The 57,671-nt window shown below is 41.2% G+C and carries 58 protein-coding genes and 3 riboswitches (2 of these 61 cut by a window edge); of the genes, 10 read left to right on the forward strand and 48 right to left on the reverse strand.

Annotation, left to right across the window (positions count from 1 at the left end; all coding sequences use genetic code 11):
• The 11 genes in view from Q8G36_RS14520 to Q8G36_RS14570 are tightly spaced (at most 46 nt apart) and all read right to left on the reverse strand, a layout consistent with a single transcriptional unit that may run on beyond the window.
• On the reverse strand, positions 1 to 54 hold the start of the coding sequence (locus Q8G36_RS14520; RefSeq protein ID WP_305160699.1) for a 2-keto-4-pentenoate hydratase. 720 nt of this gene lie to the left of the window's left edge; only the first 54 of its 774 coding nucleotides appear in the window; its start codon is at positions 52 to 54; its stop codon lies beyond the left edge, outside the window.
• Positions 51 to 1,070 carry a 4-hydroxy-2-oxovalerate aldolase gene (dmpG, locus tag Q8G36_RS14525; protein WP_305160700.1) on the reverse strand — a complete coding sequence of 340 codons (1,020 nt, stop codon included), beginning with the start codon at positions 1,068 to 1,070 and terminating at the stop codon, positions 51 to 53. Before dmpG ends, Q8G36_RS14520 begins: the two co-directional genes overlap by 4 nt.
• A 34-nt stretch (positions 1,071 to 1,104) precedes the next feature.
• A complete protein-coding gene (locus tag Q8G36_RS14530; protein ID WP_305160701.1) occupies positions 1,105 to 1,986 on the reverse strand; it encodes an acetaldehyde dehydrogenase (acetylating) in 882 nt (293 codons plus the stop codon).
• 16 nt (positions 1,987 to 2,002) lie between these two features.
• A complete protein-coding gene (locus Q8G36_RS14535) occupies positions 2,003 to 2,785 on the reverse strand; it encodes a 2-keto-4-pentenoate hydratase (protein WP_305160702.1) in 783 nt (260 codons plus the stop codon).
• 17 nt (positions 2,786 to 2,802) lie between these two features.
• A complete protein-coding gene (locus Q8G36_RS14540; protein WP_305160703.1) occupies positions 2,803 to 4,278 on the reverse strand; it encodes an aldehyde dehydrogenase in 1,476 nt (491 codons plus the stop codon).
• 46 nt (positions 4,279 to 4,324) lie between these two features.
• Entirely contained in the window at positions 4,325 to 4,786 is a 462-nt protein-coding gene (locus tag Q8G36_RS14545; RefSeq protein ID WP_305160704.1) for a RidA family protein, read from the reverse strand.
• Positions 4,770 to 5,795 carry an amidohydrolase family protein gene (locus Q8G36_RS14550; RefSeq protein WP_305160705.1) on the reverse strand — a complete coding sequence of 342 codons (1,026 nt, stop codon included), beginning with the start codon at positions 5,793 to 5,795 and terminating at the stop codon, positions 4,770 to 4,772. Before Q8G36_RS14550 ends, Q8G36_RS14545 begins: the two co-directional genes overlap by 17 nt.
• Positions 5,780 to 6,340 carry a 3-hydroxyanthranilate 3,4-dioxygenase gene (locus Q8G36_RS14555; RefSeq protein WP_305160707.1) on the reverse strand — a complete coding sequence of 187 codons (561 nt, stop codon included), beginning with the start codon at positions 6,338 to 6,340 and terminating at the stop codon, positions 5,780 to 5,782. Before Q8G36_RS14555 ends, Q8G36_RS14550 begins: the two co-directional genes overlap by 16 nt.
• Before the next feature lie 44 nt (positions 6,341 to 6,384).
• The gene (locus tag Q8G36_RS14560) at positions 6,385 to 7,134 is read right to left on the reverse strand and encodes an IclR family transcriptional regulator (protein WP_305160708.1); all 750 of its coding nucleotides are present in this window, start codon (positions 7,132 to 7,134) and stop codon (positions 6,385 to 6,387) included.
• Positions 7,135 to 7,167: 33 nt separating this feature from the next.
• A complete protein-coding gene (locus Q8G36_RS14565; protein ID WP_305160709.1) occupies positions 7,168 to 8,649 on the reverse strand; it encodes a 4-hydroxyphenylacetate 3-hydroxylase family protein in 1,482 nt (493 codons plus the stop codon).
• A gap of 11 nt (positions 8,650 to 8,660) precedes the next feature.
• The gene (locus Q8G36_RS14570) at positions 8,661 to 9,128 is read right to left on the reverse strand and encodes a flavin reductase family protein (protein ID WP_305160710.1); all 468 of its coding nucleotides are present in this window, start codon (positions 9,126 to 9,128) and stop codon (positions 8,661 to 8,663) included.
• Between the two features lie 338 nt (positions 9,129 to 9,466).
• Here Q8G36_RS14570 and Q8G36_RS14575 point away from each other — a divergent pair, with 338 nt between their 5' ends.
• Positions 9,467 to 10,195 (forward strand): serine/threonine protein kinase, encoded by a 729-nt coding sequence (locus Q8G36_RS14575; protein WP_305160771.1) that lies wholly within the window; start codon positions 9,467 to 9,469, stop codon positions 10,193 to 10,195.
• On the opposite strand, the gene Q8G36_RS14580 is transcribed toward Q8G36_RS14575, so the two are convergent.
• The 17 genes from Q8G36_RS14580 to Q8G36_RS14660 form a co-directional block, all read right to left on the reverse strand.
• Positions 10,192 to 10,359: a hypothetical protein gene (locus tag Q8G36_RS14580; protein ID WP_153246085.1), complete on the reverse strand. Its 168-nt coding sequence runs from the start codon at positions 10,357 to 10,359 to the stop codon at positions 10,192 to 10,194. The two genes, Q8G36_RS14575 and Q8G36_RS14580, sit on opposite strands and share 4 nt — an antisense overlap.
• Before the next feature lie 336 nt (positions 10,360 to 10,695).
• Complete coding sequence (locus Q8G36_RS14585) at positions 10,696 to 10,968, reverse strand: HU family DNA-binding protein (RefSeq protein ID WP_063233522.1); 273 nt, start codon at positions 10,966 to 10,968, stop codon at positions 10,696 to 10,698.
• 175 nt (positions 10,969 to 11,143) lie between these two features.
• The gene (locus Q8G36_RS14590; protein WP_305160711.1) at positions 11,144 to 12,661 is read right to left on the reverse strand and encodes a cobyric acid synthase; all 1,518 of its coding nucleotides are present in this window, start codon (positions 12,659 to 12,661) and stop codon (positions 11,144 to 11,146) included.
• 12 nt (positions 12,662 to 12,673) lie between these two features.
• Positions 12,674 to 13,210, reverse strand: a complete 537-nt coding sequence (locus tag Q8G36_RS14595) for a cob(I)yrinic acid a,c-diamide adenosyltransferase (protein WP_305160712.1) — start codon at positions 13,208 to 13,210, stop codon at positions 12,674 to 12,676.
• A 14-nt stretch (positions 13,211 to 13,224) separates the two neighbouring features.
• Positions 13,225 to 13,788 (reverse strand): nitroreductase family protein, encoded by a 564-nt coding sequence (locus Q8G36_RS14600; protein WP_305160713.1) that lies wholly within the window; start codon positions 13,786 to 13,788, stop codon positions 13,225 to 13,227.
• Entirely contained in the window at positions 13,767 to 14,576 is an 810-nt protein-coding gene (gene cobA, locus Q8G36_RS14605) for a uroporphyrinogen-III C-methyltransferase (protein ID WP_305160714.1), read from the reverse strand. The genes Q8G36_RS14600 and cobA overlap by 22 nt, the downstream gene beginning before the upstream one ends.
• A gap of 14 nt (positions 14,577 to 14,590) precedes the next feature.
• Complete coding sequence (locus Q8G36_RS14610) at positions 14,591 to 16,006, reverse strand: cobyrinate a,c-diamide synthase (protein WP_305160715.1); 1,416 nt, start codon at positions 16,004 to 16,006, stop codon at positions 14,591 to 14,593.
• Positions 16,007 to 16,022: 16 nt separating this feature from the next.
• Positions 16,023 to 17,147, reverse strand: coding sequence for a cobalt-precorrin 5A hydrolase (locus Q8G36_RS14615; RefSeq protein ID WP_305160716.1), 1,125 nt, complete (start codon positions 17,145 to 17,147; stop codon positions 16,023 to 16,025).
• Positions 17,144 to 17,920, reverse strand: coding sequence for a precorrin-4 C(11)-methyltransferase (cobM, locus tag Q8G36_RS14620; RefSeq protein ID WP_305160718.1), 777 nt, complete (start codon positions 17,918 to 17,920; stop codon positions 17,144 to 17,146). The genes Q8G36_RS14615 and cobM overlap by 4 nt, the downstream gene beginning before the upstream one ends.
• Positions 17,917 to 18,624, reverse strand: a complete 708-nt coding sequence (gene cobI / locus Q8G36_RS14625) for a precorrin-2 C(20)-methyltransferase (protein WP_305160719.1) — start codon at positions 18,622 to 18,624, stop codon at positions 17,917 to 17,919. Before cobI ends, cobM begins: the two co-directional genes overlap by 4 nt.
• Positions 18,617 to 19,831: a precorrin-6y C5,15-methyltransferase (decarboxylating) subunit CbiE gene (gene cbiE / locus Q8G36_RS14630; protein WP_305160720.1), complete on the reverse strand. Its 1,215-nt coding sequence runs from the start codon at positions 19,829 to 19,831 to the stop codon at positions 18,617 to 18,619. The genes cobI and cbiE overlap by 8 nt, the downstream gene beginning before the upstream one ends.
• Positions 19,794 to 20,927, reverse strand: coding sequence for a cobalt-precorrin-5B (C(1))-methyltransferase (locus Q8G36_RS14635; RefSeq protein ID WP_305160721.1), 1,134 nt, complete (start codon positions 20,925 to 20,927; stop codon positions 19,794 to 19,796). Before Q8G36_RS14635 ends, cbiE begins: the two co-directional genes overlap by 38 nt.
• 5 nt (positions 20,928 to 20,932) lie before the next feature.
• Positions 20,933 to 21,580: a precorrin-8X methylmutase gene (locus Q8G36_RS14640; RefSeq protein WP_034312499.1), complete on the reverse strand. Its 648-nt coding sequence runs from the start codon at positions 21,578 to 21,580 to the stop codon at positions 20,933 to 20,935.
• Entirely contained in the window at positions 21,570 to 22,364 is a 795-nt protein-coding gene (gene cobK / locus Q8G36_RS14645) for a precorrin-6A reductase (RefSeq protein WP_305160722.1), read from the reverse strand. The genes Q8G36_RS14640 and cobK overlap by 11 nt, the downstream gene beginning before the upstream one ends.
• Positions 22,361 to 23,305 carry a sirohydrochlorin chelatase gene (locus Q8G36_RS14650; RefSeq protein ID WP_305160723.1) on the reverse strand — a complete coding sequence of 315 codons (945 nt, stop codon included), beginning with the start codon at positions 23,303 to 23,305 and terminating at the stop codon, positions 22,361 to 22,363. The genes cobK and Q8G36_RS14650 overlap by 4 nt, the downstream gene beginning before the upstream one ends.
• A gap of 18 nt (positions 23,306 to 23,323) precedes the next feature.
• The gene (cobJ, locus tag Q8G36_RS14655) at positions 23,324 to 24,979 is read right to left on the reverse strand and encodes a precorrin-3B C(17)-methyltransferase (protein WP_305160724.1); all 1,656 of its coding nucleotides are present in this window, start codon (positions 24,977 to 24,979) and stop codon (positions 23,324 to 23,326) included.
• A 14-nt stretch (positions 24,980 to 24,993) separates the two neighbouring features.
• Positions 24,994 to 25,362: a (2Fe-2S) ferredoxin domain-containing protein gene (locus Q8G36_RS14660; protein ID WP_305160725.1), complete on the reverse strand. Its 369-nt coding sequence runs from the start codon at positions 25,360 to 25,362 to the stop codon at positions 24,994 to 24,996.
• A 149-nt stretch (positions 25,363 to 25,511) separates the two neighbouring features.
• A riboswitch (cobalamin riboswitch) is annotated at positions 25,512 to 25,699 on the reverse strand.
• A gap of 200 nt (positions 25,700 to 25,899) precedes the next feature.
• Positions 25,900 to 26,095: riboswitch (cobalamin riboswitch) on the forward strand.
• On the opposite strand from Q8G36_RS14660, the gene Q8G36_RS14665 reads away from it, so the two are divergent.
• The 5 genes from Q8G36_RS14665 (at position 26,079) to Q8G36_RS14685 (ending at position 28,956) form a co-directional block, all read left to right on the forward strand.
• Positions 26,079 to 26,276, forward strand: coding sequence for a hypothetical protein (locus tag Q8G36_RS14665; RefSeq protein ID WP_305160726.1), 198 nt, complete (start codon positions 26,079 to 26,081; stop codon positions 26,274 to 26,276). (Overlaps the previous riboswitch by 17 nt.)
• Positions 26,273 to 27,016, forward strand: a complete 744-nt coding sequence (locus Q8G36_RS14670) for an energy-coupling factor ABC transporter permease (RefSeq protein ID WP_305160727.1) — start codon at positions 26,273 to 26,275, stop codon at positions 27,014 to 27,016. Before Q8G36_RS14665 ends, Q8G36_RS14670 begins: the two co-directional genes overlap by 4 nt.
• A gap of 1 nt (position 27,017) precedes the next feature.
• Positions 27,018 to 27,329 (forward strand): energy-coupling factor ABC transporter substrate-binding protein, encoded by a 312-nt coding sequence (locus Q8G36_RS14675; RefSeq protein ID WP_305160729.1) that lies wholly within the window; start codon positions 27,018 to 27,020, stop codon positions 27,327 to 27,329.
• Positions 27,316 to 28,092 carry a cobalt ECF transporter T component CbiQ gene (gene cbiQ, locus Q8G36_RS14680; RefSeq protein WP_305160731.1) on the forward strand — a complete coding sequence of 259 codons (777 nt, stop codon included), beginning with the start codon at positions 27,316 to 27,318 and terminating at the stop codon, positions 28,090 to 28,092. The genes Q8G36_RS14675 and cbiQ overlap by 14 nt, the downstream gene beginning before the upstream one ends.
• An 18-nt stretch (positions 28,093 to 28,110) precedes the next feature.
• Positions 28,111 to 28,956: an energy-coupling factor ABC transporter ATP-binding protein gene (locus Q8G36_RS14685; protein WP_305160733.1), complete on the forward strand. Its 846-nt coding sequence runs from the start codon at positions 28,111 to 28,113 to the stop codon at positions 28,954 to 28,956.
• A 102-nt stretch (positions 28,957 to 29,058) separates the two neighbouring features.
• On the opposite strand, the gene Q8G36_RS14690 is transcribed toward Q8G36_RS14685, so the two are convergent.
• The 8 genes from Q8G36_RS14690 to Q8G36_RS14725 all read right to left on the reverse strand — a co-directional run bounded on the left by Q8G36_RS14690 (position 29,059) and on the right by Q8G36_RS14725 (position 39,995).
• Complete coding sequence (locus Q8G36_RS14690; RefSeq protein WP_137018441.1) at positions 29,059 to 29,277, reverse strand: YozQ family protein; 219 nt, start codon at positions 29,275 to 29,277, stop codon at positions 29,059 to 29,061.
• 178 nt (positions 29,278 to 29,455) lie between these two features.
• Positions 29,456 to 30,883 carry an alanine/glycine:cation symporter family protein gene (locus tag Q8G36_RS14695; protein WP_305160734.1) on the reverse strand — a complete coding sequence of 476 codons (1,428 nt, stop codon included), beginning with the start codon at positions 30,881 to 30,883 and terminating at the stop codon, positions 29,456 to 29,458.
• A 390-nt stretch (positions 30,884 to 31,273) separates the two neighbouring features.
• Positions 31,274 to 32,848: a class I adenylate-forming enzyme family protein gene (locus Q8G36_RS14700; protein ID WP_305160735.1), complete on the reverse strand. Its 1,575-nt coding sequence runs from the start codon at positions 32,846 to 32,848 to the stop codon at positions 31,274 to 31,276.
• Positions 32,849 to 32,874: 26 nt separating this feature from the next.
• Positions 32,875 to 34,047, reverse strand: a complete 1,173-nt coding sequence (locus Q8G36_RS14705; protein ID WP_305160736.1) for an acyl-CoA dehydrogenase family protein — start codon at positions 34,045 to 34,047, stop codon at positions 32,875 to 32,877.
• Positions 34,048 to 34,215: 168 nt separating this feature from the next.
• Positions 34,216 to 35,121 (reverse strand): LysR family transcriptional regulator, encoded by a 906-nt coding sequence (locus tag Q8G36_RS14710; protein ID WP_305160737.1) that lies wholly within the window; start codon positions 35,119 to 35,121, stop codon positions 34,216 to 34,218.
• Between the two features lie 117 nt (positions 35,122 to 35,238).
• On the reverse strand, positions 35,239 to 36,477 hold the full coding sequence (locus Q8G36_RS14715; protein ID WP_305160738.1) for an MFS transporter: 1,239 nt from the start codon (positions 36,475 to 36,477) through the stop codon (positions 35,239 to 35,241).
• Positions 36,478 to 36,741: 264 nt separating this feature from the next.
• Positions 36,742 to 38,733, reverse strand: a complete 1,992-nt coding sequence (locus tag Q8G36_RS14720; protein ID WP_305160739.1) for an alkyl/aryl-sulfatase — start codon at positions 38,731 to 38,733, stop codon at positions 36,742 to 36,744.
• A 383-nt stretch (positions 38,734 to 39,116) separates the two neighbouring features.
• Complete coding sequence (locus Q8G36_RS14725) at positions 39,117 to 39,995, reverse strand: LysR family transcriptional regulator (protein ID WP_305160740.1); 879 nt, start codon at positions 39,993 to 39,995, stop codon at positions 39,117 to 39,119.
• Positions 39,996 to 40,249: 254 nt separating this feature from the next.
• Between Q8G36_RS14725 and Q8G36_RS14730 the strand changes: the two genes are divergently transcribed.
• On the forward strand, positions 40,250 to 40,879 hold the full coding sequence (locus tag Q8G36_RS14730; protein WP_305160741.1) for a chromate transporter: 630 nt from the start codon (positions 40,250 to 40,252) through the stop codon (positions 40,877 to 40,879).
• Positions 40,880 to 40,927: 48 nt separating this feature from the next.
• Positions 40,928 to 41,473 carry a chromate transporter gene (locus Q8G36_RS14735; RefSeq protein WP_336622967.1) on the forward strand — a complete coding sequence of 182 codons (546 nt, stop codon included), beginning with the start codon at positions 40,928 to 40,930 and terminating at the stop codon, positions 41,471 to 41,473.
• Between the two features lie 280 nt (positions 41,474 to 41,753).
• Here Q8G36_RS14735 and Q8G36_RS14740 read toward each other — a convergent pair whose 3' ends face one another.
• From Q8G36_RS14740 to hutG, 4 genes are all read right to left on the reverse strand, one after another.
• Positions 41,754 to 43,070 carry a Na+/H+ antiporter NhaC family protein gene (locus tag Q8G36_RS14740; RefSeq protein WP_305160742.1) on the reverse strand — a complete coding sequence of 439 codons (1,317 nt, stop codon included), beginning with the start codon at positions 43,068 to 43,070 and terminating at the stop codon, positions 41,754 to 41,756.
• Between the two features lie 189 nt (positions 43,071 to 43,259).
• Positions 43,260 to 43,367, reverse strand: a riboswitch (SAM riboswitch).
• A gap of 320 nt (positions 43,368 to 43,687) precedes the next feature.
• The gene (locus Q8G36_RS14745; protein WP_305160743.1) at positions 43,688 to 44,359 is read right to left on the reverse strand and encodes an SOS response-associated peptidase; all 672 of its coding nucleotides are present in this window, start codon (positions 44,357 to 44,359) and stop codon (positions 43,688 to 43,690) included.
• 61 nt (positions 44,360 to 44,420) lie between these two features.
• Positions 44,421 to 44,576, reverse strand: coding sequence for a hypothetical protein (locus Q8G36_RS14750; RefSeq protein WP_305160744.1), 156 nt, complete (start codon positions 44,574 to 44,576; stop codon positions 44,421 to 44,423).
• A 337-nt stretch (positions 44,577 to 44,913) separates the two neighbouring features.
• A complete protein-coding gene (gene hutG / locus Q8G36_RS14755; protein ID WP_305160745.1) occupies positions 44,914 to 45,870 on the reverse strand; it encodes a formimidoylglutamase in 957 nt (318 codons plus the stop codon).
• A 123-nt stretch (positions 45,871 to 45,993) separates the two neighbouring features.
• On the opposite strand from hutG, the gene Q8G36_RS14760 reads away from it, so the two are divergent.
• Positions 45,994 to 46,896: a LysR family transcriptional regulator gene (locus Q8G36_RS14760; protein ID WP_305160746.1), complete on the forward strand. Its 903-nt coding sequence runs from the start codon at positions 45,994 to 45,996 to the stop codon at positions 46,894 to 46,896.
• Between the two features lie 288 nt (positions 46,897 to 47,184).
• Here the strand turns inward: Q8G36_RS14760 and Q8G36_RS14765 are convergent, their stop codons facing one another.
• The 4 genes from Q8G36_RS14765 to Q8G36_RS14780 all read right to left on the reverse strand — a co-directional run bounded on the left by Q8G36_RS14765 (position 47,185) and on the right by Q8G36_RS14780 (position 50,471).
• Positions 47,185 to 47,940: an amino acid ABC transporter ATP-binding protein gene (locus tag Q8G36_RS14765; RefSeq protein ID WP_305160748.1), complete on the reverse strand. Its 756-nt coding sequence runs from the start codon at positions 47,938 to 47,940 to the stop codon at positions 47,185 to 47,187.
• A gap of 22 nt (positions 47,941 to 47,962) precedes the next feature.
• Positions 47,963 to 48,676 carry an amino acid ABC transporter permease gene (locus Q8G36_RS14770; protein ID WP_305160749.1) on the reverse strand — a complete coding sequence of 238 codons (714 nt, stop codon included), beginning with the start codon at positions 48,674 to 48,676 and terminating at the stop codon, positions 47,963 to 47,965.
• 12 nt (positions 48,677 to 48,688) lie between these two features.
• Positions 48,689 to 49,396 carry an amino acid ABC transporter permease gene (locus Q8G36_RS14775; RefSeq protein WP_305160751.1) on the reverse strand — a complete coding sequence of 236 codons (708 nt, stop codon included), beginning with the start codon at positions 49,394 to 49,396 and terminating at the stop codon, positions 48,689 to 48,691.
• A 202-nt stretch (positions 49,397 to 49,598) separates the two neighbouring features.
• Positions 49,599 to 50,471 (reverse strand): transporter substrate-binding domain-containing protein, encoded by an 873-nt coding sequence (locus Q8G36_RS14780; protein WP_305160752.1) that lies wholly within the window; start codon positions 50,469 to 50,471, stop codon positions 49,599 to 49,601.
• Positions 50,472 to 50,858: 387 nt separating this feature from the next.
• Here Q8G36_RS14780 and Q8G36_RS14785 point away from each other — a divergent pair, with 387 nt between their 5' ends.
• Positions 50,859 to 52,040, forward strand: coding sequence for an acyl-CoA dehydrogenase family protein (locus Q8G36_RS14785; RefSeq protein WP_305160773.1), 1,182 nt, complete (start codon positions 50,859 to 50,861; stop codon positions 52,038 to 52,040).
• A 137-nt stretch (positions 52,041 to 52,177) separates the two neighbouring features.
• Here Q8G36_RS14785 and ggt read toward each other — a convergent pair whose 3' ends face one another.
• The 4 genes from ggt to Q8G36_RS14805 all read right to left on the reverse strand — a co-directional run.
• Complete coding sequence (ggt, locus tag Q8G36_RS14790) at positions 52,178 to 54,253, reverse strand: gamma-glutamyltransferase (protein ID WP_305160753.1); 2,076 nt, start codon at positions 54,251 to 54,253, stop codon at positions 52,178 to 52,180.
• Between the two features lie 218 nt (positions 54,254 to 54,471).
• Positions 54,472 to 56,466: a TRAP transporter permease gene (locus Q8G36_RS14795; RefSeq protein WP_305160754.1), complete on the reverse strand. Its 1,995-nt coding sequence runs from the start codon at positions 56,464 to 56,466 to the stop codon at positions 54,472 to 54,474.
• A complete protein-coding gene (locus tag Q8G36_RS14800; protein ID WP_305160755.1) occupies positions 56,459 to 56,965 on the reverse strand; it encodes a DUF1850 domain-containing protein in 507 nt (168 codons plus the stop codon). Before Q8G36_RS14800 ends, Q8G36_RS14795 begins: the two co-directional genes overlap by 8 nt.
• An 80-nt stretch (positions 56,966 to 57,045) precedes the next feature.
• Positions 57,046 to 57,671 carry the 3' portion of a TAXI family TRAP transporter solute-binding subunit gene (locus Q8G36_RS14805; RefSeq protein ID WP_305160756.1) on the reverse strand. It continues 349 nt past the right edge of the window, so the window shows 626 of its 975 coding nt (coding positions 350-975); the start codon falls outside the window, past its right edge; the stop codon is at positions 57,046 to 57,048.

Below are 57,671 nucleotides of genomic sequence, written 5' to 3' on the forward strand. Positions count from 1 at the left end.
ACGGCCGTTTTTTTGCGATTCAGCTACCCGTTTTGCTAGTTGATCTAGTTTCATCTTACGGTCCCTTCTTTCTGAAACGCCATTTGCTTAGCTACTTCAATTATGGTATCTTCCTGACCACCAACCACTTTTTGTCGACCAAGCTCCATCAAAATATCCCGGGCGTCAACTCCATACTTTTTTGCCGCTTTATTTGCATGCAATAAAAAGCTGGAGTACACGCCACTATAACCCATGATTAAACTCGAGTCTGTTATTTCCTGGGGCTTTGGCATGATTTTATTTCCAACTTCCTCCGAAAGATCAAGCATTTTATATAAGTCAATTTCGGTACGGATACCCATCCTATCAAGAACGGCAACAAGCACTTCCGTCTGGGTATTACCAGCACCTGCACCGAGACATCGGATGCTGCCATCGATTCTATTCGCCCCTTCTTCAATTGCCACAAGTGAATTTGCCACAGCGAGCGATAAGTTATTGTGAGCATGAAAACCAATATCGATATTCAGCTTGGACCTTAATAACCGGATCCGCGTCTTCACATCTTGGGGCAAAAAAGATCCTGCGGAATCAACAACATATACAGCATCCGCTCCATAGGATTCCATTAAAATGGCTTGCTCAAGTAGTTTTTCCGGTGATGCCATGTGAGACATCATTAAAAACCCGATTGCTTCCATACCGAGATGTTTCGCAGCTTCCAGATGTTGCTTTGAGACATCAGCTTCCGTTACGTGGGTTGCAATCCGCGCCATTTTCGCCCCCACTTGAGCGGCTTCTCTTAATTGGTCGATCGTCCCTATACCAGGGATTAAAAGTACTGAAATAATGGATTGTCCTGCAGCTTCAACAGCGGCATTCACCAACTCAATATCATTCACTTTTGAAAAACCATATTGTAAGGATGATCCGCCCAGTCCATCTCCATGCGACACTTCAATATAAGGGACCCCCGCAGCACTAAGTTTCCCAGTCATGTTCTTTACTTGTTCGATGGTGAATTGATGTGCCACTACATGGCTCCCATCCCGCAATGCAACTTCAGTCACCAATACATCTTTACGCAAATGAACCCCACCTTTACAGTTCCTATTATCTTTTTCAAACATAGTGTTCGAATTGGCTTTTAGCGATCTCTTCCCCTACTTTTACAGCTGAAGCCGTCATTATATCCAAATTACCTGCATATACGGGAAAAAAATCTCCTAACCCTTTCACTTCCAGAAGGACTGTTATTTGTTTCCCATCAAATATCGGCTCTATCTTCAGGCGGTATCCTGGAACATATTCTGAAACTTTTTCCGCCATCTTATATATGGACGTTGTTATTGCTTTCACATCAAAGGAATCCGATTGAAGCAGACAATGAATCGTATCCCTCATGATGAGTGGCGGTTCGGCCGGATTCAGCAGAATAATAGCCTTCCCCTTTTTCGCTCCACCCACCTGTTCCAGGGCCCTTGCCGTCGTTTGAGTGAACTCATCAATATTAGCACGGGTTCCAGGACCGGCACTCTTACTGGAAATTGTCGCTATTATTTCGGCATATTCGACCTGTGCCACTTGACTGATCGCATGAACGATGGGGATTGTCGCCTGACCGCCGCATGTAATCAAGTTAACAACCGCCTCATTCAAATTTTCTTTTAAATTCACGGAAGGAACGATAAACGGTCCGATTGCGGCAGGAGTCAAGTCTATCAGCTTCTTGTTCATCCTTTTCAAGGCTTCGCAATGAAAAACATGCGCCTTTGCAGATGTGGCATCGAATAAAATGTCTGCAAGCTCGGGCCTTTCCAAAAAACCACCCATGCCATTTGCGATGACATGATGTCCATGCATCCTAGCCTTCTTCAAACCCTCTGATTCCGTGTCAATGCCAATCATTACCGACATTTCAAGAACATCCGACCGATGAATTTTCATCATTAAGTCCGTGCCGATATTCCCTGATCCAATAATGCCTACTTTTAGTTTTTTCAAGGTCGCTGGGCTCCTTTCACTCAAAATCAACCGAAACCTTTCCAAGTTTTTCTCCAAAGTCAGCAGAAAAACGGTCACCCGGTTTCGCTTCGATCGCTGCGGATAATGCACCGGATAAAATGACTTCGCCCGCATTCAATGAACCTTTAAACCCATGGAGTTTATTTGCTAGCCAGGCTACGCACGTTGCTGGATTCCCAAGTACTGCATTACCTGTTCCTTGATTCATGAATTCGCCATTTTTATATAGGCTCATTTGAATGGAAGGGAGGTCAATTTCACTCAAGTGAATTTTGCGGTCTCCCAGAATATATAAGCCCGATGATGCATTATCCGCCACAGTGTCCGGAAGTTTAATTTCCCAGTCCATCACCCGGCTATCAACGACTTCAATCGAAGCAACCACATAATCAGTGGCTTCGATTACATCATCAACCGTAATATTGGGACCATGTAGATCTTTCTTTAAGATAAAAGCTACTTCTGCCTCCACTTTTGGTTGAATTAGCCGTAAACTTGAAATACAGCCATTATTTTTTACTTCCATCGCATCAAGTAAATGTCCGTAATCTGGTTCATTCACACCCAGAACCTCCTGCATAGCCTTAGAAGTCAAGCCTATTTTCTTACCTGTTACTTCCAGACCGGACTGGGTTTTCCTTCGAATCGTTTCAAGCTGAATTTGGTAGGCATCCTCCACATCCAAATCCGGAATTTCATAGGTGGGGGCCGATATTCCTATTCCTGTTTTTTCTGCTTCCAAAAACCTGGAAGACCATTCTGTTAAACTAACGATCACGATGCTTCCCTCCTTCTTCATAATTTAATCGTGACGTTAGACAATTCACTGTAAAATTCGAAACTATGTGAACCACCTTCGCGGCCGATGCCACTGTGTTTCATGCCGCCAAAAGGTGTGCGCAAATCACGTAAATACCAGGTATTCACCCAGATAATGCCCGCTTCTATTTTAGAAGCGACACGATGCGCCCTCCTTAAATCATTGGTCCAGATCGTTGCCCCCAGTCCATAATGAGTGTCATTAGCATGCTCCAGTACGTCTTCTTCCGTTTCGAAAGGCATGACCGTTACCACAGGACCAAAAATTTCTTCCCGTACACAACGGGATTCACGCGTAACTCCGGCAATAATTGTCGGTTCAATGAAAAACCCTTTTTCAAACTGTCCCGCTCTTCTTCCTCCAGTTAATATTCTCGCTCCTTCTTCTTTCGCCAAATCAATGTAACTCATCACTTTGTTATAATGTTCTTTCCCTATTACAGCGCCTACTTCCGTTTCGGAATCAAATGGATCCCCGACTTTTAATTTTTTTGTTCGCGCGACCATCTTTTCAAGGAATTCGTCATACAAACCTTGCTGAACATAGATTCGTGATCCACACAAACAAACTTCACCTTGGTTCATGAAGCTTGATTTCAATGTCGTTTCGATTACTTCATCAAGATTCGAGTCTGCAAACACAATATTCGGATTTTTTCCGCCCAGTTCAAAAGAGATTTTTTTCAATGTGGGAGCGGCAGCTTTCATAATCGCTGTTCCCGTTTTTGTTTCCCCTGTGAATGTTATCGCATCGACGTCCGGATGTTCACTTAGAGCGGCTCCTGCTGAATTAGCCCCATATCCATGCACAAGGTTGACAACACCATCGGGAACTCCCGCTTCCTTGCATATTTCCATTAATTTTGTCGCTGTCATCGGTGTCAGTTCAGCTGGTTTCATAACCGCTGTATTGCCAGCTGCCAGGCATGGTGCCAATTTCCATGTCAACAATAGCAAAGGTAAATTCCACGGATTAATCATTCCTACCACCCCTACGGGCCGCCTAATAGAATAATGAAGTGCAATGTTGTTCTGATTGAAGGATTCATTACCAAGTGTAGTGATATAGTCCGCAAAAAAGTGGAAATTGTGAGCTGAACGCTTGATGTCCATTTCCAGTGCTAGGCTATATGGTTTCCCTGTATCAAGGGTTTCCAACATTGTCAGTTCTTCTTTCTTTTCCAAAATGAGATCGCCGATTCGCCTTAGAACCTTAGAGCGTTCATTATCGGAAAAAGATTTCCAAGGACCTTTAAGCGCATGTCTTGCTGCGGAAACAGCCTGATTCACCTCCTCTTTTCCCCCTTCTGCAACCCATCCAAGTTTTTCTTCCGTTGCGGGATTGATATTGTCAAAAGTCTTGGATGGATTTGGATTCAGGAATTCCCCGTTAATAAAGTGCCGGCAATCTATTGATTTAGCTGTATTTATACTTTCTTTTGCTGCTTGCATGAAACATCCCTCTCCCTTTATTGTGACACTGGCTTCATCGAGTGCCTCAATCTTGTATTTCCACAATCATTTCAATTTCAATTGCAGTGTTATTGGGAAGCTGGGCCATTCCCACAGCTGACCGAGCATGTCTACCCCTTTCTCCAAATACGGCCACAAGCAGGTCTGATGCGCCATTCAATACTTCGGGCTGTCCTGTGAAATTTTCTGCTGAATTTACCATTCCGAGAATTTTGATTACCTTCTTCACTCTGGATAGTTCTCCAAGCTCATCCTTCAGCACCCGCAGAAGATTAATCATTGACTGCCTCGCTGCCTGATAACCTTCCTCTTCCGTCAGCTCCTTGCCAAGCTTGCCGTGATAATCATCAACACCTTGTCCGGATGTGAAAATCAAATTCCCCACCCGGACGTGGCTTACGTAGTTGCCGACCGCTTCCCTTGGCGGCTCAAGCATGATTCCAAGTTCTTCAAGGACTTGTTCTGGTGCTTTAATCTGTTTTTCCATTCTTCTCCCCTCGTGATTCCAAATTTAAAAACCTCAATGCATTTCTCCCTAGAAGATTCGCTTTCACTTCATCAGATAGATTTAGAGTGTCATCAATTACTTGACCTGGAGGATTTTCTCTCAATAAAAATGGATAGTCGGAACCCATCAGCACTTTTTTATATCCAAAACGGTCAATCAGATACTGAATATTCCGGGTATCATAGTTCAGTGAATCGAAATAAAACTTTTGTGCATAATGGCTTGGTGGCATTGATGTTTTTCTTAATTCAGGCCATACTTCCCATCCCTGATCGATCCGCGGTAAAATATATGGAAATGAGCCCCCGCCATGTGCAAAACAGATTTTCAGATCCGGGAACTTTTCCATGACGCCACTCCATAAAATGCTTGCTGCCGCCAATGCCGTTTCACTAGGCATCGCCACTGTATACATGAGGTTATGCCGTTCCGTCCTGTCTTTTGCCATTGTCTCCCATGGGTGGATAAACAGTGAGACATTCCATTTTTCAGCCATTTGAAAGAATTCCAATAATGCAGGAGAATCCAGATTTTCTCCATTTACGTTAGTACCGATTTCGATTCCCGCCAGGCCAAGCTCAAATTTACAGCGTTCCATTTCCCCAATTGCCACTTTCAAATCCTGAAGCGGTACAGTACCGAGACCGATGAACCTGTCAGGATGCCTGTTCACCGTCTCAGCAATGAAATCATTCTGGAACTGGGACATGAATAGCGCCTGGTCAATTGGCGCCCAGTATGAAAATGTCACTGGCACCGGTGAGAGCACCTGCATATCGACTCCTTCCGCATCCATATCCTGAATGCGTTTCTCAGGGTCCCATACCTGGTCAGTCACTTTCCTGAACAGCTTTCCGCTTACCATGATATCCGCCCCGCAAGAACATTTCTGCTCTAGCACCGGCCAGCGTCCCTGACCAAATTTACCGGTTAAGTCTGGCAGGTCCAACGGAAGAATATGTGTATGAAAATCTATTCGCATTTCCAAGGCTCAACGTTTTCCGACATGACATGACCGCATTCATGGCAAGTGCGAAGTTCCTCACTTCCATTGAAGGCTTCAATGGCTTCTTTCACCTGGACCTCAATATTGGTCAATTGGATCGTAACTTTGTGCATCTCATGATTACAATTCCCGCAGAACCAAACAAAATCTTCAAGCTCATCTTTAGCACGCTTGCGCTCTATGACAATGCCGTAAGTATCGGATACACGATGAGGAGAATGAGGCACATCAGCTGGCAGCATAAACATTTCCCCCTCTTTTACCTCCACTACTTCACGCTCTCCGTTTTGATTGATGCATTCTACATAGCAGGAGCCTTTTATCTGATAAAACAACTCGTCAGAAGGGTCTACATGAAAATCACGCCGATAATTCGGACCACCCAGAAGCATGACAATGAATTCGGAATCTTCCCAAAGCACTTTGTTATTAACCGGCGGTTTCAATAAATTTTTATTATCTTCAATAACTTTAATTAGATTTAATGATCTAGCCTGTAATTCTGAAGATTGAGCATATCCTTTCATAAATAAACTACCTCCCGTTTCCATTTTCGTAATAGTCAGAAAACTCACACTAGCGACATATAACCAACCTGTTTTGAAATCATTTGTGCCGAACGAATCACTGACTGAATAATTCTCGTTTTTTCTTTCCCAATCATATAATTCCGATCCCCGACAAGGTTAAGTGCCGCAATAACTTGGCCATTGTAGGATTTAATGGGTGCTGCAACACCATATAACCCAATATCATTTTCATCATCACTAATCGCAAATCCTTGTTTGCGAATGTCCTTTAATTCTTCATTCAATTGGTTAATGCAAGTAATCGTATTAGTTGAGTGCTTCAATAGCCCTTTTGCAAGCGTAGGCTGAATAAAGGATGGGTTAAAGGCAAGTAATACTTTCCCGCTGCTCGTACAATGAGCTGGTTTTCTTGCTCCTATATATGTGGTCATATGCTCGGCATGAGGGGACGACATTTTCATCACAAACCTGACTTCGCCTTCGTGAAACATACCGATGTGAGAATTTCCTCTAAATTGCAGGACAAGATTACTGATAATTGGACCTGCCTCATAATGAATATCCTGCTGATACATGACTTTACTGCTCCACTCAAGTAACTTCCATCCGAGCCGGTACTTTCGATCTTTTCCTTGGATCAGCATCCCATCCTTGCACATCGTTTTCACTAGATGATGAGATGAGCTTGGACTCATATTCAATTTTTCAGCTATTTCCTTATTTCCAAGTGAAGGTTCTTCATTAGTGAATAAATCAAGTATCTTTATTAGCTTCTCAACGGACGAAATCATGACGGTCCCCCCTTCCCTATTCAACTATTAAAATTACTGGTTAACCGCATCGATGGCTACTTGCATCGGTTTGTTAAGCACTTCATCGACCATGGTAAAGTTCTTGTTTTTCTTATATTTATTATAAAAAATGGCTCTTTTCCGAACTGGATCGCCCGTGTAATAACGCTCGTATTGGAGGAGGCGCTGCCCAAATGCCTCCCCGCATAAATCCCAAGCAAGTTTAAACACCCTTACCCGCTCTTCCGCTGAAACTCCGCTTCGCCCTCCATAATATTTATCGATATCACTGCGCAATTCCGGATTATCAAAGTCGGCCCCCGTCGGAGACATCAACAGCCCGCCAGCTCCAATGGTCTGGATAACCTCTATCGCACGGGGATACATCTCCGGAAGGAAACCGCGAATCGTTTCCAATGCATCCGGATTGGGCCGGGCCTCACCGCAGTCATTAATCGTGTACTCATATTCCGCTACACGAAGCAGTGAACGGATGACTTCGACGGATTGAACAAGTTCACCCAAATCACGCTGTACATGCAGGAATCCATCAACTCCGATAGAGTCTGCCACTTTACAAGCAACTTCAACGGCAAAAGCCAGTTTAATATATCCACGCACTCCTGATTGGTGAGCAGGCTGTTCAGCGATCCCCGTCATTGGATACAATCGGTTCGCCGCCTCCACATTGTTGTAAAGGAAGACGCGATTCCAAGGAACCAGTACATCATTAAATACAAGCAGGGCATCCATTTCCTCATAGCGGGAGGCCAGTGGATGGTCAAACATCGAGCGTGTCCCGTCCTGCATTGGTTCCCGGCAGATTATGCGCAGTCCAGGCGTATCGATCGGCAGTGCAAATGCTACCGCGTGACGTTCATCCCCTGGTGTGAATCCAGGGAAAGAATAGATAATCACCTCATCTGTAATGGGTGCAAGGGTTGCCAACATTTTTGCACCGCGTACAAGTATTCCTTCTTCTCTTTCCTCAACGGTCCCTAAGTGGGTATATGTTTCTTTTTGTTCATGAGATTGCTTGCTTCGATCATTTTGAGGATTAATGATTGCATGCGTTAAGAATAAATCATTGTCACGAATATAGGTATAATAATCCTTGATGTTCTTAGACCAGTCTTTGTTGTATTTATCAAGAAACCAGGCATTATGTGCCATGGAAGTGACCACGACATTTAAAAAGTCGGGCGTTCTCCCCATCAGTCCATATGTCATCCTTGCATACACTTCAAATAATTTACTTCTTTTTTGCAGATCCTCCGATGTCTTCGGGAATAAGAAAGCATTGTTAACACGTTCTCCGGTATCTTTGCAAATGTGGGTGATTTCATCTTGATATTCCGGATCATGTTGAATGTCATACAATTTCGCCATTTCTTGTATCGGCTGCTTAAAAATTGGCTCATTATAAATATCCTCAACCACTCTTCCGCCAAGCCAGACTTCTGGCTTTCTGGATTTAATTCTATTAATATATTCTTCGCCGGTTTTAATGCCCATAAGAATCCCCCTTATTTTACAAGTTGTTTAGCAGACCACATTTCCCCTTGATAAAAAGTAAGCGCTTCCAAATTTCCGAAATGTAACTCCTGGATCTCACCGATGAACAATACATGATCACCAGCATCATACTCTCTCCATGGTTTGCATTCCATCCAGGCAGCACTTCCATTTATTTTTGGCGAAATCCCCTTGTTATCCCAGTCAATCTCAAGTGTTTTCTGTTTACTGCCTGCAAATTGCCATGCAATAGATTCTTGTTCATCCGACAAAATATTAATGGTAAAAGATTGATCTTTCATGCTAGTGCAAGCTTTTGCTTCTTTATGAATTGATACTAAAGCAAGCGGGGGATCCAAGGAAACCGAGGTAAATGAATTCACAGTAATGCCCTTTTGAACTTTCCCATCAAACCAGCTCACTATCGTGACTCCGGTTGGGAATTTACCAAAGCAATTTCTCAACTCGCGCCCATTCATCTTATCACCTCCTACTCTTTTATTATGAATTCATTATAGTAAACTTAATCATTTTAAAAATCCATAAATTTCATAATATGAAATTCAAGAAAAATTTTTAATAGCTTTTTTTAATTGTGAACGATCATATAAAAGAACTCCCAGAAGAAAAGACTTTCATTACCGCATTATCAAAAATCAGTGTTAAACTATCCATGATCATTCATTTTCCAGCTTATTTAATAATGATCTTTTTTGGTTCTTGACTCGAATATATGAAAGTGGTGAGGGAAGTTTCAATTTTGCGTTCCTTTAGAAAGATCTACCAATTTTTTGTGGATATTCCTTTAAAAAAAGGAGTGGTTTTGAATTACCGCTACGAGGTAACGGCTGTAATCGGAACAGGAAGCTACGGTATTATTTATCTTTGCAATGATTTGATAATGAATGAAAATATAGTGATCAAGCAGCTCCGGAAAAGTAAGCGCCGCAGCAAAAAAGAGCTGAGGCAGTTTGAAAATGAAATCTCCATATTACGAATGTTAAACCACAAGAACATCCCCAAATTTCACGAGAAATTTTCACAAGACGGAAATGTTTATTTTGTGATGGATTTCATTGAAGGGGATAATTTAGAAGACCATATTTTCTTGAATCATATAACGTTCAATGAGAAAGAGTCACTATTTTTTCTTGATGAGCTGGTCGGATTAGTATCTTATCTACATGACCATGACATTTTCCATCAAGATTTACGTATACCAAATATTTTACTTAAGAACCACCAGCCCATTTTGATAGACTTTGGTTTGTCTAAATTGATTGTTTCGGCCGATTTCGCAAAAGACTCCATTATGCAAATGAAAAGGCAGGATTTTTACGACTTGGGGGAAATACTCTTATATATGCTCTATACGACGTACGCTTCCAAACATAAAAAGGCTCTTCCTTGGACAGAAGAGCTTTCTTTAGAAAAAGAAACCGTGCATTTACTGAAAAGGTTAGTAAGCATCCAAGAACCTTATTCAGATATTAAAGAAATTTCAAAGGACCTGCAGGCTGCATTGAAGTCAATGAAACGGAATTAGCTGCTGCTGCCACGCCCCTTTCTCTTGTAGCGGTCACTTCCACTCATGGGATACCTTTTATACCCTCGGCTGCTGCTGCTGCTGCCACGGCGATAATGACCATGTCTTCGCTCACTGCTGCCTTGGGAAAGCTGTTTGATTTTTTTCATTATTTTCTTCAGCATATCTTTCACCTCTTTTATTTTGGTTTTAAAGCTTGTTATTCATTTAGCCTAACATAGTCACAGTATAAACCTTATTAATAAGTACTATAATTTTTTTTCATTTGTGTTACATTCCATTACTGCTTACTTTTTTCATGGAGTGGGCTTATTTCATTGTTGGTCAAATGAGAATGCCCTAAAAGCCTTCCACTGAAAGCCGAACCGAATATATAAAAATAACCAAAAAAAGAAACTCCTAATGGCCTTTTCATAAAAATATCCCGTCTCACCAATAGATGACAAACCGTCAAAAAAACCTGGCGAACATTTCATCGCCAGGTTTTTTCTGTTCATATTTTATTTTACAGCTTCTTTTAATTCCTTACCTGCTTTAAAAGCGGGTACTTTACTAGCTGCAATTTGTATTTCTTCTCCAGTTTGCGGGTTTCTTCCTGTACGAGCAGCACGGTCACGCACTTCAAATGTACCAAAACCAACTAATTGGATTTTTTCTTCTTTAGCAAGTGTAGCCGTGATTGTTTCAAACAACGCATCCACTACTTTTTTTGCGTCGTCTTTTGTCAGTTCAGCTTGTGCTGCAACACTGCTCACTAATTCTGTTTTATTCATATGAACACCTCATCCTTTTATTTTGTATAAAGTATGTAGAGAAGACAACATAACATATCTTGTATGCCTCTGTCACTTAAAATGGCTAAATAAAAGGAATTGTAGCTCTAAATTGATCTTTTTTGAAGATAAAAGGGCTTTGATCTACATTAACCTAAGCACTTCTGACCCTTGTTCAATTTTCTGCAGTTTCCAGCTGCAGCCATTGATAGATGGTATCCATATCAATGTTTTCTTCCAAATGGGAAGCCAAGAGATTATACGCTTCCTCCCTACGCTCCGAGTCGCTTTGAACGTTTTCCTTCACTTCATCCAACCCCTTGTTCCGTCGAATTTGGTTAACTAGTAATCTAGTGAACAAGCGATTATGAAATATCCCATGAAGATATGTTCCCATTACTTTGTTATCATTGGAAATGGCTCCATCCTCTCTTCCATCCTTCAATAAAAGAAAGGGCCTTACTTGTGACTTCAATGTCGTTCTGCCTAAATGTATTTCGAAACCGTTAAGATTCATTTGACCTTCCATTATCCCAGCAGAAAGGACACCTTCCATTTGTACCGTTTTCTTTTCTGCTTGAAATACGGTTTCCACCGGAAGAAGCGAGAGCCCTTCTGCGTTCTCACCGTCACCTTCGACCGCGTCAGGATCGAAAAGTTTGGTCCCTAGCATTTGAAAACCGCCGCATATGCCGAATATCAGCGTTCCTTGTTTCCGCAGTTCATTAATGGCCCGATCCAACCCCATACGATTCAACCACTCTAAATCTTCCATCGTGTTTTTTGTACCCGGCAAAATAAGAAGATCCGGATTACCTAACTCATGGACACTGCTTACCAGGCGGACACCTACTCCGGGTTCATCGAAAAAAGGATCCACATCTGTAAAATTGGAAATCCGCGGAAATCTCAAGACGGCTACATCAATCGGAAACTCAGCCTTTTTAGGTTTTTTAAAACGTAAGGAAGAGAGTGCTAGTGAATCTTCCGCTTCAATATTCACGTCTAGATAGGGCAGCACCCCGAGAACCGGAATCCCGGTTTCCTTTTCCACCCATTCAATGCCATCGTCCAACAATTCACGCATGCCACGAAATTTATTGATGATGATCCCTTTTACACTATCTCGTTCATCTTGATCCAATAAGGCAAGTGTCCCGATAATGGACGCAAATACTCCACCACGATCAATATCAGCCACTAAAATGACAGCCGCATCCGTGAGTTTAGCCATTCGCATATTCGCAATATCCCTGTCCTTAAGGTTAATTTCAGCCGGACTTCCTGCCCCTTCGAGCACGATGATTTCATATTCATCTTGAAGTTTCTCCACCGATTTACGGATGATGGGCATGGCTTCCTGGACAAATTGAGACCGATAGGTTTTTGCATTCATATCAAGAAAATGCTTTCCGTGCACGATGACTTCCGAAACCATATCCTGCTTCGGTTTCAGTAATATCGGATTCATATCGGTCGTTGCCGTGATCCGTGCTGCTTCCGCCTGTACTCCCTGAGCCCGTCCGATTTCACCGCCATCCAAGGTTACATAAGAATTCAAAGCCATGTTTTGTGATTTGAATGGTACGACACGTAATCCTTTATTGGAAAAGACCCGGCAAAATGCCGTACAAATCAAACTTTTCCCAACATCAGATGACGTCCCTTGTATCATGATGGATCGTGCCTTCATTACGCTCACCCCCTAAAACTCTAATCCTTTGACAGCGCCGATACCCTCGTCATAATAATGTTTGGTCGCCTCAATCGATGAAACCAAATCAGCCATTTCCATAAGCTCTGGCTTGGCATCCCTACCGGTAATGACTATATGCATATGAGGGGGACGATTTCGAATGGCATCGATGACTTCAGCCAATGGCAAAACATCTTCAATTGGGAATTTGGAAATGGCTAAAGCATTGTTCAGCTCATCCAAAACAAGTAAATCAATGCCCGGATCAGCAAGGGCAAGTTTTGCCTTTTCCCAAGCTAACGCCAATGCATTGCGATGCTCTTCCGGTGTTTTGGTCCATGTGAAACCAATACCTAGCTGTTCCATTTTAACTCCTAATTTTCCCAATGCCAATGCTTCCCCATATGTACGCTCTGGAGATTTTATGAACTGAAGGTATTTGACATTCATTCCTCTGCCGATTGCCCTTAAAGTCACCCCTAATGAGGCAGTCGTCTTCCCTTTCCCGTTTCCCGTATAAATAAGCATTAATCCTCTGCGTGCCACTCACTCACCTACCCTCATAGCCAAACTGTTTTTTCTATGTATGAAGTCCTTTTAGTAGCAGGAACCGGTTGATCGCCTTTAGGGTATCCGACAAAAATGGTGCCGATCACTTTTTTGTTATCCGGTGAGCCGATAAATTCGTGCAGGCGTTCATCCCTGACAAGACCCACTCCTCTAGTGCGCCAAACGAATCCAAGACCTAGCTCTTTTGCGGCAAGCCACATCGAATGGACAGCGCAACAAGATGCGAATACATTGTCTTCGGATGAATCTGGATCATCAGGCAAAATATCAGAAGTCACGACAATGATGAGCGGTGTCGTCTGTACAACTTCCAGTGAACTTTCAATCAATTTTGGTTTGGTAGGGAAGCGCTCATGTAGATACCTTTCTGCCAAGCTTTCATACCGGTGCTTCGCTTCTCCCTTGATTACATAAAAACTCCAAGGTTCACGCAATCGGTCGTTAGGAGCATAGGTAGCCGCTTCCAATAACTGCCTGATTTTTTGATCTTCCACTTCTTTTTCTTCGTAATTCCTTATCGCCCGGCGTTCCTTCAATTCTTGAATGATGGACATTCCAACTCATTCCCTTCCATAATGGACTTTGATTCAATCACTCTTTCAAACCATTGGATTTTTTCTCTTAATTGGACGACATCCCCTACTAGAAAGATTGACGGATTTTGAATTTCTTCTTTTACAGCCTTCGAAGAAATCGAACTCAAAGTACCGGTGATCGTCCTTTGTTTATCTGTCGTGCCCCATTCAATGACGGCCACTGGCGTTTTACCATCCCTGCCATGCTCCATCAATTTTTCACAGATGAACGGCATATTACCAATTCCCATATAAAAGGCAATGGTATCGATGCCCTGAGCCAACGCCTGCCAATTCAGGTTATCCTGCCCCTTGTAATCACGGCCATGGCCTGTCACAATGGCATAACTTGAGGCATGTTCACGGTGGGTTACCGGGATGCCCGCATAAGCCGGTGCTGCGATTCCTGCTGTGATTCCTGGGACGATATCATATTCAATCCCGTTAGCAGCCAGTATCTCCGCTTCCTCACCGCCACGCCCGAAAACAAATGGATCTCCACCCTTCAGACGGGTGACGTTTTTCCCCTGTAAGGCTTTCTCCACTAAAAGTTCATGTATTTCATTTTGAATGAGATGATGTTTCCCTGGTGCTTTCCCGCAATATACCAGTTCTGCCTCTTCTTTTGCATAAGTTAATAGTTCTGGATTGACAAGCCTGTCATATGCAATGACATCCGCCTTTTGGATGCATTCCAGTCCATATACCGTAATCAGTTTCGGATCTCCGGGACCCGCACCGACCAGATGAACTTTTCCCGGTTTCATGCTCGCGCCTCCTCTTAATCTTCAAAAAATACCTTTTCCTTGTTGAAAGTTTCATGTGTTGAACTGTTTTTTTGTTTTAAGCAAGCATCGATCCAGTTCTTTGCAAGTGTTGGATTGGAAGCAAAATGAAAGTGCGTATACCCAGCAACAAGATTGCCTATTACACACCCCTCTTGTTTCGATCCGAATCTGCCTTTGGCTTGATAAGCATGTGTAAGATCATCATCCGCTTCAAATGTCGAATAGTGGAATTCATGACCTTTTGCCTGCTCAATTTCATTGATCAAAAAATTGCCTGGAGTTCCTGTAATTTCACGATACCCAAGTGCTGCAAGTTTTTTCTGCATTTTAATCCTGCCCGGTATAATTCCTGCCATCTGATGCGTTTCTCCGGAAGTTGTTTCAATCGATTTGCTCAAAAACATGAAACCGCCACATTCCGCTAGAGTCGGCATCCCCTTTTCAATGGAACTTCTGATGGATTTGATAGCATCCACGTTACCGGAAAGTTCAGCTGCAAATTCCTCAGGAAAACCGCCTCCAAGGTATAAACCATCAGCATCCAATGGAACTTCATCCCCTTTTAATGGAGAAAAATACTTGATGTTCGCCCCATTCGCTTCAAGTAACTCAAGGTTTTCCTGATAATAAAAATTGAACGCTGCATCTTTTGCAACGGCAATGCACACGCCCTTTTCATTTTGGGATTGAAATATATTTGAATTCCCACTGGAAACCGCGCATGTCTTCGACAAACGGTACAACTGATCGATATCGATCGTTTCCATGACTAAGTGTGCAAGCTTATCGAAAAACGGGTTTAGTTCGCCGCGTTCAATAGCAGGAATCAAGCCCAAATGGCGGCTAGGAATATCAATATCCATTTCCCGCCTCATATAACCCAGCACCGGTACATCGCATTCTTGCTCAATGGCTGCTTTGACAATATTGTAATGGCCTGCACTTCCCACTTGATTGGCAATGACCCCAATGATGTTCGGACCGGTCGAAAAATCCTGAAAACCTTTTACAATGGCAGCTGCACTCCGTGCCATGCTGGCACAGTTGACTACCAACAGGACAGGGCTTTGCGTGATGATGCTGATTTCAGCCGTCGATCCTGTATTGGATAAAGGACTTTTGCCATCGAAGAAGCCCATGACTCCTTCGATGATCGATATATCAGCTCCGGTACCTGCTTTGTTAAGAATTTCTCGGACTGTGTCATGTTCGAACATCCAACTGTCAAGATTGCGTGAAATCCGCCCTGTAACTGCGGTATGATAAGTAGGATCAATATAGTCAGGACCACATTTGAACCCCTGAACAGTATAGCCTTTCTTCTGGAGGGCTGCCATGATTCCGATGGTCAATGTCGTTTTACCGACACCGCTTCCGGTACCCGCAATTACCAATCTTCTATCGTTCATATTTGTTTCTCCCTCCTTAAAAAGGAATGACCCCAACTGATATGGTTACGTTCCCCGATTTTTTCTTAACTAGCTCCAATTGATCAGCTTTAGTATAAATCCTAACAGCCGGTTCACTCACACCATATGCACCTGTATATTTAAATACTGTATCTGATGGCGCTTCGATTTTGGCTTGATTTAGTTCTTCCGGTTCATAATGCACGAATTCCCAGCCATATTTTTCAACTACTTCAATCAAGCCGATTTCGTCTTTCTTTATGGAAATTGTACAGATCGCTTTAACGCTTTTTAAAGAAAACGATAATTCGGCTAGTGTTTCTGCGATCACCTGCTCAATTTCTGCAGCAGCTGTTCCCCTATTGCACCCGATACCGAGAGCAATGACTTTTGGACGATATACGATCCCATTTTCCAGGATCCTCTTTTCCGACTGGGTAAGCATGCGGTGAGTCACGACCAGAGCTGCTTGTGGCTTTGCTTGAAGTGCTTCTTCAATGGATGGGTATATGATTATGCGTTCAGGTAATGCCGTTTCATACGACCACCAGTTCCGTTCCCCTGACTCCTGTACAACGGCAACATGCTCTTCATTTACAACGGACGCACTTACTGGCGTCAATTTTTCTGCGGAATCCCAAATCCACCCGAAGCGCTGGCCGAATAAGTCGACAGGAATCGTTTTTTGTACATCTGATGCCGTGGTGATTATAGCCCTTGCGTCAAGGGCTGCAGCAACTTCCTTAGTCAGTTCATTTGCTCCCCCAAGATGCCCTGACAGTACACTGATAACATTTTCCCCTTTATCATCAATGACAACGACACCTGGATCCGTTTTCTTATCCTTCAAAATTGGCGCAATCATCCGGACGACTGCCCCGAGTGAAATAATTAGTATGATCCCTTTATATTCCTTGAATAAGGCTGGTAATAGCATACGGACACTGCCCGAAAAAAGCTGGATCTGTTTATGCTCTTCGTCCCCTTTTTCAAACTTGCTCATGTAATATAGATCGGAATTCGAAAAAACGGTGTGTAATTTTCGTGCCAGCTCGACACCATGTTTTGTAATCGCCACGATCGCATAAGTATGAGACCGTTTAATGGGAGCAAGTTCCGCTTCTTTCAATTCAATGATCATGGCTTAACACCTTTTCTGAAACCGTGGGTAAAACTCGCATCATATAGTTTGGAACGGTATTCATCTTTATCATGGATAGTAGGGTCTAACGCCCAACCAGCCAAAATCATTGCATGCTTGCGGATACCGTTTTTACGCATATCATCATCTAAATTCACTAAGGTGGTACGGACAATTTTTTGGTCCGGCCATGTTGCCCGTTGAATGACTGCGACCGGTGTATCATCCTTCCAACCGGCTGCCTGGAGTTCTTTAACGATTTTTTTAGTCAAGGTCGCACTCAAGAAAAGGGCAATCGTACAGTGATGACTTGCCAAATCTCGTAACTTCTCAAATTCCGGTACAGGCGTACGTCCTTCAGCCCTCGTTAATATGAGTGTCTGAGTTAAATCCGGGATAGTCAGCTCTGCTCCTATTGCCGCTGCTGAGGCGAACACCGAACTTACGCCAGGAATCACCTCATAACCAATATCCTCTTTCTTCAATAGGACAATTTGTTCCATGATCGCCCCGTACATGGCAGGATCCCCTGTATGGATCCTGGCAACCATCTTTCCTTCTTTAACACGATCAACCATGATGCCAACAATTTCTTCCAAATGCATTCCAGCCGTTTTTAGCACCTCGGCATCGGGTTTTGCCTTAGCAATCAATTCTTCATTCACTAATGAATCCGTATATAAAATGACATCAGCCGTTTGAAGAATGTTCAATCCTTTTACAGTAATCAAATCCGGATCTCCTGGGCCAGCTCCTACTATATATATCTTCATTTTCTCACCACCATCAATGTTAAGTATTCCAGTTCAAGTCCTTCCAATTCACTCACTTTCCAAATCACTTCTTCGTCGGATGTGACTTTGGTTACGACCGAAGCCTTTTCAAGTAAGTCTAAATCTTTTAAAACGGTAATCATTAAATCGATGACCTTTGCCACTTTGATGAACACCACGGCATCATGATCTTCAATCGCCTTCTTCATCGCTTCATAATCATCTCTTGCCGGAACAATCGCGACATGATCATCACCATCCGCCAAAGCGATGCCCAACCTTGACGCTGATCCATTAAACGAAGAAATGCCTGGGACTGTCTTGATTTCGACTTCGGGATGCAACTCTTGCATCAATTTCATCATATGTATGAACGTACTATATAAAAGGGGATCACCTTCCGTAACGAAAGCAACATCTTTTCCTTCATATAATTTTTGCCAAACCTTTTCAACCGTTCCGTTCCATTCCCGATCCAAAATCGCTTGATCTTTCGTCATCGGAAATATAAGGCCCAGCATTTCCTTCTCTTCAGGACGAATGTAAACTTCAACGATACGGTGGGCGTAGCTTTTACTCCCTTTTCTTTTTTTGGGATACGCAATGACAGGAGATTCCTGAATCACGCGAAATGCCTTTACTGTAATAAGTTCTGGATCGCCCGGGCCCACGCCAAGGCCATATAATGTACCAAGATTACTCATTCATGTCTTCCTTTCGTTGTGCAGTAATGATATAAACCGGATTAAGCGGAACAAATCTGTTCATTCCCAATATTGGCTTACTTCGGGAAATTTGCGCATGCGTGATGGAAGTGTGAAAACCAGCTTCCGCAAATGCCTCATTAGCCCGGTAAAGATTCTCGATCGTTGCAGCATTTAGAACGATCCTGCCGCCTTCTTTAAGCCGTTTGCAGCATGTATTGATTAGATCTGCCATTTCGCCGCCAGTCCCGCCAATGAAGATCGCATCAGGATCCGGAAAAGTTTCCAAGCCTTGCGGAGCTTTTCCATGAATAGCCGTTATATCGGTACGGAATTTACGTTGGTTTTGATAACAGTTTTCTAAATCAGGCTCATTTTTTTCTATTGCGAAGATTTGGCCTTCGGATGCAAGCCTGGCCGCTTCAATTGCCATTGATCCCGTACACGTCCCAACATCCCAAACTATGCTGTTTTTCCTGAGATTCATTGCATGCAGGCTTAATACCCGAATTTCCTTTTTGGTTATGAGTCCCTTGTCCGGCTTACGCTGCGAAAATTCTTCATCTTCTATCCCTAAGGACCAGCTTGGACCTTCTGATTTTCTTTTCAAAATTACGACATTCAACGGGGAGAATTCCCGCTCCATCATTTCATCAAGTTCATACCAGCCAAAGTCTTCGGTTTCTCCTTGAAGATTTTCAGCCACAAATGCCCGGTATTCAGTCATTCCGAATGAAAGGAGATATTTAGCCAGTTGATTGGGACTATTTTCAATGTCCGTAAGCAAGGCAACTTTCGCTTTCCCATCAATCCTTTGGGCCAGCCCTTTCATACTGCGTCCATGAACACTAACTAGGAAGGCATCTTGCCAGCTTTCCCCCATTTTTGCAAAAGCAAGCTGAATGGAACTGAAATATGGGTAAACCTCCATGTTGATTTTGCTGGAAAGATAGCCGCCCATTCCATAAAACAATGGGTCACCAGAAGCTAAGACAACTGTTGGACGAATTTCATCCTGCAGTTGTTCTACCACCTTTTTCAAACCGCCCTTTATGACAATCTTCTTGCCAGTATAGTTCGGAAAGAAGGATAAGACCCGTTCACCTCCGACCAGCACTTCACTTTCTTCTATCCATTGGGCATATTGAGGCAGTAAGCTTTCCTGACCGTTATCCCCTATCCCGATTAATTTCATCGATTGACTCAATTCCAACAGCCCTTCCCAGTAATTGTCCTTTCAACGAATAAATCGCCGTTTCCATTTCAATGCCGCCCTTCACTTGCTTTATGGCAGAGTAACAGCAGGATTCACAAAGTTTATTAAAAAAATCAAAATTATTGATCGCTGACATCATGTCCCCGACTTGTGACGCTGTGTTTGCATTCTTGATTTCAAGAACAAGATCATCCTCAGCTCCGACGCTTTGGGCTATTTCCGATAGAAAACCGAAGTCGACCGGGGCACTTTTTGAATGCACCATCATCACACCTTGGGCCACTTTGGAGAATTTACCCATCATGCCGACCAGTGAGACCTTTTTTATTCCCTGCCTCTTACATTGCTTAAGTGAGAAGCCTACAAAGTCACCCATTTCAATAAAGGCTTCCTCAGGTAAATCCTGGAGAAGGCCCATTGCATACTTTTCACTGCGCCCGCCAGTGGTTAAGACAAGATGCTCACACCCACTCGCTTTGGCGACACTGATGGCCTGGACGATACTTGCCATATAGGCGGAACTGGAAAAAGGGACGACTGTGCCCCTAGTTCCCAAAATGGAAATGCCTCCCACAATCCCCAAGCGGCCATTTAATGTTTTTTTCGCTATTTCTTCACCTGCTGGCACGGAGATGACGACTTTCACTCCCCTATTGATCTTAAATTCTTCCAATGTTTGTTGCACAGTGGTTAAAATCATTTTGCGCGGTACAGGATTAATGGCCGCTTCCCCTACAGGAACGGGAAGCCCAGGTTTGGTCACACGGCCCACACCAATCCCTCCATCCAAGATAATCCCAGGTGCATCCGACCAGCTGACAGTAGAAATAATATGTGCCAGATGGGTGGCATCGGGATCATCTCCGGCATCTTTAATCGTTTCTGCACTAACCGCATTTTCCGATATTTCATATTTCTCAATAGTGAAAGTGGCATCTCGGCCGATGGGCAAGGAAATCGTTGCCTCCTCAAGGGCATCCCCCGTGATCAAGGCGGTCAATGCCGCTTTGGTCACGGCTGTCGAACATGCTCCCGTCGTATACCCATGACGCATTTGTGAGGGGTCTTTTTTCACTTTCTTTTCCATGTTTTTTAACTATCAGCTAAAAGGGAAATCGCGTTCAATGCTGCAACAGTGACAGTACTTCCACCTTTTCGGCCAATATTCGTAATGAATGGCACTTCTGTGATCTTAGCCAGTTCCTCTTTAGATTCAGCTGCAGAAACAAACCCAACAGGCATTCCAATGATTAAGTCCGGTTTTGCTATTCCTTCTTTAATAAGGCGAATGAGCTCAAGTAAAGCTGTAGGTGCATTGCCAATGGCATAAATGCCCCCTTCATTTTCCTTTACGGCTTTTTGCATCGAAATGATCGCTCTTGTCGTATTCAAACGTTTTGCTTCGACCATCACATCTGGATCTGATATATAGCAATGAACGTCCCCGCCGTGTTTTTGAAATCTTTTTTTGCCTGTACCGCTCTCGATCATTTGCACATCCGCAATGACATGTCTACCTTTGCGAATGGCTTCCACACCAGCTTGAATGGCATTTGGATGGATGATGACACTTCTTCCCAATTCAAAATCCGCTGAAGCATGAATGACCCGACGGACGATCTTCCATTCATCTTCAGAAAAATCATGATTGCCCATTTCTTCAGCTATGATTGAAAAGCTATAATCATATATTTTGTCCGGGTCTACCGTTAGTGGTTTAAAATCCGTTTTAAAATCCATCTTGCATTCCTCCTATTTTTACATTTAGCTGTTTATTCAACTCGGCAATGACATGATCAAAACTTGAATGAACATTTTGATAGTCAACATCCGGTCGCGATATCATAATCGTCTCTATTCCACATTCCAACGCGGCTTCCAATTTCTCATCAACCGCACCGACCTTGCCACTTTCTTTGGTTATCATCAATGTGACCCCATACTGTTCATATAGAGCTTTATTTAATTCTTTGGAAAATGGCCCTTGAATCGCAACGATATTTTTTTGTTCAATGCCCAGCTGCGCACATTTTTCCATATTGTCCATGCGTGGCAGCATTCTCGCTATGACTCTGGTATTCTCGAGCCCTACCAATTCTTTTGCGAACACGGCTAGTGTTTTACTTCCGGTCGTGAGCATGATGACTCCCCGTTTTGCAGCGGCAAGCTTGGCAGCTTCCTCATAATCACGGACAACTATCAATTTCTCATTCTGAAACCGTTGACTTTCACGCTCATAACGAATATAAGGTACATTTGCTGCCTTTGCTCCGTTAAGGGCGTTTTTGGATGCTTCTTCCGCAAATGGGTGACTTGCATCAACTACAGCCTGAAAACCTTTTTCAGAGATTAAAGATGTCATATCCTCTGCAGTTAATCGTCCAATCCGGGTGGATATCCCTGCATCTTGCAAACTCTTAGCCGCCGACCCGGTTACAACAGTTGCCAAAACCTTGAATCCCACCTGCTGCATCTCAATCGCTAATTCCCTTGCATCACTTGTACCCGCCAAGAACAAAATCATTTTGACGTCCCCACCACTTGCCCATCATGATCGTGGTCGTGGTGATGGTCGTGATCGTGGTCGTGATCGTGGTCGTGATCGTGGTCGTGGTGATGGTCATGATCGTGATGGTGATGGTGATGATGGTGAGCATGTCCATGTTCCTCGACATGTTTACGATAGTTTTCCAAATCACGTGCGCCACTTGACCTGCCTTCACTAGCTTCAATTACTCGTTCTTGCAGAATGTTCTGTAATGTTGGATGATACCCAAAATATTTCGCCAAAATGAACTCTCGATCATGATATTGCTCTTGATAGCCTTTCAGCATATCCTGCATTCTTTCCATCAACACCCCTGTGAAGAGGAAATATGGCAGCATCACTACTTTTTTTGCCCCTAATCGGATGCATCGTTCAATACCTTCATCAACGTGCGGGTCCGTTACACCCATGAAAGCCGTTTCGACCCATTTAACGTTTAATTTTTCCCATAATAATCGTGAAATTTTATATATATCACTATTTGCATCAGCATCACTGCCACCTCGGCCAATTAGCAATATGGCTGTCTCAGCCTGTTCAGAGGTTGTATCGAATCCCGCTTCCTCAAGACGGTCTGTCAGGATTGTCAATACATCATGGTGAACCCCGATCGTTTGGCCATAGGTGAATTTCACTTCTGGATACTTGGTTTTCCCATCCTCTATTTCAGCTGGGATATGTAATTTCGAATGCCCTGCATGCAACAAAATGATCGGTATGACGATGACTTCAGTAGCCCCTCGTTTTACACAATTATCAATGCCTTTAGGTATATTCGGTGACGCAAATTCCAAGAAGCACGTTTCTACCATGAAGCGCTCATCCATTGCCGGAATCATATTTTCAATAAAATGAAGGACTTCTTCATTTCCTGAAGCCAGGCGGCTTCCGTGTCCTACGAACAAAACTGCTTTCATTTACTTTCCCCCTCTTGATTAGTCTTCACAAGGCGCAGGCTCTATGTTTATTTTGGGAGCGATGTCCTGATAAGAAAAATTCTGTATCTTTTTCGAACGTTTGAAGTATTTAAAAAGCCGCTCATTTGGATGGGCATTTTGCTTATACTCCCCGACAATGTCCGTAATCAGTTCAACAAGCTGTTCCGGTTCAATGCCTTCCGCAACCGGCTGACCTGGATGGGCTGTTCTTCCTACCGGTTTAGCTCCAAGAAATAAGTCGAACTTCCCTTTTCGGAAGACAATCCCGATATCATCCATCACAGCACTATAACAAGCCATCCCACACCCATTAAAACCGATGTTCAATTCCTTGGGCATTTTCATTCCGCCAAGCACCCGATGTATTTCATCTGCATAAGGAATGGATTCCGCTTTTTCACCATCACAGAAATCACAGGCTTTTAATGTCAGTACATCTCCAATCGGCGATAATAGAAAGTTTGCTGATTGCAATTTCCCCGTAATGACTTCCGGATCCGTTGTAGGGATCTTTAATACGATTTTATGATTTGGCGTGTATTCCATCGTTCCCTTTTCCCCGACAACTTCCGCAAGTGTCATCATTTGTTTGGGAGTGAATTGTTTATTCGCCACACCTGGACTAACAGCAAGTTCGAATACCGACTCCATTTTTTGCTGAACAATCGGCTTAATCGATTGCTGAACGGTTTGACCCTTGACTCTTGTCAGGGCTTCCATGGCCATTTCAAAGGAAGCTGGCTTCTTTTCTGGTGCTTTTGTAAGTAATCCCACTCCTCCAGTGGACTCAGTGGATGCTTCCTGCAAGGAACCGGCTTCTTGATCTAAGGCCCACGGTTCCGCTTCTTTTTGCAGACGCTGATGCGGCTTCAATGTTTGCTTTTCCGAATTCAAAGTATATTTTCTCTGATATCCTCTTGGTGTGATGATTTTGTCATCATATAAAAAGGTGGATGAATTACCAATAATGACAGTGGTCAACATTCCAATATCGTGATTCAACATATCTTTCAAATTGGTTATGACAATATCCTGCCTATCGCGATAAGCACTTTTCACCAACCCGACAGGTGTATCGGGCGAACGGTAGCGAAGGAGAATTTTCTGTGTTTCAACAATTTGCCGGGTTCGCCTGCCGCTGCGCGGATTATACAGTGCAATGACAAAGTCTGCCATTGCAGCTGCTTCAACCCTTTTAGCGATCAGTTCCCAAGGAGTTAAATGATCACTGAGGCTGATCGTACACGAATCGTGCATGACGGGTGCCCCAAGTAAAGACGCACATGAGTTGATTGCGGAAATGCCAGGAATGACTTCAATGCCCACTCCAGTTTCTTCTTTCCAGCCTTTTTCAATCAATACTTCATAAACCAACCCTGCCATCCCGTACACTCCGGCATCTCCACTGGAAATTACCGCCACTTTCTTTCCCAGCTCCGCTTGTTTCACTGCTTCCTGTGCACGTGATACCTCTTCAGTCATCCCCGTACTAATAATCGTTTGATCTGTAAGCAGTCCCTGAATGAGTTCTACATAAGTTTTATAACCAATGATGTAGTCACTTTCTTGAAGGGCTTCGACAGCACGTTTGGTAATGTGTTCAAAATTCCCTGGCCCAAAGCCCACGACGAATAATTTACCGTTTGTACTCATTAAGACATCTCCTTTTACGCTTTGTTCTTTGAAATACCCGTATGAGCAGGAAAATCTGGATTAAGGGTCATTTCCCCATCATTGAATTGGTAGATCATCTGTGGGACAAACTCCCCATCATCGATATTACTGACGATCTGCCGACCGAAATCAGGCGTTTCCACTCGATACCAGTTTCCTTGGGGATAGGCAATCACAACGCAGGCATCCTTACATCTCCCGTTACACCGTGTCCTGGTTGTATGGATTTTTAAATCCAGTCCTTTGGAAGTAATTTCATCTCGAATCGCTTGGGTTACTTCTTCCCCGCCCTTTTTCATGCAGCTGCTCCCATTACAAATCAACAGATGCGTATTTGTACCCGTCAAGTTCCAAGTAGTCATCTTCTTCCTCCTGAGTTCAGGGAAAAGGCAAAATAAAAAACCTTAACATAAGAGTCAAGGTTTAAAAAACTATATGAATGAGGAGCCCCAGGCAAGCATGCCCAATCTCCCAAAATCGTCATAGTCCTTCTACCTTTCCCTCCGAAAAGTATCATGCAATTTTAAAAGCAGGTTTCCTGGCTTACGCTTCATTTTACTTTGTCCCTTCCCGGCATCATGCCAGTGGCTATCGACAATTTCATCAGCGTTTACAGTAGCGGGGGCTGCATCGGACTTTCACCGATTTCCCTATTATCCCTTGTTTACAGACAAGAGCACTTTTAAAATGAAATATTTGGTTTTATTATACATATCTAACTATCTTTATCTATCATATAACAACTTTGTCAAAATTCAATAGTTTATTCCGACTGTTTAGAAAAGTTTAATAGTGTAAAACCAGTTACAATCCTTTCCTCGCAACAAACTTCGTCACGAAAAAAAAGATAGTGTAGCTGGAATTATTTCTTTATGGTACACTATACGAGAATTTTCAAATAATTACATAAGTTTCATGGTGTTGAATTCCTCGGAATTCAGCTTAAAAGGGAAGCCGGTGAAAATCCGGAGCGGTCCCGCCACTGTAAAGGGAAGTCCTATTATTTTAACTTTAATCCACTGTCAAATGAGATGGGAAGGATGTAATGGGATGATGAACCAAAGCCAGGAGACCTGCCATGAAGCGTGAAACTGTTTCAGCCTACGAGGATGGGTGTGCGGATCAGGCAGAAAGGCCCATGGTTGGTTTATGCTGCAAAATTCCTGTTCATTACGCACTTCTTTCCCTTGAGAGAAGTGCTTTTTATGTTGGGCGCCGCTTTTCTTCTAAAAGATTGATCAGAAAAATTAAAAGTGTTGAAAGGAGAAAAGAATGAAAAGAACCAATTGGAAAATTTTTTATTTTGTCATTTTACTGCTTTTTGTCCCAAATCGGGCAATGGCCATGCATATCATGGAGGGCTTTTTACCCATTGAATGGGCTATATTCTGGTGGGCCGTGACACTTCCATTTTTAATCTTGGGTTACCGGTCCATTAGGTCGAAAGTAAGGGAAAACCCAGAAACAAAAATGATACTTGGCCTATCGGGCGCATTTGTATTTATATTATCGGCCCTAAAGATTCCTTCCGTTACGGGAAGTTCTTCACACCCTACCGGAGTCGGTTTGGGTTCCATATTATTCGGACCATTGGCCATGAGTGTCGTTGGATCCATCGTTCTGTTATTTCAAGCTGTTTTACTGGCTCACGGAGGATTGACGACATTAGGGGCCAATGCGTTTTCCATGGCCGTTTGCGGACCGGTCATTGCTTACTTTATCTTCAAGGGCGCAACTAAATTGGGGTGGTCTTTTTCACTTGCCGTTTTCTTGGCAGCTGCTTTTGGAGATTTGGGAACCTATGTGGTCACTTCCGTTCAACTTGCTCTAGCTTTTCCATCCGAGGTAGGAGGATTCATGGCCTCTTTCAGTAAATTTGCAGGGATTTTTGCCCTGACCCAAATTCCCTTGGCAATCAGCGAGGGGTTATTGACAGTCGTCGTGATGAATTTCTTGAAAAAATACAATCTAGGCGAATTGAAATTGCTGCGAGTTTTATCTAAGGAGGCCCGTTAACATGAAAAAAAGTTTACTGCTGCTTTTCCTGGTCGTCATTCTTGCTACCATACCGTTAATCACCCAACAAGGAACGGAATTTGGCGGTGCCGACGGCGAAGCTGAAGAAGCCATCACTAAGATCCATCCGGAATACAAGCCATGGTTCAACAGTATTTGGGAGCCGCCAGGTGCAGAAACCGAAAGCTTATTATTTGCGCTTCAAGCTGCAATCGGAGCCGGTTTCATTGGATACTTCATTGGCGTGATGAGACAAAGGAATAAGCAAACCAAACAAGAATCGGCCGAAAAATCGAAGCATGTTACTCATTGATAAATATGCCTATTTCAATGGGCTAAAGGATGTACATCCGTTGGAAAAGATGGTTTTCGCACTTTCCCTTTTGCTGTTTTCGTTAACGGTAAGGGATATGACCGTTTCGCTCATCACTTTTACGGTGATGAGCGCTTTAATCATTTTTGCGGCAAAAATCCCGCTTTCCTATTATCTGAAATTACTTCTATTGCCAGGATTTTTTATACTATCGGGAACAATTACCATCCTTTTCTCTTTCACAAGTAAATTTACATCGATATCGAATATATGGTGGTCCTGGAAGGTCGGGAACTGGCAAATATTCATCAGCGATGACAGCGTCGGTATGGTGGCCAATTTGATCACTGTCGTATTGGGCAGCATCAGCTGTTTATATTTCCTTACCTTAACTACACCCATTACCGTCATCTTATCCGTGCTGCGAAAACTTAAAGTGCCTTCCTTATTGATCGATTTAATAGAATTGACCTATCGCTTCATCTTTATTTTTTTAGATACAGCTTTGGCCATTCACCAAGCACAAGCTTCTCGGCTGGGGTATGGTTCGTTAAGGAAAGGCATTCGATCTCTCGGATTACTAATCTCATCATTATTTTTAGGAGTATTGCAGCGCTCTGGGCAATTGACGATGGCCATGAACGCAAGAGGCTATCAGGAGAACCTTTCCTATATCGAGGATACTTACACCTATTCCTCACGCAATTGGCTGATTGCGATTGTACTATTAGGAAGTTTAATTTTTATTAATGGATATTTGTAAATTGGAGGCAACCCAACAATGGACGAGCATATTTTTCATATAGAAGGCCTCACCCATCAATTCGCAGATGGAACGTTCGCTTTAAACGATCTGTCGCTAACGATTCAACATGGTAAAAAGATTGCATTATTAGGCAATAATGGTGCCGGCAAATCGACTTTATTCCTCCATTTAAATGGTCTATTACAACCTACAGCAGGTAAGATCAGATTTAAGGGCAAGAAAATGAAATATGACCGTAAAGCATTATTATCATTACGAAAGCAAGTCGGGATCGTTTTTCAAGATCCCGACTCGCAGCTCTTTTCCGCTAATGTACAACAGGATATATCGTTTGGACCGATGAATTTAGGATGGGATAGATTTAAGGTTCAGGAGAAAGTAAATTGGGCAATGGCCCAAACGGAAGTAACGGAACTGAAAGACAGACCTACCCATTTTTTGAGCCTTGGGCAAAAAAAACGTGTCGCCATTGCGGGGATACTCGCCATGGAGCCCGATGTCTGGCTCTTGGACGAGCCTACCGCTGGATTGGATCCTTATTTCTCAAGACAGATCATGGCTCTGCTGGACAGTATCCACGACCCTGAAAAAACGATTATTTTATCAACTCATGATGTTAATTTAGCTTACCAATGGGCTGATGAAGTCGTTGTCATGAACGATGGTAAGGTCATATATCAAGGGGACCCTGTTTCCGTTTTCCATGATGAAGACGTTTTGCTGCAGGCACATCTGGAGAAACCGTGGGTTTTTGAAATGTTTCAAGCCCTTCTTCAATCAAGGAACCCTTCAGAAAGGGACTTTTTCCCAAGAACGAAGAAAGAATTGCTTCAAAAGTTGGAGACAGAAAGAAATTATTAATTATGTTTCCCCTAGCTCTGTTTCATCAGAAGCTAGGGGAACTAACCGATATATCTATAAAATAGCAGGCAATAATTCTTGTTCCTAAAAAAACAATTTTTATTACCTTTCTTCTTTAGATCTTTCTTTTGCAATCTCAATATCTCTTCCGTTTACATCATCAATGACTGCCTTTATTTCGCCTTCCGCATAAGTATCGGAGACTTGTTCGTGAGTTCTGGCCAGTCCAGAGGATAATGGATCTTCCCGTTTATAATCGCTGACATCATATATTCTTCCGGCAACTTCTGAAGATTCATTTTTTGATTGCTTGCTATCCATTTTTTTCACTCCCAGTTTTTAAATTGTCCAAACATTTTGACAGCAGAATTAAAGACAAAGGTATTTTGTGTAAAAAACGAAGCAATATTCAATAATGTTAAAAAAAGGCGGAAAAAGGCAAAAAAAAGCTTACAAGTAAAATCCCCTTTCAAGGACTTAACATGTAAGCTTAATGAGCTTATGCCTCCTTCTTCACATCCATATTATCGGATGGGTCACCCCAGCATTCCACATTCTTCAAACCTTCAATATTGTTCACATGGAAGACTGGATTTTTCCCACTTTTCTTTTGCTTTTGATAATCCGCCAGTGCAGCAAAAGCGATCTTTCCAAGTAAAGCTATGGCAATCAGGTTGATAATGGCCATAAGGGCCATCAGCAAGTCAGCCAGTCCCCAAACAAAATCCAGTGAGGCAAGCGAACCGAATATCACCATTCCTACGACTGCGATACGATAGATGTTTAACCAAACCTTATTTTCATTGATGAAGCCGATGTTCGACTCTCCATAATAATAGTTGCCAACAATCGAACTAAAGGCGAATAACAGTACGATAATGGCAAGGAAAATACCCGCCCAAGATCCCAATGCCGTTCCGAGGGCATTTTGGGTAAGGACGATACCATCCGTTTCCTTCGATGTATAAAGACCTGAAAACAAAATGATGAAGGCTGTCGAGCTGCAAATGATGAGCGTATCGACAAAAACACCTAGAGACTGAATGAGCCCTTGCTTGACGGGATGACTGACATCAGCCGTCGCACCAGCATTTGGAGCACTACCCATCCCCGCTTCATTTGAAAATAGGCCGCGCTTGATTCCCTGCATCATGGCAGCTCCCAGTACTCCGCCAGCCACTTCTTTTATTCCATCAAATGCACTTTGAAAGATCAAAGCAAAGACACCAGGTAACTCGGTAATGTTCATGATGATGATAATCAATGCCACTATCACATAAGCTCCTGCCATGATCGGGACGATGACTTCAGAGACCTTTGCAACCATTTTTATCCCGCCAAAAATGATGACAGCCGTGACGATAGCCAGGATGATTGCCGTAACCCACTTTTCAATCCCAAACGATTCGTTGAATGCGCTTGTAATCGTATTGGCTTGTACCGAGTTGAAAGCTAGTCCAAATGTAAGTGAAATCAACACAGCGAACGTGACGCCCATCCAACGGGCATTCAATGCCTTTTCCATATAATAGGCAGGTCCGCCGCGGAATGCATCCCCATCCTTGACCTTATAAATTTGAGCAAGTGTACTTTCAATGAAAGCCGAAGCAGCTCCAATCAGTGCTATTAACCACATCCAGAAAACGGCTCCAGGTCCGCCCATCGTGATCGCAATGGCAACACCTGCAAGGTTACCCGTTCCTACCCGTGAAGCCGTGCTTATGCAAAATGCCTGAAAGGATGTCACACCTTTTTTATCCGCTGTGGCCCCTTCGCCCAAAAGCCGGAACATTTCCCCTACCATTCTGAATTGGACAAACTTCGTGCGGATGGAAAAATAAAGCCCCAATCCAATCAACATGATGATCAATATGGAAGACCATAATACATCATTTGTCTCACTAATAAAATTTTCTAACATCTCCATTAAAACAACCCCCTCTACTTCACTCTAATTATTATTACAAAAACATATATAGCTATAATTTTTTCCCGTTTCAATGGGGAGATAAACAAATGAAGCCCATAAAAAAAAGGAAATTCCAAGTGAATCTCCAATACAATAATTATATTATATCCTAACTCACAAATTTTTTCATTCATTAATTGATATTTCAGTATCATTTCCTTTAGATAATAATCTTTATCCTCTATTCATTTAACATTCACTGCAACGTAAATTACATTCATATTCCAAACACACCTTGGATATAGCACAAAAAAGCCTCACACGTCCTGATCCCAGGTTAACGTGCGAGGCTTTTTTGCATTTCTCTGCTCTATCTTATATTCTGGTTTTCTGTAGGCCTCAATGTTGCTAGATGGTTAGAATACCTTGTGCAAACATCTTTCTTAATTCTTTCTTATCTATTTTTCCAATCGGCGTTAATGGGAACTTATCAAGAAAATAGGCTACTTTAGGAACCATATACTTAGAGGTTCTTTGTTTGCAGAAATCAATTAATTCCTCGCTAGTACAATTCAATCCTTCTCGCAGTGTTACCACGACACATACCACTTCTCCCCAATCTGGATGGGAAACGCCTATGCAAGCACTTAATGCAACAGAAGGGTGCTGGTTCACCACTCGTTCCACTTCTGAAGAATATACGTTCATCCCGCCTGTAATGATCATATCTTTCTTCCTATCTACAATATATAGGTAACCGCTTTCATCCCATTTACCAATATCCCCCGTGTAGAACCAGCCATCACGGATGAATTCTTGGGTAAGATCAGGTCTTTTATAATAGCCTACCATCATGGCTGGTGATTTTACGATAATTTCTCCAAGCTCGGTTGGTTTTACATCATTTCCATCTTCATCAATCAGTCGAACTTCGGTAAGAATGCACGGTTTCCCACAGCTTTTCAAAATTTCCGAATTGTTATGATAAGCCCATACATGAGCGCTCTTTGATAGTCTGGTAATGACAATATTGCATTCTGTCATGCCGTATTGCTGGCGCATAATTGGCCCGAATACTTCAAAAGCTTCTTTAAGGCGCTTTTGTGAAATTGGTGACGCGCCGTAGAAGATATTGCGCATGGAGCTCATATCATATTCCATCTTCTTTGTCTGATCAAGGAGCCTGTATAACATGGTCGGTACCATGAATGTCGTCGTGATTTCATGTTCCTTTATCGCCTGTATGAATGCTGCAGCGTCGAATGAGCCCATCACATAGACATGGACGCCCGAAACAAGAGATCTCCAAAGTAATGAACCGGCTGAATGCACAATAGGCGTACTTAGCAATACCCGGTCACGGTCATCCAGTGGGTCTTCGATAGCTGCAGAAAGTATGGCTGCGCCGAGTCCTTTCTGCGAATGCATGACGCCCTTGGGTGTACCCGTTGTCCCGCCTGTATATGACAGAAGGGCAATGTCTTCCTCTTTAGCTAATGGCAAGTCTAGATTATTTATTTCGCCGGGCCATTGAAATAGTTCAAACTCCTCCGGATAATTAATATGAAAGCCTGGGAGCCCAATGACATGGACATCTTCCTTCTTCATTTCTTCCAAATACTCAAAGAAAGTGTCAAAGTGTGTCTGTGTAGCTATTATGACCACTTCTGGTTTTGCTTCCTTTAAAATGAATTGTATTTCTCGTTTCCCCAGTTTTTCACTTAATGGCACTAAGGTGGCTCCACATTGCTGGATGGCCAAACCAAACATCACACTTTCTAAACTGTTTGGAATGATGGTACCTATGCGGACACCCCTTCCTGCACCTAAACGAAGTAGATAAGAAGTGATAAGTTCTGTTTTCTTCCATAACTCGTCGTAGGTTATCGTTTCTCCTGCTGGCAACAAGGTAATAGCCGGCAGTTCGCCGAATCGTTTCATTCCTTTATTCAACAGTGACTGAAATGTCATCTTGTGCAGCATGTATATTTCCTCCCTTGAAAAAGGTTTTACCCTTTTAATAATGCTTTGGCAATTGTATTTTTTTGTATTTCTGATGTACCGCTTAGAATCCGATACATCCGTGCACTCCTGTACATTTTTTCTACTGGATGCCCTTTTACCAAGCCTTTGGAGCCAAATATTTGGATTGCTTTATCAGCCACACGGCTATTTACTTCTGAAGCAAACAGCTTAGCCATGGACGTGCCGGCTCGATCCTCTTTTCCTTGATCAATTTTTTCAACCACATCGTAGACCATGCACTTTGCTGCATAGATTTCCGTTGCCATTTCTGCGAGCATATGCTGAATGGCCTGGAAATCACCGATGGGCCGGCCGTGTTGGACTCGCGTTTTAGCATGTTCAATAGATAAATCGAGAAGGTGTTGAGCCATTCCGATAAAGCCGGCTGCATGGGAAGCGCGATTTGTGTTTATTCTTTTCAATCCGAGCAGCAACCCTTTTCCTGGTTCTCCGATTATATTGACGGCAGGCACTCGACATTGATTGAAATTCAATTCAGCATGGATGCGTTCTCCTGATAGCGGAACTTGAATGTCTCCTAGTTCAAACCCCGGATGTTGGGGTGTTTTTTTATCAACTAGGAAAGCAGTGATTCTTTCTTTTTCTCCATTCTGAGATTCTTTCGCTATGACAATGGCGAAATCAGCATAGGGGGCAGCACTGATAAAATGTTTTTTTCCATTTAATATATAATCATTTCCATCTTTAACGGCTGTTGTTTCGATAGCAAAGGCATCCGATCCCGCATTTGGTTCTGTAAGGGCAAAGCAGCAGCTCGCTTCTCCCGTCACAACGGGCATCACATATTTTTCTATTTGCTCCGGTGTAAAACTTTCCAACATCTGACCTATTCTTAGCGGCCCGCCAATCTCGCCAATAACCTGCCCCCATAAAACCGCTCCGGAACGGGCCAATTCTTCCTTGAACATACATAATCCTTTTAAGCTAACATCTTGTCCACCATATTTTTCAGGGAGGTTAATTCCGTAAAAGCCCAATTCCCTGGATCGTTTCCTTGCCCATTTTATGGCTTCCATCGGGATATCCTCTTCAGCGTTCAATCCTTGCTCCTGTTCATATGGAAGCAATTCATTTTGGATGAAATCCTGCAACTTTGCTTGAAGTACCTCTAACTTCTCTTCCTGCGTCGTTACCATATGTTTCCCCTTTCGATTTTTATTTTCGTTGAACTTTTTAAATATTTGAAATGTTATAATATTAATTTTAAATGTAAATAATATTTAAGTAAAATAAGGATTTATGATATAAATATAAAAAATATTTATGTAAATAAAAAAATATTAGTTCCCTATCATCATAGGAAACTAATATTTAAGAGTAGTATAGAAATCGAGACATTTAATAAACTCCCTGGCAGCTTTTGAAAAATACTGCTTCTTAGAGCGAACGTAACCGAATTCCATTGTACTATTTTCCAGCTCCACCAAAGGAATGGCCACAAGTTCCCCGCTTAGGAAATAGGGGTCGCTGTTAACTCCAATATCATAAGAAAAGGCAATCGCTAATCCCTCAGCGACGGTTTTTTTGATGATTTCTGTATTATTTGTGAAAAACAAAATATTCATCTCACCGTAATGATCAAAAAAACCTTTAATGAACGACTTCATTCTTGGTCCATTATAAATGACCAAATTTTGGTCCATTAGCTCTTTTGGGGTTATGCTTTTACGGTTCACTAAAGGGGAGTTCTTACTGACCATCACAATCACTTTAGCTTCCATCAAGGGTTGGAATTCCAACTCAATTTCTTTTGGTTTAACCTTTGGGATATTCAATAGCCCGATGTCTATCTTACCATTCAGTACTTCTTCGGTTATCTCCTGTCCCCCTTTTTCTTCAATGACAATTTTCACCTCGGGATACTTCTTCTTAAATAAGGCCAAGGATTTAGGCAAAACCGTTAGAAATAAACCTTGTGTTGATGATAGGCGTAACTCTTTTTCCATCGTATCTGAATGTATTTGCGCGCTGTCTCTTATTTCTTCCAATTTGCTTAATACTTCAAGAGCTTTCTGGATGATTTCCTTTCCGTCTTCTGTAGGTATGGTTCCTAACCTTGACCGCTTGAAGATTTTTATGCCTAATTCCTTCTCCAAACTCGTAATGGCCATACTGATTCCAGATTGGGAGATATGGAGGCTTTCTGAAGCCGTGGAAATCGAGTTAACCTCGGCTACCTTGATGATATATTCCAATTGTTCAATATTCATAATTCATTCTCCTTCTAGCCAATTACTACTATCATACCTCGAACAGAAAGCCCTTTCAATTTTAGAGAAGTGGATTCAGGACACTTCCAACTGTCGCCTCCAAAGCAGAATGACAGTTTATACAATTGTAGTTGTTTTTTCGTATTCTTTAGCGGGTTGTGCCCGATTATTTTTAATAGATACGGCAACAACCGTTCCCAATAACGCTATTATCACCAAAAACAGGAAAGCGGCATTATAGGAGTCATTAAACAAACTGATAATCAAACCGAGGGATAAAGGAGAAACCGCACCTGCAATTTGACCGGCAAAAGTTACGAGTCCGGAGGCAGAGCCCGTTAGTTCCTTTGGTGAGTATTTTATGATGATCGTATAAAGAACCGTTCCAAAGAAAGACAGTGCTACGGAGTTGAGAGTGAGATAAGTGATGATAAATGCTATAGACGTGGCGTTAGACATTAGAAAGAGAAAAATTGCCGATAATAAAGCGCCTGCAGCGGCAAGATACTTCTCCCGGTTAACCATATGCTTATCCAGAAGCCACCCGCTTACATTAAACATCAAGAAACCAAAAATATAAGGGATTGCCAATAAACCTCCGGCGGCTATTAAATCCACCCCCTTTTCTTTAACCAAATAGATAGGCATCCAAGTGATCAGACCATAGTTGATAATATTTGATATAAACTTGAATGTTATGAGTTTCCAAATATTTTCGATTTTAAATAACAGTTTCAGAGCAACCTTTTTTTGTTTCGGTTTGTCTTTTTTAACCTCTTGATTTCCTTGAGGCTTTAGAATGAACCAAATTCCGAAAGAAGCTAATATCCCTAGAATTCCGGCAATGGTAAACATGCCCCGCCAACCGAATGCCACCACCATGGTAGCGGCAAGTGCAGTACCTAATATCCCGCCAATATTTTGGGCAGACAGGAAAAATGAATTTGCCCGGCCCCGTTCTTCTTCCGGGAAGTTATCTCTTATAGTGGACATACTGGCAGGATAGAAAGGCCCTTCACCTAACCCGAACAGAAAACGGATGAATAATAAAGACATAAATGACCAAGCAAACCCAGTCATTACAGTGAACAAGGACCAACTAAACAAAGAAACAGTAACCATGACTCTGGCGCCATACTTATCGGTCATCCATCCGCCAAGCGGTTGCATGAGTGAGTAGCTAACAAAAAATATACTAATTAAAATACCTGTCTGGGACGTATTGAGATGAAACTCATCTGCAATAGGAATAATCCCGACATTTATGGCAACGCGATCAAAAAAACTTAAAATCATTCCAACAAATAAAAGGCCGCTAATCATTATTTTTCGTTTCTTACTTGCATATAACTGCATTCCCCATCACTCCATTTTTTTATATTTTCACAAAACCTCAGCCGCATAGGAAGCGCTTACAATTCCTTTCGAATTACAAAACTTGAAATTTCTTTTTACGGTTATTGACTTTTGTTCTGTAACTATTAGGAGCGTTTTATAAAAAATTAAAAACGAAACAGGATACCTACAGGATTAATTAATACATTCAAACCCACGAGACTACTAAGTAGACTCGTGGGTAACCGATCCATCCTGCTTACAGAATATAAAGTAGTTGATTTATCACGGAGTAACGATATTAACCTTTGGTTGAAATTGATCCAGCAAAGACAGGAAATCTTCAAACTGTTTATTATCACCGGAAATGGAAACTTTACCGGCCGCCTCCATTTTGGATAAACTTTCACGTCCTAGAGCAATCTGATAGAAAGTCATTCTATCTAATGTTAATGTTGCATCAGGGGTAGAGGCCATTTTACCTTTTTTGAAATTCAATACAGAATTATCCAGATCAATCATGTAATTGGTTTTCGAATCTGTAAATGTCATATTGAATGCCATATTTTTATTTTCCGCTTTTGTTCCGTTTAATTTAATGGACAAGAATTTCAGGAAATCATCCATTGGCATATTGAGCAGAGTATCTAGATTCATCATTCCGCCAGTTCCCTTCGAGTCTGCCACACCATTCCTTAACTCATCTGCGCCGGTAAGATAGAAATTACGCCACACAGAAGATTCAGCTGTGTATCCTAATTGCTCATAAGCTTTAGCTAGTAAATTTTTTGCTTCTGTATTTTTGGGGTTAGCCATGACTACATGCTTTAAGACTTGAGCCACCCAGCGATATTCCCCTTTTTTATAATCAAGTTTTGCCCGTTTAATGACCTTCTTTTCCCCACCCATATATTCTATATATTTAGCGCCGGATTCCTCTTGTGGTAATGGATCCAAGTCGGATGGATTACCGTTGAAATATCCTAAATAAAAGTTGTACACCGCTTTTACGTTGTGTTTCAATGTTCCGTAATACCCACGATTGGCCCAAACTTTATCCAACTTTTCAGGAAGCTTTAACTTTTCCGCGATTTCATCAGGTGTGAGACCTAAATTAGCTAATCGTATGGTTTGGTCATGAATATATTTGTACAAATCACGCTGACTTTCCAACTGCTCCAGAACATGGTCTTTTCCCCATATGGGCCATGTATGAGCGGTAACCATAGCCACTATATCTTCATTTCCAAACAGATCGACTGTTTCATCAAGCGCTTTCACCCATTTTAAGGTATCTCTGGTTTTAGCTCCCCTTAATGTATAAATATTATGTAACGTGTGTCCGGTGTTTTCGGCTACCACTAAAGTTTTGTAATCATCGATATAATAATGCATCTCAGCTGGAGCTTCTGAATCTGGCGTCAATAAAAATTTAAATGTTATTCCGTCTATTTCCACCGTTTGAATATCATCCTTTACTTCCATTGTTGGAGGTAAATAGCTAAAAGTTCCGTTACTTAATCCCGGGCCAATACCAGAAGTAACAAATTCTCTTTCATTTGCGGGTAAAAGATTTCCAAACATATAACCTGCACGGCGAGACATTATATTACCTAAAAGAATGTTTTCACTTAGCGCTTCATCGTTAAAACCTGCTGGGACAATAATCGGCACTTTAACTGGATTTTCAGCGTATTGGGCAATGCCTTTTATACCACCAAAGTGATCCGCATGACTGTGACTAATAACAATTGCACTTACTGGTTTTTTGGGTCGATGTTCAAAATACAGCTCCATGGCTGCTTTGGCCGTTTCAATTGTAGAAAGTGTATCCAAAACTATTAATCCTGTTTTTCCTTCCACAATGGTAAGCACTGATAAATCCTGGCCCCGAACTTGATAAACGCCATCGACCACTTTAAATAAGCCTGTTATATTTTGTAATTGAGCCTGTCTCCATAAGCTTGGGTTTACAGTAAAACTTGCCGGCTGATCTTCTTTGATGAATGAATATCGATTACTATCCCATACTACGTCACCTTTTGAATTTTTAATTGGATTCATATTCAAAGGCGCAATGAATCCTTTATGTGCATTCTTGAAATCTTCCTTATCTGTAAAATTCAACTGTTCATAAAAAGCCTTATTTGCTGAAATTGTTGCATCTGTTGCCGGCATTGGCTCATCTGATGCAGCATTTGTAACAGAAGACCCTGCTAGCAAAACAAAAACAATGGGAACGGAAACAATTCCTTTAATAAAAGATACTTTGGACATTTCATACTCCTTTCTAAGTAGATATCATGTCTATATTTCGAATGTTGAAGCAGCAAACTTTCCCTCTTTTAAAAATTTTTAGAATAATATGAATTTATTTTATAATTAATTTGACATTAAGTATATTTCCTATTTCTAATAGTAACTTCAATTTTATTTATATAAAAAACTGCTTGTTTCCATAATGATGATTCGTTTGTCAGGCTAACCTTCGGCTGAACAACCAAATACAAAATGCCCCTCCCGATTGGGAAGAGCTTTTATGAATAATCAATGCGGTATATTAAATTTGCTATGACTTTTGCAAGATAAGGGGCCCGGGCCGCACCGTTAAACACGTAACTGAAAACGTTTTACTAGTAAACCAAGGTAGCTTTCATTCTTTATTGAAGAAAATTAACAAATTTAGACACCCCTATTTTATTAAAACGCTTGTTTTTCCTGACTAGCCATAAATTTCTTTTTATTTCTATTCTGGAAATACCCACTTCCCGCAAAAAACCTTGCTCCAATTCCCTGGCCACTGTCAACCTTGGCAAAATGCTGATTCCAAGTCCAGCTTCAACCGCACTTTTTATCGCTTGTGTACTGCCGATCTCCATGTAGCTTTCTATTTTTTCTAAAACCCCATGCTCCCTTAGCATGTTTTCTACGATAAGCCGTGTTCCGGAAATGGATTCACGCCAAATCATCCTTTCATTTCCCAATTCCTCTAGCTGAATTTCTTTTCTGTCTTTCCATGGGTGGTCGGATGGACATACCAATATCAATTCGTCTTCGGCGAACTTGTCTACAATAAAATCGGTGTTTTCCACAAGTCCTTCCACCAAGGCCAAATCAATGACATCGTTTGATAAATCTTCCAGCACCCGGGGGGTATTTTTTATCGTTAATGTCACTTTTATATCAGGCTGTTGTTTTTTAAATGTTCCAAGCAAGCTCGGCAGCAAATACTCACCGATAGTCAAGGATGCCCCGACTATGAGGTTTGCATTGTACTCGCCCGTTGATTGCTGAATCACTTCTTTTGAATGGTTGAAGTCATTTACAATGGCTTTTGCAAAAGGGTATAACAACTTTCCTGCTTCTGTAACTCTCAGCCTTCCTTCCTCACGGTCGAATAACAAAGTGTTATAATAATTTTCCAGTTGATGGATTTGTCTTGTTACAGCTGGTTGAGATAGGAAACTTAACCTCGCTGCCTGGCTTATACTTCCTTCATCCACCACTAAACAAAACATTTTTAGATTTTCCAATTTCAAGAAAACGACCTCCATGTTTTTAGATAGTTTAGTAAAATGATAGCATCATATAGGTAAATGGTGAAATGAAAAAAGAGTGCTACATCCCTGAATAAGTGAGGCTATTCAATTATTGGCGACATTCTTTATAAAACGGATAAAGCTTCTGGGTATAACGTTTTGTTATACCCGATGATTTTGTTGCAATTTACCCATTCCTTTTTCTTTGATATGTTAATAATAAGATTTAAACTTAGCGGCAAAGGAAGTGACTGATGTCAATGAAAGGACAATGGAAAACTCTATTCCAATTATTTTGGACCTTTTTTAAAATAGCACCTGTCACATTCGGAGGCGGGTTTGCGATGATCCCTTTAATCGAAAAAGAAGTGGTTGAAAAGAGAGAATGGATGAGAAGCGAGGAAGTTACGGATGTTTTTGCGTTATCTCAGTCCGTACCGGGAGCTGTCGCTATTAACTCCGCCACCTTTATCGGCCATAGAATTGCCGGAATGAAGGGGGCAATGGCAGCCATGATCGGTGTTTCATTACCTACCTTTTTAATTGTACTGCTCCTAGGCATTTTGTATTTTTTCATTCAGGATAATCCGAAGATAGAATCCGCATTCATATCGATCAGAGCTTCCATAGTAGCCATCATCGCGTATGCGGCTATCAAGATAGGAAAAACGGCTGTTGTAGACAAATCAACCTTCTGTATTCTAATAGTAGGAATTCCAGTCCTCTTCTTTCTTCACCCTGTGATAGTTATATTAGCAGGAGCTGTTGCGGGTATTATGACAATCTCCATTAAGAGAAAATTAGGTTACGATGTCAAGATGGACAGAAAAAATATGAGAAAAGAAGAAAATGATTTCGAAACGTTCATGGGTGCCGGCATATAGGTAAATCAAAAAAGGGTCAAACTAATTTTCAAGAAAGCGTGTGATGGAATGATGGAATTGTGGGAGTTGTTTAGCACCTTCTTTATTATCGGCTTTGTATCGTTCGGAGGCGGATACGCCATGATTCCCGTAATAGAATCGGAAGTCTCACAGCATGGATGGATGACGACGCAGCAATTTACCGATATAATCGCTATTTCCGGCATGTCCCCAGGACCTGTCACCGCCAATAGTGCCATTCTCGTTGGCTATTCGACTGCTGGATTAGCAGGAGCCATATCATCTGCTCTCGGAATCTTGCTTCCTGCTATTATATTCGTAACCGTTATAGCCACCTTCTTCAGCAAATTGAATCATTATCCAGTTATTCAATCCATGTTTTATGGGTTAAGACCCATTGTCACCAGTTTAATCCTCTTTGCAGCGATCAGTTTAGCACTTTCCAATCATATGATGGCACCGAACTTTTCATGGCATACGATAAGCTTATTACTCATTTTTGGATTATCGTTATTTGCCCTAATGAAATTACGCTGGCACCCAGCCTATGTAATTATTCTTTCTGGTTTAGTTGGTGTTGTCCTCTATTCATGACAAATGTCGTACACACACCCATTATCAATATAGACCGGAATTAATCAGTTATTTTGGTTATGAAAAAAATTGTTTTCCATAAATTAAAGAAATACCAAGCAGATGAATTGGAATGAACAAGACGGCCTTGATTTGTTTCTGAACACTTAGGAACCCTTTTACTGACATAAGAGCGAGGATGACTTCTGAATAATTTTTTGCTTATGTTTTAGTATTTCTTCCATACAAAAAACACCCTGCATCTAATGATTCAGGGTGTTTTTTCATTATTATTCTCATCTTAGGAAGTACGTTTCTTCGTTTCATCATCTACCGGCTGAAACCGTGGAAAACCAATCAAGATGGCAACGACTCCACAAAGTCCAATTAGTATTGGGTAATATGAATAAGGCAAGATGCTTACAGGAGAAATCTTTGCTACCCCTGCTGCAACAAGCAGTTGTGCTCCATATGGAATTAATCCTTGGATACAACAGGCAAAAACGTCAAGTAAGCTCGCCGATTTACGCGGATCAATCCCATACTTTTCAGCAATATTTTTGGCAAGTGGCCCGGCAATGATAATCGAAATCGTGTTATTTGCCGTTGAAAGGTTCGTCAAACCAACAAGCCCGGCAATGCTGAATTCCGCCCCTTTTTTTGATTTGCTATTTCGGGTCACAAGGTGTAGAAGAAAATCGATACCACCATTATGTTTGATTACTGCTACCATACCTGCAATCAAAATGGCAAGGAAGGAGATTTCATACATGCCCGCCATTCCTTCTCCAGCTTTTTGAATGACACCCAACAGTTGATAACTTCCATCCGCCAAGCCGATAATTCCGGCAAATACGATTCCGATGGAAAGGACCAGGAACACATTGACTCCTGCCAATGCAGTGATCAATACACAAAGATATGGAAGAATCTTCACCCAATTATAAGACTGTTGGGAGATGTCAGCTTGTTCACCCATCGTTAAAATTCCTAGGATGGCACATGTGATGATGGCCGCAGGTAAAACGATGAAAAAATTCACTTTAAACTTATCCTTCATTTTCGTTCCCTGAGTTCGAACTGCAGCGATTGTCGTATCTGAAATGAATGAAAGGTTATCCCCAAACATCGCACCGCCAATAACGGCCGCCATTGAAAGGGCAAGCGAAATGTCTGTTTGCTCACTAATTCCAACCCCGATAGGTGCTAGGGCTACAATCGTTCCCATGCTTGTACCCATGGATAGGGAAATAAAACAAGCGATAATGAAAATCCCTACCATTAAAAGATTTTGCGGAAAAACCGCTAAGGCAAGATTCACGGTTGATTCAACTGCCCCCATGCCATTCGCAACTTCGGAAAAAGCGCCGGCTAAAAGGAAAATGATAACCATTAACATAATATTGGCGTCCCCGGCACCTTTACAGAAGATTTCAACCTTTTGATTGAAAGTCTCTTTCCGATTCATTGCCAATGCAGCTGCTGATGCAATTGAAATCGCTACAATCACCGGAAATGAATAAAAATCTTTAGTGATGATTCCGGACCCTATAAATAAAATTAAAAAAACGACAAATGGGATCAATGCCCATGGATTCCCTTTATTGTTTGCACTCATGATGAACACCTCTTTTTATTTTTTTCATGACATGTGTCACAGCTATTATTCTGTTAACAGTTAACGCAAATAACACCAATTTGAACTTGATTATCCAGTCATGGAGATATAGCTAATAAACTGTCGGCATAAAAAAGACCCCTTCTATTTAACAACAAGAAGAGGTCTTTTACTTTATAAAAAACACCCTTCTCATCTTTCAGGCGAAAATCTGCCTGCTGGATTTGGCACAGCACTCCTATTAAGTCCGCTGCCGAGACATCTTCGGGCCAGTCCCTCCGTCTCTCTTGATAAGAAGATCTAAATTATATAATTTATCAAACATTACGATGTCTACCAGAAAAGTACCAGGCTGGAAACTTGCCGAACACCATCTGAGTTTGTAAAAGTGACATCGAAAGTCTTTTAAAAACAAATATAAGAGTACAGCATTTTGTCTATTTTCGCAAGGTTTAGTTTTAAAGTATTTCACATGCGCTCCTTAATGATTATAAAGAGTCTTGACATGAGCAGTTAATCAGTTGATTTCAATAATGAAATGCTTGTTATATTTGGATAAAACATCAAATATAGCCATTTGGGGACGTGATTCATATAAAAAGAGGTCTAATGACCTCTCAGCAAATTTGTTGAATTAGGTTAGGTGAATTATTTTTAGTGGAGTTCACATCAGTCGATACTTCAAATGCTTCCATCTGTTCCGAATCGAATGACTTTAAATATTGTTGCAGATATGCAGGATCATTAATGGATGGATTCAACCAATCTTTTTCATCTTCTGGTTTAAGGATGACAGGCATACGATCATGAATGCTGGTCATTAGCTCATTAGGAACGGTTGTTATAACGGAGCACGAATAGATGCTGATGCCTTCAGAAGATTTCCAGGATTCCCAGAGACCGGCCATTCCAAATGGAGCATGATTCTTCAGTTTTATTCGCATCGGTATTTTTCTCTCTGGTGTCTTCTTCCATTCATAAAAAGAGTCAGCGATTATCAAGCATCTCTTCTTCTTATACGCATTCTTGAAGCTTGCTTTCTCTGCAATGGTTTCCGCTCTGGCATTGATCATTTTATAGCCCTCTTTTTCGTCTTTTGCCCAGAAAGGAATGAGTCCCCACCGAAGATATCCAAGTCGATTCCTTGCCCCGTCATTAATGACGGAGAGCACGGATTGAGAGGGAGCAATATTGTAGCTGAATTGGTATTCCCCATCAAATGATCCTTGAATATCAAACCGTTCTTTTATTTCTTCAATGTCAGTGAAAAGGGTGAAACGCCCACACATAAATATCGCCTACCGTATTAGAATTTATTACAGTGTAACAAATGGAACGGGCAGGCACAAATCAGCGTTCTAAAATCCTGATGTCGGTAAATGATTGATTAAATAATTCGCTGGAAATCAATAGAGTGCCTAGGACTTCTCTTTCATCTTCAGCTTTAATGATTTCCGACAAAATTAAGGTACTGCCATTCCTGACCGTTACTTTATATTCATTCATAAAATCCCCCCTAGATGATTGTTATTATAAACCAAAAACCCACAAGTATCAGTATTGAACTTTGGCAGAGTCATGGTTAATCCTCTAAAGGAGAGTCTATATGCCTTTATATTTTAAAGGGGTAGTCAACGAAGCGATGCCCGGAACCATAAACCCCTGTAAAGAAGGCGTAAAAAAGACCGTCCATGAATGATTCATGGACAGTCTGGGCGCTGTCAAAGGTTTTACGCTTCAATACGGATAATTGATTATGGTGAAAGGCCTTACATTCGGTACGATAAGGAATGCTCTTTCAGGAAGGACCTAATTGGAGTTGTCCCCATTCCATGTCCATTCATTATTTAAAATGCAGCAAAACCTCATTTATTAAATGTGCTGCCAATGTAACGGTTTTATTATTTTCGTCCAACGAAGGATTCACTTCCGAAATATCAAAGGAGAGGATCTTTTCATTCGATACGATATGCCTAATAAGGGCACGGACCAATTTCGGATTCAGTCCAAACGGCGATGGAGCACTTACCCCAGGTGCGTAGGCTGAATCAATAACGTCCGTACATAATGTAAGAATAATGTAGTCATTTTCCTTAACGAATTCATTTATCCGCCGCTTCGTTTCATCCATTTCGTTCAATGACAAATCTTCTTCCAATATGTAGTCGGCCTTACTTCTCTCAGCAGTTTCAAACAATGCCTTCGTATTCCCCTGCTTCTGAATTCCGACACATAAATATCCACAACTTTGATCTTCGTCCAAAATCTGCTTAAACATCGTTCCTGATGAACTTTCTTTTTCATAAGGCCTCATATCAAAGTGAGCGTCAATGTTAATGACCCCTAATCTAGCTTTTGGTCCAATGGATTTCCTAACCCCAAGATAATGGCCATACAGGGTTTCGTGTCCTCCCCCAAGTATGATAGGAATCGCTTTACTCTCCAATATCCGGGCAACAGCTGATCCCAGTTGGGATTGGGCGTCCTCCATCTCTGTACTTTCACATATTACATCGCCAGCATCCACCAGCTCGGTTTGGGAAGGTAAGTGACAGGGTAATTTTGCCAATGACTGCCTAATATGATCAGGACCCTCTGCAGCACCAATTCTGCCTTTATTCCTTTTGACGCCTTCATCACATTTGAAGCCAATCAATCCAAAGGTCCTTGATGCATTGGAAGAGATGGCTAATTCCGAAATCGGTGCCAAGCGTACTCTTTGGTGGTATCTGAAGCTGTTCATGTCAGATTGGGAATCGATTCTTCCATTCCAATATTTTAAAGTCGGATTTGTATACATAATTTCTCCTTTATTTAAAAAATTCCGAAATATCTTTTTTAAAAATTATAAATGAGATAATATATAATTACCAATACAAAAATTCAATATATCTATAGTTTAAAGCTATAGAAAGGAGAATGAATGGATCTTCGTCAACTTCGGTATTTCACCACCATTGTCCAGGAAAAGAATTTCTCAAAAGCGGCAAAAATCCTGCATATATCACAACCTTCCCTAAGCAATGCCATAATGAAATTAGAAAATGAAGTTAGTTTTCAGCTTTTGGAACGTAATACAAGAGGGCTTGAGCTCACGGAAGCAGGGGGGATTTTTTATACAAGATCTGTTGATCTGTTAAGAAGATTCGATAATATGCAAGTAGAGCTTAAGGAAATGAAGGATGTTGGAAGCGGAACAGTATCTATAGGCTCCATAGAATCCTTCAAATATTGGTTCCCGAAGATTATCAGGAATTTTAAAATCAATTATCCTAATATTCATATTAAAGTCAGGGAAATATTAGGGGAAGAGAAAGTTTTCGATTCGTTAAATCGGTATAATGTTCATTTCACTATCACCAACCAGCCCATCAACAACGATGAAATTCTGTCCACTCCTCTTTATAATGAAAAATTCATGCTTTTAATCCATAAAGATGACGAGTTAAACGAAAAAGAGTCCATCACTTTCCAAGACATTGCAGAGAAAGAATTGATCATCAGTACAACTGGATTTCAAACAAGAGATGATATCTTAAGAGCATTTAAGAGTGAAAATGCAATTCCCAATATCATATACGAAATAGAAAGGCTTGAAACGGCTTGCAGTTTGGTGGAAGAAGGGCTTGGGGTTACAATTTTACCGGAAAGCTATATAAAATCCGCTGCAACGCCCAATACTGCAATTCGCGAAATTGATTCGAAATTTTTGGAAAGGACTGTTTTCCTGGCTTATTTGAAAGATCGTTATCTGTCCCCTGCGGTATGTAGGTTAGTCGAGGACATACAGAGCTTTTTTAAGAGTGATGTTAGGACCGGTGACTAAATGATGACGAATTAATTAAATAAAAAAATAATCGATCTATCACTTATTTTGATTCAACGTTATAAGGAAAAACACTTAAGACTTCCTTCCAAATATGTGAGTTCCCCTCACATTTTCAGGTGTTTCATGTGTTTTCCCTATTTCACTTCATTTTGTTTTTTAAATAACGTCCAAACCATGCAATTAATTGAATAGTTCTATTCATTCTCTGAATAACGGGCTGATAGCGAAAATCATGTAAGTACGTCCTAACTAACCGCTCGTTTGTTTCAATCAATAATAAAAGGCCTAAATATAAAAAATATAATCCTCCGGCAATACCCTTTTTAAGAACTTCTTCGTTCTTTCTTCTTTTGGGTTCACAAAAATTTCTTTAGGTGATCCCTCTTCCACTATGACACCTGCATCCATAAAGATCACTTTGTTTGCTACATCCTTTGCAAAGGACATTTCATGCGTGACGACTAACATCGTAGTTCCTTCTTTGGCAATTTGCTTCATCACCGTCAGTACTTCTCCGACCAATTCAGGGTCCAATGCCGAAGTTGGTTCGTCAAATAAAATAATGTCAGGGTTTAAAGCAACCGCTCTCGCAATCCCAACCCTTTGCTGCTGACCACCTGATAGTTCACTAGGGTAAGCATCATATTTTTCTGACAAGCCTACTTTATCCAATGCTTTTTTACCAATCTCATATGCTTCTGCTTTCGCAATCTTCCTTCCAATAACCAGTCCTTCCGTCACATTTTCCAATGCCGTTTTATTAGTAAAAAGATTATAATTTTGAAAAACAAAGGCTATCTTTTGCCTAATTCCATGGATCACTTTTTTTGATGCCGTCCTAAGACTTACATCAATATCTCCAAAAACGGCATGCCCTTGATCGGCTTTTTCAAGAAAGTTAATGCATCGAAGTAATGTGGTCTTACCAGAACCACTTGGACCCAAGATTACCACCACATCACCCTTGTCTATTTTTAAATCCACACCTTTTAAAATCTCATTTTCACCGAATGATTTATGAATATTTGTAATTTCTAACATTTCTGCCACCCCTGCTCTTTTTTCAGATGCTCACTGCTTTAAACCTGCTCACTCGTTTTTCATACCTTTTAAACAAGTATTCAACTAAACTACATAAAATTAGGTATACAAGAAAGATATCAATATATGCCTCAACATAATTGTAGCCTACATTGGCAGCTACCTTGGCCCTTAAAGTGATTTCCTGCAATGAAAGAGCATAGCCCAAAGATGTCGCTTTAATCAGATTGACTGTGGCTGTACATATATTCGGTAACGCTACTACCAATGTCTGTGGAATGATAATTCTCCTAAATGCTTGCGCAGTTGTTAATCCGACAGCATATGAAGCTTCCAGCTGCCCTTTGCTCACTGTGCTAATTGCCGAACGAAACACTTCTATGAGTATAGCTGTCGTATTCAATGAGAAAACTATGAATGCGTACCATATCGGGTTGACATCGTATACTTTCATTTCGACATCATACCTTTCAAATATAGAAGTCAGCATTAATGGCACACTGCTATAAATGATGAAAATTTGTATAATGACGGGAGTTCCTCTTACAAAGGAAACGTATATCTGTGCTAAACGATTTAATACCGGGATTTGATTTATTCTTGATAAAGCAAGTAAAAACCCTAATGGCAGGGCAACGATCAAAGCTACAATCGTAATGAATAAAGTGATTGGCACCCCTGATAACGCTACAAAAAAGGTTTCCACTAAAAACTTATAATCCAGACCTTCCGACATTCTGTCACCCCTCTATGCAGTTGTTATCACTTGTTTTCCTTTACTGAATGCCTTTTCCAATTTTAAGAACAGTTTTTCAATGACAATCGACAATGTCCAGTAAATAACAGCCAATGCAAGATAAATTTCCAATGCATGTGTATTATAGTTTCCGGCTATTATGAGCTCTGCCTTCCCCATGATATCTATCAATCCGATTGTATATGCCAAAGATCCTTCTTTCATTAATTCAAGTAAGCTGTTACCGAAGTTTGGTAACGCGACTACAAAAGCCTGTGGTAAAATTATTCTCCGGTAAGCTTGCGTATGACTTAATCCCACACTTACTGCCGCCTCAAATTGCCCTCTATCAATTGATTCAAGCGATGATCTGATAACTTCTGACATTGCAGCGGCAAATTGAAGCGAAAAGGTTATCACTACAAATACTGCTTTATCAATATCATTGAGATTTATGCCAAAATTCCCTGCAATTGCAGGGATACCATAATACGTTAAGAAAAGCAGAACTATAGAGGGTGTACATCTTAATATCGTTGTATATCCATAGGCAAATTTCTTGGCAATTTTACTATTTCCAAGTTTCATGATCGCTAAGATGAAACCTAAGATTGACCCGAACAAGACCGATAGACCCGTAACCATTAATGTTACTTTTAGAAAAGGAACTAACAATGGTACCGACTCGGCTATGTATGCTAAATCAAAGTATTTTTCCATACTTCACCTCCATCTGCTTTCCATTGAGGATTGGGATTTTCAACTAATCATTCTTTAGAAGGCCAGTAAATAAAAAACTTGACATCTCTTTAAATACCAAGGTTTATTTGAGGCCCCTTCCAAGAAAAGCCATATAAAGAAAATGACAAGTCATAACCTATTGATTGACATTTTAATGCTTGTTTTGCTAAGGGCTTCGTTATCATCTTTCTACAGTTCCCAACACTTCAAATAAATCCCGGCCATAAAACTTTTTGCTTAATTCATTCGTCTTCTTTTCGTCTTTTATTTTTTTTATCGCCTCATCATAAGCATCTGCGAATTTTTGTTCTTTTTTGTTGAATAATGGCCAGGTTTTAATGACTGCGAATTCATTGTAAACTAGATCATCCACTAAATTATGATAGGGGCCATCGCTGGCCACTTGCTTCATAAAAGCTCCCTCGATCGCTATTCCACCGTCTACACGGCCTTCATTTACCCATTGAATTACATCTACAGTGAATGCATCTCCGGCTTTCAATTTCACCTTATTGTCAGGATTGGCCTGATTATACTCATCAACGATCGTGTATTGAGCGTTGTTTGCTGCGATTGGTGCCAAGGAAAAGCCAGCTGAAGCAAAGTCCTTCAGATTTTTGATCTTTTCATTTTCTTTCTTTAAAACAAGGCCCGCGCTGCTTAATCCAAGGAATTCTTTAGGAAAGATGAACTTCTCAGTCCTTTCCTCTGTCCAGAAGGCATTTTTAACCCCCACTTGATATTTACCTTGTTCAATGCCAACTAACAGGTCATCGCTTGATGTGCCAATATATTCGAATTCGTATGCCGGTAGTAATTCATCAACCAATTTCATAACTTCCACATCATATCCAGTTGGTCTTCCCTTCTCATCCAGCCAAGACATTGGTTTTGACGCTTGGTCATATGCCACTTTTACCTTTCGGACACCTGAAGTGTTACCTGAATTTGCATCGGCTTCATTACTGGTTGATGTACCTGAACCGCACCCCGCTAATATGGTTACAAACGCTAAAGCGATAGTTAAAACATGGAGAAATTTTTTATTTTTCATAGTGAATCCCCTTTCGTTTTACGATGTTTTTTTACTTGCATTTGAATTTCATGAAATTCAAAGGAAATACGTACATCACCTCCATCACTCAATACCAACTATTTCGGTAGGTTAAATAAGTTATTTGGTAATAAACATAATAGATGGATACTTTTGTAAAGTCAATGAATTTTTAAAATTTTCAAATAACTGTTCACAACTCTGTTATTAAAGGAATTCTATTGATATGAATGTGCAAAGATTTCTAGAAAAGTTTAATGAATATACAATCTTAAATTCCCTTGACAAATAAACCCACCTTAATTATCATTTAAACCAATATGATTAATTGGATTTAGCAGAAACAAAGGGGAATGCATCATCATACATGAAGGAGGGAACCGTGTGATTAACCTATTCATTAAGACGGAGAGTCAAAAAGCGTGGCTGAAAAAATTATATGAAGTAGAATCAAAATTCAAAAATAATTCTGCGCAAATTGATGAATTGGCCTTTTTTCCGAAAGAACATATTCAAGATTTAATTCGTATGGGATATACAAGTTCAACTCTTCCCAAATCCTATGGTGGCGGAGGGTTAAAAGTTTATGACATGATTCTCCTTCAAGAAACATTGGCTAGTTTTGATTCAGCGACTGCGCTATCGATTGGTTGGAACCTTGGAGTGATAGGAGACCTTTTTGAACAGGAAAGTTGGACAAAAAAGAACTTAGATTTTATTGCTGGGGAAGTTCTAAATGGCGCTTTAGTGAACCGTTCCGTTAGTGAAGCGCAAACTGGCAGTCCGACTCGCGGGGGACGCCCCGGAACGAAGGCAGTCAAAAAGGGAGATTACTGGGTTATTTCTGGACGTAAAACCTATACAACCATGTCCCCAGTTTTAACTTATTTCCTAGTTTCAGCATGGATCGAGGAAAAGAAAAAGGTTGGATTTTTTCTCCTGCATAAAGATTTGGATGGGCTCTACATAGATGAAACATGGGACGTAATTTCAATGAGGGGGACAGGAAGTCATGATTTGGTCCTTAAAGATGTTGAAGTGGATGATTCAAAACTTGTTGAGTTACCTGAAATGCCAAGTGGAAAAAGATTCAATGCGTGGATCCTTCATATTCCAGCTTGTTACCTTGGCATTGCGCAGGCTGCAAGGGATTACGCCATACACTTTGCCAATGACTATTCTCCAAACAGTATAAATGCACCTATCAGCCAGCTGGCTAATGTCCAACAACTGCTAGGGGAAATTGATTTGGAATTGATGAAAGCCAGGCATTTCTTATATAGCGTTGCCGAGGCTTATGATGATGAATCACGAAGAATTCATTTCACAAATGAGCTGGGGGCTGCAAAACATATTGTGACAAACGCAGCCATTACAATTGTCGATAAAGCCATGCGAATAGTCGGTGCAAAAAGCCTTCAACGCAATAATCCACTACAAAGGCACTATAGGGATGTTAGAGCTGGTTTACACAATCCTCCGATGGATGATGTAACGATAAAAATTTTAGCAACATCAGCAATTGAACAGGAAAAACTCAATTTAAGCGGTCATGCATATTTAAATTAATCAGATGTGATTAATATAGGGATGCTATGAACAAAAAATAACCCCAGACCTCTCTTTTCATAGAGAATTCAGGGGTTTTCAAGAGTTTAGGATCATATAAAATTCGATTTTATACTCAAGCAGACTTAGAAAAGAAATTAATTCGTGACACTACCATCATCCTCTGGATCTTCAATATCCGCCGGATCTTTTTCCAATAGTGCCTCTTTGTCTTTTTCGTTCCATTTTGCTTTATATCCTAGGGATTTCGCTACTCTTAACACCGGTAGATACGATTTTTTATCAGGTTCAAATGTTTCTAAGTCCCCTGATCCAATTACACCCAAACCAAGTAACAATTTGTCTGATTGGATATAGGGTTTTTCATCTATCAGTTTCATTTGTTCAGCTGTATAAGGATAAACGGCTCCATTCACTTTTAAGGTAAACGGTCCTTTCTTTTCTTCTTTTATTTCATTTGGCTTTTTCGATTTATGGGAAACATTATACACTCCTTGAACAGTTCCTTCTCTCGTATTATCGGCTCCCCCATACATTTTCCCCTTTTCATAATCAAAAATAACAGCTTGCACATTTCCGATATGTTGGGGTTTTTCTTCATAAACATGGCCTTTTGCCATTAACTCCAACCTTGTATTTTGTTCAATTCCCGGCTCCCATCTAACTGTCGGATAACCAGCAGAATAAATACGTGGCGCATATATCGCATCTTGAATACGCATTTGATGATCAAGCACATTCATAATCGTTTCAGATACCGATGCGATTATCGTCGCCCCGCCTGGTGAACCAATGGCCATGAAGGGATTACCATCTTTTAATACAAAGGTCGGGGACATACTGCTTCTTGGTCTTTTTCTTGGTTCCACCTGGTTAACTCCACCCGGTGTGGCATCAAAATCCGTCATTTCATTATTAAGCATGAATCCATAATCTGGTACCATGATACCTGAACCGAATACTTGCTCGATTGTAGTCGTATAAGCAACCATATTTCCCCATTTATCCATTACAGAAAAGTGAGTCGTTTGTCCGATCGGGGTTTTCTCTTCTTTTACCTTCTCCATTGAAGGGGGTTCTTTGCCCTCATACTTCCATGGATCGCCTGCTTTGACATCTGCTGTTGATCTATTTGGATTAATGAGTTTTCTTCTTTCTTTTATATAATCTTCATCCAATAGTCCTTTTGTAGGTACATCATAAAAATCTTCATCTGCCATATAGGCAGCACGATCGGCAAAAGCTAGATGCATGGCTTCCGTTAGATAGTGAAGATACTCAGGAGAGTTCGCCCCCATCTTTTGTACATCGAATCCTTCCATCAGCTCCAGGATTTGCTGGACAGTCAAGCTGCCTGAACTTGGTGAAGCTGCCCCCACCACTTCAAAGCCCCTATATTCCGATTTAATTGGCTCTCTCTCTTTCGCCACATAGTTTTCCAAATCCTCTTTTGTCATCGTTCCTTCACGTTTTTGAACTTCCTTGGTAAGTGCTTCCCCGATTTCACCTTTATAAAAAACGTTGGAACCTTGTTCTTTTATTAACTTAAGAGTCTTTGCCAGATCTGGCTGAACGAGTGTATCTCCCTCTTCCAATGGTTTTCCATTTGGCACAAAAACTTTTGCAGCCGCTTGGTTATTTTCAAGTTTTTTTACATTTTCACCGATATATTGAGCTGTCGCCCAATTGACTTTTACCCCTTTTTCAGCTTGTATAATGGCTTCGTCCATAACTTGTGATAATTTCAATGTTCCATATTTCTCTAGAGCAGTTTCGACCCCCATAAGTGTTCCGGGAACAGCAACCGCTTTCCCGGATATGTGCCGTTTACTAAAAGGAATAGGTTTTCCCTTATCATCTAAAAAAAGTTCAGGCGTAACATTTTGCGGTGCCATTTCGCGGCTATCGATCATCGTTATTTTATTTTCCTTTTTATTATAAATCATGATAAAACCACCGCCGCCGATTCCAGACATCATTGGCTCAACTACATTTAACGATAATTGAATGGCAGCTGCTGCATCGACTGCATTTCCACCTTGTTTTAGTATCTTTATACCCGCTTCAGCCGCTAACGGATGAGAAACTGATACGATTCCATCTTTAAAACCCTTCCCCATTGACTCATCCACTCCAGGGACACTTGCAAAAGCTGGTGTGATCATACAAAAGAAACTGAAAGTAACTAAAATAAAACTTTTTAAAAATTTCATGAATTAGTCTCCTTTCAAAATAAAACAGATTAGGGTTTTATCATAAGGCAAGTGGATATACGAGCAGATGTCTATAGTAGGAATATGCTGTTTGTCTCGATATAATAGCAGTCTGCACATTCCCATTGGGCTTTGCGTTCTCAATGATGTTTCACTTCAAAAAACCACCCCCCTAAAGGTTCAGCTCTACCCTTTACTTCGGGATCGATATTCGTAGACTAATTTTTCTCTATGCTTTGGTTATTTCCCAAGATTTTGGAGCTGTCGTGATTGTCACTCTTCCAAAGATATTGTAAAGCCAACAATACGATAAATGCAGATACCCCTACGATGTCCGATATCGTTTCAGGATAGATTAATAGTAAACCAACGATTATAGCGAGGACTCTTTCTAACCAGTGCATCCCCCTCATCCAGTAACCAATAACCCCCGCACCAATTGCAATCATGCCGGACATTGCTGTAAGAACGACCCATGCAACCTCCACCCAAGTTGTATCAATCATTAGCATTTGTGGGGAAAGAACAAAAATATATGGAATGATGAATGCGGCGATAGCAAGTTTTGATGATTCAATCCCCGTTTTTATCGGTTCACCGCCTGCTACACCTGCCGCTGCAAATGCCGCTAAAGCAACTGGAGGAGTTATATCTGCTATAATGCCAAAATAGAAAACGAATAAATGGGCTGATAAATCAGGTACACCAAGCAAAATTATCGCAGGTGCTGCAATCGTCGATGTGATTACATAATTGGCGGTCGTAGGTGAACCCATTCCTAAAATAAGTGCCGCTACCATCGTTAGCATCAATGTTGGTATCAAATATCCACCAGACAAATCGATTAACCCATTAGCCAGCTTCAGCCCTAATCCAGTTTTCGTAACGATTCCTACAATAATGCCGGCTGCTGCGGTTGCTGCTGCAACTGCAAGTGCTGTCCGAGCTCCATCCACCAATGCATAAATGATATCGATGAATTTCATGCGGACATCCTTGTTTATGACACCTACAAGAACCGAGATAACAATGGAATACAGTGCTGCATGTGTAACCGTGATATTCAGCATGAGCAAGAAGATAATGGCAAGGATCGGTATCAATAAGTAAAATTTGCCGAACACTTCCTTTTTACTTGGCATTTCTTCTTTCGTTAATCCACGCAGCCCAAGTCGTTTCGCTTCAAAATGGGTCATGATCCAAATTCCTGAAAAGTAAAGGATAGCTGGAATCGCAGCTGCCTTTGCTATATCCCAATACGTGATCCCATTCCCGATGAACTCAACCATTAAAAATGCCGCTGCCCCCATTATCGGAGGCATTAATTGACCGCCTGTCGAAGCGGCTGCTTCCACTGCCCCAGCGAACTCCTTCTTATATCCAAGGTTTTTCATCATCGGTATCGTAAATGCTCCTGAAGTGACAACATTAGCAACAGAGCTTCCGCTGATGGTGCCTTGCAGAGCACTGGAGAAAATTGCAACCTTGGCAGGTCCCCCTATCCTTCTGCCAGCAATAGCCGTTGAGAGATCATTGAAGTATTGGCCGACTCCTGTACGGACCAGAAAGGAACCAAACAGTAAAAATAGGAAGATGAATGTCGATGACACCGCTAACGGGGTACCTAAAATGCCCTCTGTCGAGAAGAACATCGTTTGCACCAAACGTTCCAAAGTTAAACCGCGATGAGCGAGGAATCCCGGCATATACTGTCCAAAAATTCCATAGAAAATGAATAGTAAAGCAATGACCATAATAGGAATCCCTACTGCACGCCTGGTTGCCTCCAAAACCAGCAGGATGGCCATTAAACCAACCGCAAAATCCAATGCGCCCAAACGTCCTACATTCATGACGATATCTTCGAAAAATAAGGGCCAATATGCACCTACCCCGATACTAAGAATCGCTAAAATGACATCGTACCAGGCAATTTGAAACTTTCCTTTTTGACGCTTCTTACGGTTTGCAGGAAATAGTAAAAAAATCAGGGAGAGTGCAAACCCTAAATGTATCGTCCGTTGGATTTGTGCTGTAAAAACACCAAAAATAGCAGTATATACTTGGAATAAAGAAAAAGCTAAAAGTCCAAAAAACGCAATGTGACCCAAGACACCAGTTAATTTCCTAGTCCCGGCTTCTGGATCATATTTTTCCAATAACTCCTGTTGTTCCGCTTCGGTTAAATACTTCACTTTTTCTTTATCAGCCATGAATCTTCACTCCCTTCAACTGTTCCCAAATTGAAATTCTTTCCGATGAAATCCTGACCCATGTTCCTGGCTTAATAAAGTCAGCCAATGTATATGTTTTTTCATCATATACCAATCTATGGTTAGCTCTGACTTGTCCTACCCGTAAATCTATATAAGCGAAATTGCGATTCATATTTTTTATGAAGTAAGTACCGTCTTTCTCTTCGAATACTTCCTCTCCCTCTGCATTGGAAGGCATACCAACTGCAAAATCATGATAAGCTAGTTCGGTTTGTATGATTTGCTTATCGGAAAAACGATATGATTCCAGTACATCCGAAAGGTGGATGGAGTGTGTATATTTAATCCGGAAATTTTTTTCGCTTTTCAATGGCAAGTACGCGACTAATTCCCCTTGGTCCTGGTAGGAAAATGCAATGACATGTTTATACGGAAAAAATATTAGAAATGCGATGATCAGAGGTATACCAAACGCCATGAATATCTTGAATTTCATAGGTACCTCCTTTCAGAAACCCCATTCAGAAAAAAACGAAGCCGATAGGCCACAAAAAGCGAGCTACCGACCAAATTGCATTACTTGGAAACACCTTTTTCTTTAAAGTATTTTGCCGCGCCCGGATGAACTTCCATATCCCCTAAACCTTCAAGTGCTGTCTCAGCTGTAATGAACTCGCCTTTTGCATGAGTGATTTGATCTGTGTTGTCATAAACAGCTTTAGTCATTTCATAAACTAAATCTTCATCAAGATCCTTTGTAACCACTAACATCGCTTTAACAGCAACTGTTTTTACCTCAGATTTTATTTTGTACGTACCGCTAGGAATTGTGTCTTCAGCATAGTATGGGTACTTTTTAACCAATGCTTGAATCTTGTCCTCTGCAATAGGCAGGATAATAATATCATTTTGTACGGACAGCGCCTCAACTGCACCAGTTGGTGTTCCGGCCGTAATGAAAGCTGCATCAATATTTCCTGCTTGGATTCCTTCCGCCGACTCATCGAAAGATAGGTTTTGTCCTTTAATATCTTTCTCAGATAACCCATGAATCTCCAGGATTTGCATGGCATTGATGTAAGCACCAGAACCCGGTGCACCCACTGATACCTTTTTACCTTTCAAATCCTCGACCGATTTAATTCCACTCTTTGCCGTCGCTACAATTTGAACCGTTTCAGGATATAGAGAACTGATCGCTT

It is taken from the genome of Peribacillus frigoritolerans (assembly GCF_030676415.1).
Classification (GTDB): domain Bacteria; phylum Bacillota; class Bacilli; order Bacillales; family DSM-1321; genus Peribacillus; species Peribacillus frigoritolerans_A.

Coding starts and splice junctions, on each gene's coding strand:
- Q8G36_RS14540 (WP_305160703.1), bottom strand. CDS start 4,278: ATGCAAGCAGCAAAAGAAAGTATAAATACAGCTAAATCAATAGATTGC.
- Q8G36_RS14545 (WP_305160704.1), bottom strand. CDS start 4,786: ATGGAAAAACAGATTAAAGCACCAGAACAAGTCCTTGAAGAACTTGGA.
- Q8G36_RS14555 (WP_305160707.1), bottom strand. CDS start 6,340: ATGAAAGGATATGCTCAATCTTCAGAATTACAGGCTAGATCATTAAAT.
- Q8G36_RS14560 (WP_305160708.1), bottom strand. CDS start 7,134: ATGATTTCGTCCGTTGAGAAGCTAATAAAGATACTTGATTTATTCACT.
- Q8G36_RS14565 (WP_305160709.1), bottom strand. CDS start 8,649: ATGGGCATTAAAACCGGCGAAGAATATATTAATAGAATTAAATCCAGA.
- Q8G36_RS14570 (WP_305160710.1), bottom strand. CDS start 9,128: ATGAATGGGCGCGAGTTGAGAAATTGCTTTGGTAAATTCCCAACCGGA.
- Q8G36_RS14580 (WP_153246085.1), bottom strand. CDS start 10,359: ATGCTGAAGAAAATAATGAAAAAAATCAAACAGCTTTCCCAAGGCAGC.
- Q8G36_RS14585 (WP_063233522.1), bottom strand. CDS start 10,968: ATGAATAAAACAGAATTAGTGAGCAGTGTTGCAGCACAAGCTGAACTG.
- Q8G36_RS14590 (WP_305160711.1), bottom strand. CDS start 12,661: ATGAAGGCACGATCCATCATGATACAAGGGACGTCATCTGATGTTGGG.
- Q8G36_RS14600 (WP_305160713.1), bottom strand. CDS start 13,788: ATGTCCATCATTCAAGAATTGAAGGAACGCCGGGCGATAAGGAATTAC.
- cobA (WP_305160714.1), bottom strand. CDS start 14,576: ATGAAACCGGGAAAAGTTCATCTGGTCGGTGCGGGTCCCGGAGATCCG.
- Q8G36_RS14610 (WP_305160715.1), bottom strand. CDS start 16,006: ATGAACGATAGAAGATTGGTAATTGCGGGTACCGGAAGCGGTGTCGGT.
- Q8G36_RS14615 (WP_305160716.1), bottom strand. CDS start 17,147: ATGATCATTGAATTGAAAGAAGCGGAACTTGCTCCCATTAAACGGTCT.
- cobM (WP_305160718.1), bottom strand. CDS start 17,920: ATGAAGATATATATAGTAGGAGCTGGCCCAGGAGATCCGGATTTGATT.
- cobI (WP_305160719.1), bottom strand. CDS start 18,624: ATGAGTAATCTTGGTACATTATATGGCCTTGGCGTGGGCCCGGGCGAT.
- Q8G36_RS14635 (WP_305160721.1), bottom strand. CDS start 20,927: ATGGAAAAGAAAGTGAAAAAAGACCCCTCACAAATGCGTCATGGGTAT.
- Q8G36_RS14640 (WP_034312499.1), bottom strand. CDS start 21,580: ATGGATTTTAAAACGGATTTTAAACCACTAACGGTAGACCCGGACAAA.
- cobK (WP_305160722.1), bottom strand. CDS start 22,364: ATGATTTTGTTCTTGGCGGGTACAAGTGATGCAAGGGAATTAGCGATT.
- Q8G36_RS14650 (WP_305160723.1), bottom strand. CDS start 23,305: ATGAAAGCAGTTTTGTTCGTAGGACACGGAAGCCGCCTGGCTTCAGGA.
- cobJ (WP_305160724.1), bottom strand. CDS start 24,979: ATGAGTACAAACGGTAAATTATTCGTCGTGGGCTTTGGGCCAGGGAAT.
- Q8G36_RS14660 (WP_305160725.1), bottom strand. CDS start 25,362: ATGACTACTTGGAACTTGACGGGTACAAATACGCATCTGTTGATTTGT.
- Q8G36_RS14665 (WP_305160726.1), top strand. CDS start 26,079: ATGAAGCGTGAAACTGTTTCAGCCTACGAGGATGGGTGTGCGGATCAG.
- Q8G36_RS14670 (WP_305160727.1), top strand. CDS start 26,273: ATGAAAAGAACCAATTGGAAAATTTTTTATTTTGTCATTTTACTGCTT.
- Q8G36_RS14675 (WP_305160729.1), top strand. CDS start 27,018: ATGAAAAAAAGTTTACTGCTGCTTTTCCTGGTCGTCATTCTTGCTACC.
- cbiQ (WP_305160731.1), top strand. CDS start 27,316: ATGTTACTCATTGATAAATATGCCTATTTCAATGGGCTAAAGGATGTA.
- Q8G36_RS14685 (WP_305160733.1), top strand. CDS start 28,111: ATGGACGAGCATATTTTTCATATAGAAGGCCTCACCCATCAATTCGCA.
- Q8G36_RS14690 (WP_137018441.1), bottom strand. CDS start 29,277: ATGGATAGCAAGCAATCAAAAAATGAATCTTCAGAAGTTGCCGGAAGA.
- Q8G36_RS14695 (WP_305160734.1), bottom strand. CDS start 30,883: ATGGAGATGTTAGAAAATTTTATTAGTGAGACAAATGATGTATTATGG.
- Q8G36_RS14700 (WP_305160735.1), bottom strand. CDS start 32,848: ATGCTGCACAAGATGACATTTCAGTCACTGTTGAATAAAGGAATGAAA.
- Q8G36_RS14705 (WP_305160736.1), bottom strand. CDS start 34,047: ATGGTAACGACGCAGGAAGAGAAGTTAGAGGTACTTCAAGCAAAGTTG.
- Q8G36_RS14710 (WP_305160737.1), bottom strand. CDS start 35,121: ATGAATATTGAACAATTGGAATATATCATCAAGGTAGCCGAGGTTAAC.
- Q8G36_RS14715 (WP_305160738.1), bottom strand. CDS start 36,477: ATGCAGTTATATGCAAGTAAGAAACGAAAAATAATGATTAGCGGCCTT.
- Q8G36_RS14720 (WP_305160739.1), bottom strand. CDS start 38,733: ATGTCCAAAGTATCTTTTATTAAAGGAATTGTTTCCGTTCCCATTGTT.
- Q8G36_RS14730 (WP_305160741.1), top strand. CDS start 40,250: ATGTCAATGAAAGGACAATGGAAAACTCTATTCCAATTATTTTGGACC.
- Q8G36_RS14735 (WP_336622967.1), top strand. CDS start 40,928: ATGATGGAATTGTGGGAGTTGTTTAGCACCTTCTTTATTATCGGCTTT.
- Q8G36_RS14740 (WP_305160742.1), bottom strand. CDS start 43,070: ATGAGTGCAAACAATAAAGGGAATCCATGGGCATTGATCCCATTTGTC.
- Q8G36_RS14745 (WP_305160743.1), bottom strand. CDS start 44,359: ATGTGTGGGCGTTTCACCCTTTTCACTGACATTGAAGAAATAAAAGAA.
- Q8G36_RS14750 (WP_305160744.1), bottom strand. CDS start 44,576: ATGAATGAATATAAAGTAACGGTCAGGAATGGCAGTACCTTAATTTTG.
- hutG (WP_305160745.1), bottom strand. CDS start 45,870: ATGTATACAAATCCGACTTTAAAATATTGGAATGGAAGAATCGATTCC.
- Q8G36_RS14760 (WP_305160746.1), top strand. CDS start 45,994: ATGGATCTTCGTCAACTTCGGTATTTCACCACCATTGTCCAGGAAAAG.
- Q8G36_RS14765 (WP_305160748.1), bottom strand. CDS start 47,940: ATGTTAGAAATTACAAATATTCATAAATCATTCGGTGAAAATGAGATT.
- Q8G36_RS14770 (WP_305160749.1), bottom strand. CDS start 48,676: ATGTCGGAAGGTCTGGATTATAAGTTTTTAGTGGAAACCTTTTTTGTA.
- Q8G36_RS14775 (WP_305160751.1), bottom strand. CDS start 49,396: ATGGAAAAATACTTTGATTTAGCATACATAGCCGAGTCGGTACCATTG.
- Q8G36_RS14780 (WP_305160752.1), bottom strand. CDS start 50,471: ATGAAAAATAAAAAATTTCTCCATGTTTTAACTATCGCTTTAGCGTTT.
- ggt (WP_305160753.1), bottom strand. CDS start 54,253: ATGAAATTTTTAAAAAGTTTTATTTTAGTTACTTTCAGTTTCTTTTGT.
- Q8G36_RS14795 (WP_305160754.1), bottom strand. CDS start 56,466: ATGGCTGATAAAGAAAAAGTGAAGTATTTAACCGAAGCGGAACAACAG.
- Q8G36_RS14800 (WP_305160755.1), bottom strand. CDS start 56,965: ATGAAATTCAAGATATTCATGGCGTTTGGTATACCTCTGATCATCGCA.